The 57671-nt window shown below is 70.4% G+C and carries 50 protein-coding genes and 1 pseudogene; 8 read left to right on the plus strand and 43 right to left on the minus strand.

From position 1 onward, the window contains the following. Positions 1–672 precede the first annotated feature (672 nt). The 9 genes from tyrS to argC all read right to left on the minus strand — a co-directional run bounded on the left by tyrS (position 673) and on the right by argC (position 10575). The gene (gene tyrS, locus ACGFIB_RS34935; protein WP_142575245.1) at positions 673–1938 is read right to left on the minus strand and encodes a tyrosine--tRNA ligase; all 1266 of its coding nucleotides are present in this window, start codon (positions 1936–1938) and stop codon (positions 673–675) included. A 131-nt stretch (positions 1939–2069) separates the two neighbouring features. Beyond that, complete coding sequence (locus tag ACGFIB_RS34940) at positions 2070–2753, minus strand: DNA-3-methyladenine glycosylase (RefSeq protein ID WP_357252978.1); 684 nt, start codon at positions 2751–2753, stop codon at positions 2070–2072. Then, on the minus strand, positions 2735–4147 hold the full coding sequence (argH, locus tag ACGFIB_RS34945; protein ID WP_357252997.1) for an argininosuccinate lyase: 1413 nt from the start codon (positions 4145–4147) through the stop codon (positions 2735–2737). Before argH ends, ACGFIB_RS34940 begins: the two co-directional genes overlap by 19 nt. A gap of 411 nt (positions 4148–4558) precedes the next feature. Next, a complete protein-coding gene (locus ACGFIB_RS34950) occupies positions 4559–5143 on the minus strand; it encodes an arginine repressor (RefSeq protein ID WP_393377662.1) in 585 nt (194 codons plus the stop codon). Then, on the minus strand, positions 5140–6213 hold the full coding sequence (gene argF, locus ACGFIB_RS34955) for an ornithine carbamoyltransferase (RefSeq protein WP_393377665.1): 1074 nt from the start codon (positions 6211–6213) through the stop codon (positions 5140–5142). Before argF ends, ACGFIB_RS34950 begins: the two co-directional genes overlap by 4 nt. Further along, entirely contained in the window at positions 6206–7351 is a 1146-nt protein-coding gene (locus tag ACGFIB_RS34960; RefSeq protein ID WP_393377811.1) for an acetylornithine transaminase, read from the minus strand. Before ACGFIB_RS34960 ends, argF begins: the two co-directional genes overlap by 8 nt. 41 nt (positions 7352–7392) lie before the next feature. Then, positions 7393–8373: an acetylglutamate kinase gene (argB, locus tag ACGFIB_RS34965; protein WP_142575229.1), complete on the minus strand. Its 981-nt coding sequence runs from the start codon at positions 8371–8373 to the stop codon at positions 7393–7395. Beyond that, a complete protein-coding gene (argJ, locus tag ACGFIB_RS34970; RefSeq protein ID WP_357252985.1) occupies positions 8370–9524 on the minus strand; it encodes a bifunctional glutamate N-acetyltransferase/amino-acid acetyltransferase ArgJ in 1155 nt (384 codons plus the stop codon). Before argJ ends, argB begins: the two co-directional genes overlap by 4 nt. Before the next feature lie 28 nt (positions 9525–9552). After that, positions 9553–10575: an N-acetyl-gamma-glutamyl-phosphate reductase gene (argC, locus tag ACGFIB_RS34975; RefSeq protein WP_357252988.1), complete on the minus strand. Its 1023-nt coding sequence runs from the start codon at positions 10573–10575 to the stop codon at positions 9553–9555. 192 nt (positions 10576–10767) lie between these two features. Between argC and ACGFIB_RS34980 the strand changes: the two genes are divergently transcribed. The 4 genes from ACGFIB_RS34980 (at position 10768) to ACGFIB_RS34995 (ending at position 15296) form a co-directional block, all read left to right on the plus strand. Further along, complete coding sequence (locus tag ACGFIB_RS34980) at positions 10768–12423, plus strand: class I adenylate-forming enzyme family protein (RefSeq protein ID WP_393377668.1); 1656 nt, start codon at positions 10768–10770, stop codon at positions 12421–12423. A gap of 126 nt (positions 12424–12549) precedes the next feature. After that, positions 12550–12915 carry a nuclear transport factor 2 family protein gene (locus tag ACGFIB_RS34985; RefSeq protein WP_142575225.1) on the plus strand — a complete coding sequence of 122 codons (366 nt, stop codon included), beginning with the start codon at positions 12550–12552 and terminating at the stop codon, positions 12913–12915. A gap of 354 nt (positions 12916–13269) precedes the next feature. Continuing rightward, positions 13270–14433, plus strand: a complete 1164-nt coding sequence (locus ACGFIB_RS34990; RefSeq protein WP_393377671.1) for a polysaccharide deacetylase family protein — start codon at positions 13270–13272, stop codon at positions 14431–14433. A gap of 251 nt (positions 14434–14684) precedes the next feature. Beyond that, a complete protein-coding gene (locus tag ACGFIB_RS34995; RefSeq protein WP_393377673.1) occupies positions 14685–15296 on the plus strand; it encodes a Uma2 family endonuclease in 612 nt (203 codons plus the stop codon). Positions 15297–15369: 73 nt separating this feature from the next. Here the strand turns inward: ACGFIB_RS34995 and ACGFIB_RS35000 are convergent, their stop codons facing one another. Both ACGFIB_RS35000 and ACGFIB_RS35005 read right to left on the minus strand, forming a co-directional pair. Next, positions 15370–15813, minus strand: a complete 444-nt coding sequence (locus ACGFIB_RS35000) for a hypothetical protein (protein WP_357250906.1) — start codon at positions 15811–15813, stop codon at positions 15370–15372. A gap of 237 nt (positions 15814–16050) precedes the next feature. Continuing rightward, a complete protein-coding gene (locus ACGFIB_RS35005) occupies positions 16051–16944 on the minus strand; it encodes an RHS repeat-associated core domain-containing protein (RefSeq protein ID WP_357264965.1) in 894 nt (297 codons plus the stop codon). A gap of 494 nt (positions 16945–17438) precedes the next feature. On the opposite strand from ACGFIB_RS35005, the gene ACGFIB_RS35010 reads away from it, so the two are divergent. After that, the gene (locus ACGFIB_RS35010) at positions 17439–20618 is read left to right on the plus strand and encodes a penicillin acylase family protein (RefSeq protein WP_393377813.1); all 3180 of its coding nucleotides are present in this window, start codon (positions 17439–17441) and stop codon (positions 20616–20618) included. A gap of 8 nt (positions 20619–20626) precedes the next feature. Here the strand turns inward: ACGFIB_RS35010 and ACGFIB_RS35015 are convergent, their stop codons facing one another. The 17 genes from ACGFIB_RS35015 to ACGFIB_RS35095 all read right to left on the minus strand — a co-directional run bounded on the left by ACGFIB_RS35015 (position 20627) and on the right by ACGFIB_RS35095 (position 37744). Continuing rightward, positions 20627–20917: a hypothetical protein gene (locus ACGFIB_RS35015; RefSeq protein ID WP_229689704.1), complete on the minus strand. Its 291-nt coding sequence runs from the start codon at positions 20915–20917 to the stop codon at positions 20627–20629. Between the two features lie 149 nt (positions 20918–21066). Continuing rightward, positions 21067–23637, minus strand: a complete 2571-nt coding sequence (locus tag ACGFIB_RS35020) for a phenylalanine--tRNA ligase subunit beta (RefSeq protein ID WP_393377676.1) — start codon at positions 23635–23637, stop codon at positions 21067–21069. Continuing rightward, complete coding sequence (pheS, locus tag ACGFIB_RS35025) at positions 23637–24737, minus strand: phenylalanine--tRNA ligase subunit alpha (protein ID WP_393377678.1); 1101 nt, start codon at positions 24735–24737, stop codon at positions 23637–23639. Before pheS ends, ACGFIB_RS35020 begins: the two co-directional genes overlap by 1 nt. Positions 24738–24846: 109 nt before the next feature. Continuing rightward, positions 24847–25941 carry a sensor histidine kinase gene (locus ACGFIB_RS35030; protein WP_142575217.1) on the minus strand — a complete coding sequence of 365 codons (1095 nt, stop codon included), beginning with the start codon at positions 25939–25941 and terminating at the stop codon, positions 24847–24849. 96 nt (positions 25942–26037) lie between these two features. Beyond that, entirely contained in the window at positions 26038–26871 is an 834-nt protein-coding gene (locus ACGFIB_RS35035) for a TrmH family RNA methyltransferase (RefSeq protein WP_357264971.1), read from the minus strand. A 69-nt stretch (positions 26872–26940) separates the two neighbouring features. After that, on the minus strand, positions 26941–27321 hold the full coding sequence (gene rplT, locus ACGFIB_RS35040) for a 50S ribosomal protein L20 (RefSeq protein ID WP_142575215.1): 381 nt from the start codon (positions 27319–27321) through the stop codon (positions 26941–26943). A gap of 22 nt (positions 27322–27343) precedes the next feature. Further along, positions 27344–27538 (minus strand): 50S ribosomal protein L35, encoded by a 195-nt coding sequence (gene rpmI, locus ACGFIB_RS35045; protein ID WP_142575214.1) that lies wholly within the window; start codon positions 27536–27538, stop codon positions 27344–27346. A 139-nt stretch (positions 27539–27677) separates the two neighbouring features. Then, on the minus strand, positions 27678–28292 hold the full coding sequence (infC, locus tag ACGFIB_RS35050) for a translation initiation factor IF-3 (RefSeq protein ID WP_142575213.1): 615 nt from the start codon (positions 28290–28292) through the stop codon (positions 27678–27680). 297 nt (positions 28293–28589) lie between these two features. Then, positions 28590–29429 (minus strand): shikimate dehydrogenase, encoded by an 840-nt coding sequence (locus tag ACGFIB_RS35055; RefSeq protein ID WP_393377681.1) that lies wholly within the window; start codon positions 29427–29429, stop codon positions 28590–28592. Further along, a complete protein-coding gene (gene mltG, locus ACGFIB_RS35060) occupies positions 29426–30565 on the minus strand; it encodes an endolytic transglycosylase MltG (RefSeq protein WP_223854214.1) in 1140 nt (379 codons plus the stop codon). The genes ACGFIB_RS35055 and mltG (ACGFIB_RS35060) overlap by 4 nt, the downstream gene beginning before the upstream one ends. A 213-nt stretch (positions 30566–30778) precedes the next feature. Beyond that, positions 30779–31813: an endolytic transglycosylase MltG gene (gene mltG, locus ACGFIB_RS35065; RefSeq protein ID WP_393377684.1), complete on the minus strand. Its 1035-nt coding sequence runs from the start codon at positions 31811–31813 to the stop codon at positions 30779–30781. Then, on the minus strand, positions 31810–32313 hold the full coding sequence (ruvX, locus tag ACGFIB_RS35070) for a Holliday junction resolvase RuvX (RefSeq protein ID WP_191054431.1): 504 nt from the start codon (positions 32311–32313) through the stop codon (positions 31810–31812). The genes mltG (ACGFIB_RS35065) and ruvX overlap by 4 nt, the downstream gene beginning before the upstream one ends. Before the next feature lie 7 nt (positions 32314–32320). Continuing rightward, positions 32321–34993: an alanine--tRNA ligase gene (alaS, locus tag ACGFIB_RS35075; RefSeq protein WP_357264975.1), complete on the minus strand. Its 2673-nt coding sequence runs from the start codon at positions 34991–34993 to the stop codon at positions 32321–32323. Position 34994: 1 nt separating this feature from the next. Continuing rightward, positions 34995–35264 carry a hypothetical protein gene (locus tag ACGFIB_RS35080; RefSeq protein ID WP_142575207.1) on the minus strand — a complete coding sequence of 90 codons (270 nt, stop codon included), beginning with the start codon at positions 35262–35264 and terminating at the stop codon, positions 34995–34997. Continuing rightward, positions 35261–35755: a DUF948 domain-containing protein gene (locus ACGFIB_RS35085; RefSeq protein WP_357250934.1), complete on the minus strand. Its 495-nt coding sequence runs from the start codon at positions 35753–35755 to the stop codon at positions 35261–35263. The genes ACGFIB_RS35080 and ACGFIB_RS35085 overlap by 4 nt, the downstream gene beginning before the upstream one ends. 185 nt (positions 35756–35940) lie before the next feature. Next, on the minus strand, positions 35941–37260 hold the full coding sequence (locus tag ACGFIB_RS35090) for a replication-associated recombination protein A (protein WP_393377687.1): 1320 nt from the start codon (positions 37258–37260) through the stop codon (positions 35941–35943). Between the two features lie 16 nt (positions 37261–37276). Then, the gene (locus ACGFIB_RS35095) at positions 37277–37744 is read right to left on the minus strand and encodes a DUF2231 domain-containing protein (RefSeq protein ID WP_393377689.1); all 468 of its coding nucleotides are present in this window, start codon (positions 37742–37744) and stop codon (positions 37277–37279) included. Positions 37745–37961: 217 nt separating this feature from the next. On the opposite strand from ACGFIB_RS35095, the gene ACGFIB_RS35100 reads away from it, so the two are divergent. Continuing rightward, positions 37962–38882, plus strand: a complete 921-nt coding sequence (locus ACGFIB_RS35100) for a peptidylprolyl isomerase (RefSeq protein WP_142575203.1) — start codon at positions 37962–37964, stop codon at positions 38880–38882. Positions 38883–38951: 69 nt separating this feature from the next. Here ACGFIB_RS35100 and aspS read toward each other — a convergent pair whose 3' ends face one another. From aspS to ACGFIB_RS35115, 3 genes are read right to left on the minus strand one after another with little or no spacing between them, the layout of a single operon-like run. Next, positions 38952–40724, minus strand: a complete 1773-nt coding sequence (gene aspS / locus ACGFIB_RS35105; protein WP_357250940.1) for an aspartate--tRNA ligase — start codon at positions 40722–40724, stop codon at positions 38952–38954. Then, positions 40721–41977: a histidine--tRNA ligase gene (hisS, locus tag ACGFIB_RS35110; RefSeq protein ID WP_357250943.1), complete on the minus strand. Its 1257-nt coding sequence runs from the start codon at positions 41975–41977 to the stop codon at positions 40721–40723. The genes aspS and hisS overlap by 4 nt, the downstream gene beginning before the upstream one ends. Further along, entirely contained in the window at positions 41977–42660 is a 684-nt protein-coding gene (locus tag ACGFIB_RS35115; protein ID WP_191054460.1) for an MBL fold metallo-hydrolase, read from the minus strand. Before ACGFIB_RS35115 ends, hisS begins: the two co-directional genes overlap by 1 nt. A gap of 238 nt (positions 42661–42898) precedes the next feature. Here ACGFIB_RS35115 and ACGFIB_RS35120 point away from each other — a divergent pair, with 238 nt between their 5' ends. Continuing rightward, the gene (locus ACGFIB_RS35120) at positions 42899–43783 is read left to right on the plus strand and encodes a peptidylprolyl isomerase (RefSeq protein ID WP_142575200.1); all 885 of its coding nucleotides are present in this window, start codon (positions 42899–42901) and stop codon (positions 43781–43783) included. 59 nt (positions 43784–43842) lie between these two features. Further along, positions 43843–45072, plus strand: a complete 1230-nt coding sequence (locus tag ACGFIB_RS35125) for a DUF349 domain-containing protein (protein WP_142575199.1) — start codon at positions 43843–43845, stop codon at positions 45070–45072. Between the two features lie 309 nt (positions 45073–45381). Here ACGFIB_RS35125 and ACGFIB_RS35130 read toward each other — a convergent pair whose 3' ends face one another. The 12 genes and pseudogenes from ACGFIB_RS35130 to ACGFIB_RS35185 form a co-directional block, all read right to left on the minus strand. Then, positions 45382–47751 carry a RelA/SpoT family protein gene (locus ACGFIB_RS35130; RefSeq protein WP_373292534.1) on the minus strand — a complete coding sequence of 790 codons (2370 nt, stop codon included), beginning with the start codon at positions 47749–47751 and terminating at the stop codon, positions 45382–45384. Positions 47752–47839: 88 nt separating this feature from the next. After that, entirely contained in the window at positions 47840–48346 is a 507-nt protein-coding gene (locus ACGFIB_RS35135; RefSeq protein ID WP_357250950.1) for an adenine phosphoribosyltransferase, read from the minus strand. 84 nt (positions 48347–48430) lie between these two features. Then, complete coding sequence (gene secF / locus ACGFIB_RS35140; protein WP_357250952.1) at positions 48431–49471, minus strand: protein translocase subunit SecF; 1041 nt, start codon at positions 49469–49471, stop codon at positions 48431–48433. Beyond that, the gene (secD, locus tag ACGFIB_RS35145; RefSeq protein ID WP_357250954.1) at positions 49471–51225 is read right to left on the minus strand and encodes a protein translocase subunit SecD; all 1755 of its coding nucleotides are present in this window, start codon (positions 51223–51225) and stop codon (positions 49471–49473) included. The genes secF and secD overlap by 1 nt, the downstream gene beginning before the upstream one ends. An 89-nt stretch (positions 51226–51314) precedes the next feature. Then, a complete protein-coding gene (gene yajC, locus ACGFIB_RS35150) occupies positions 51315–51662 on the minus strand; it encodes a preprotein translocase subunit YajC (RefSeq protein ID WP_142575196.1) in 348 nt (115 codons plus the stop codon). A gap of 263 nt (positions 51663–51925) precedes the next feature. Then, positions 51926–52975 (minus strand): Holliday junction branch migration DNA helicase RuvB, encoded by a 1050-nt coding sequence (gene ruvB, locus ACGFIB_RS35155; RefSeq protein ID WP_142575195.1) that lies wholly within the window; start codon positions 52973–52975, stop codon positions 51926–51928. A gap of 114 nt (positions 52976–53089) precedes the next feature. Further along, on the minus strand, positions 53090–53710 hold the full coding sequence (gene ruvA, locus ACGFIB_RS35160) for a Holliday junction branch migration protein RuvA (RefSeq protein ID WP_393377695.1): 621 nt from the start codon (positions 53708–53710) through the stop codon (positions 53090–53092). A gap of 158 nt (positions 53711–53868) precedes the next feature. After that, positions 53869–54363 (minus strand): annotated as a pseudogene (gene ruvC / locus ACGFIB_RS35165) (crossover junction endodeoxyribonuclease RuvC); the annotation flags it as partial. A 106-nt stretch (positions 54364–54469) separates the two neighbouring features. Beyond that, a complete protein-coding gene (locus ACGFIB_RS35170; protein ID WP_393377697.1) occupies positions 54470–55657 on the minus strand; it encodes a GNAT family N-acetyltransferase in 1188 nt (395 codons plus the stop codon). Between the two features lie 166 nt (positions 55658–55823). After that, positions 55824–56576 (minus strand): YebC/PmpR family DNA-binding transcriptional regulator, encoded by a 753-nt coding sequence (locus ACGFIB_RS35175; protein ID WP_142575192.1) that lies wholly within the window; start codon positions 56574–56576, stop codon positions 55824–55826. A gap of 3 nt (positions 56577–56579) precedes the next feature. Next, positions 56580–57170: a pyridoxal 5'-phosphate synthase glutaminase subunit PdxT gene (gene pdxT, locus ACGFIB_RS35180; RefSeq protein WP_357028339.1), complete on the minus strand. Its 591-nt coding sequence runs from the start codon at positions 57168–57170 to the stop codon at positions 56580–56582. Between the two features lie 65 nt (positions 57171–57235). Then, on the minus strand, positions 57236–57661 hold the full coding sequence (locus tag ACGFIB_RS35185; RefSeq protein WP_142575190.1) for a MarR family winged helix-turn-helix transcriptional regulator: 426 nt from the start codon (positions 57659–57661) through the stop codon (positions 57236–57238). Positions 57662–57671 lie beyond the last annotated feature (10 nt).

Below are 57671 nucleotides of genomic sequence, written 5' to 3' on the forward strand. Positions count from 1 at the left end.
GCCGCTATGACGGGGTCATGCATGATTCATGCACTGGCTTTTAGCACACTGTTGAGTTCTCAAGAAACGGACGCGACCACCATCACCCGAAACCCACCAGGGAGTCCCGAGATCCAGGGCGATGACTTCCGTTCGGCCGACTCTAAGATGATCGCCACATCGCGGACCTGGAGGGCCACACGATCCCGGCTGATGCTCTTGTGAGAGCGACCGCCCCTTTCGGGGCAACCACTCCATCTTAAACCCTCGCCCGCCTCGCGTCAAACCTTTCAGTCTGGCGCGCCACGAGCGACCCGGACTTGACGCGAACGCCCCGTCTGGATGGCTGTCGGAGTGGCTTACCCGTCGGGGCCTGGCCGCCTTTCGGCGTCCCGTGCTCCCGGGGGCGAAGAGAACATTAGGCAACGTCGACCCGGCCGTCAAATCACGCCGAGATGGCCGAAACCCTAGGTCAGACGGGAACTTCCGGCGCAGGCGATCTTCCGCGCCATATGATTGTTACCTACGTCACAGCAACTTTTGGCCATAAAACAGCCGCCCCGGTCCAGGACCGGGGCGGCTGCCCAGTGCCAAGTCAGCGATTGCCAAGCCAGCGTTGTGTCAGGCCGGCACGGTGCCAAGCCAACACGGGTCCGAACACCACGAAGCCGACGTCAGCGCAGCGCGGGGACGTCAGGCGATCTCGACGCCGCCGACCGTCTTCTTGCCCCTGCGCAGCACGAGGAAGCGGCCGTGCAGCAGGTCGTCCGCCGAGGGCACGTACTCCTCGTCGGTGATCTTCGTGTTGTTCAGGTACGCGCCGCCCTCCTTGACCGCCCGGCGCGCTGCGGACTTCGACTCGACCAGGCCGCTCTGCGCGAGCAGCTCGACGTACGGCGCGCCCAGGGCGGGCAGGACCGCCTTGGGCACCTCGGCGAGCGCGGACTCCAGCGTGCGGGCGTCGAGCTCGGCCAGCGAGCCCTGCCCGAACAGCGCGCGCGAAGCCGCGATCACCCCGGCCAGCTCGTCGGGGCCGTGGACCAGAGTCGTCAGGTCCTCGGCCAGGGCGCGTTGCGCCTCCCGAGCGGCCGGCCGCTCGGCCACGGCTAGCTCCAGCTCATCGATCTCCTGCCGTGTCCGGAAGGTGAAGACCTTGAGGAAGCGCACCACGTCCCGGTCGTCGGCGTTCAGCCAGTACTGGTAGAACGCGTACGGCGAGGTCAGCGCGGGATCGAGCCAGACCGCGCCGCCGGCCGTCTTGCCGAACTTCGTGCCGTCGGCCTTGGTGATCAGCTTGCCGGTCAGCGCGTGGACATGCGCTCCGTCGACCCGGCGGATCAGGTCGACGCCCGCGATGATGTTGCCCCACTGGTCGCTGCCGCCGACCTGCAACGCGCATCCGTGCCGCCGGTGCAGCTCGAGGTAGTCGTTGGCCTGCAGGATCTGGTAACTGAACTCGGTGTAGCTGAGCCCCTCGCCGGCGAGCCGAGCGGAGACCGACTCCCTCGCCAGCATGCGGTTGACGGGGAAGTGCTTGCCGATGTCCCGGAGGAAATCGATCGCCGACAGGTTCGCGGTCCAGTCGAGGTTGCTGACCAGCGCCGCCGCTGTCGGTCCCCCCTCGAAGGACAGGAACTTCTCGACCTGCACCCGAATTCGTGAAACCCATTCGGCGACGATGTCGCTGGAGTTCAGCGCCCGCTCGGTGCTGCGGCCGCTCGGGTCACCGATCAAACCGGTGGCGCCTCCGACCAGGCCGATGGGCCGGTGACCTGCCCGCTGGAAACGGGTCAGGATCAGCAGCGTGGCGAGGTTGCCCACGTGCAGAGAGGGTGCGGTCGGGTCGAAGCCCGCATAAACGGTGATCGGACCGTCCGCCAGCGCCTTTCGCAGCGCGTCGATGTCGGTCGTCTGCGCGAGCACGTCGCGCCACTCGAGCTCGTCGAGGATGTCAGCCATCTCCGACGTCGGCACGAGGTTGCCTGAAATTGCGGTCACGGTCGTGGCTTTCGCTTATCGATGGTGGATGCACGGGCTTCCGTACAAGCCTGCCTGATCACGAAACCTTATCGCCACTTCTTACCTACGCGTCAGCTCATGGCTCGGCCTCGACGCCGGGGAACGTGGGCGCGGTATGGCGAGACGGTGGGGTCGCCGTCGATCCAGAACCTCCAGGGCGTCTCGGCCCCCGTCGACACGCCGGTGCGAGGACCTGTCCTGATCTGGCTGGACGGCACGGGCCGGCCCTCGTGCGCCCGGATCGGACCGCCGGAGCAGCAGTCCGTTCCGTTGTGGTCCCGGACCAGGCCGAGCGCCACGGTGAGCCTGGCCGGCCCACGCGCGAGATCACGATCCGGGACACGCCGCACCAACCCCTCCAGGTCCGGCCCGTCGGCGTGCGGCATGCGCCGGATGCGCGCGGTGTGCACACCCGCGATCACTTCGCCGGCGCGTAACAGGACGGCCGAGGCGCTGCCCGCGGGCATGCACACGAGATTGGCGCAGAAGTGCATGCCGTACGTGAAGTAGACGTAGAGGTGCCCCGGGGGACCGAACATGACCGAGTTACGCGGAGTGCGACCCCGATAGGTGTGGGAGGCCGGGTCCTGCCCCGGCCCGCCGTACGCCTCGACCTCGCTCAACCGCACCGCCACCGACCCGTGCACGACCACGCGCCCGAGCAGGTCGGGCGCGACCACGTCGGAAGGGCGGTCGAAGAAGTCGCGGCCGAGCGGGGCGCCCGCGACGTCCTCGATCAGCTCTCGTTCGCCCATGCCGCCTGACCGTCGACGACCTCACGGAGGTTCGCGATCTGGTCGCGGACCCGGTCGGGCGCGGTGCCGCCGAAGGCGCTGCGGGCGGCCAGCGCGCCGTGCACGTTCAGCACGTCGCGGACACTCGCACCCGTGGCGTCGACGGCGAAGTGCGGCGAGACCTTGGCCAGCTCGTCGTCGGTGAGCTCACCGAGGTCCTTGTCGTTCACCTGGCACCACACCACCAGGTGACCGACCGCCTCGTGCGCCTCGCGGAACGGCACCCCGCGGCGGACCAGCAGTTCGGCGAGGTCGGTGGCCAGGGCGAAGCCGTCGGGCGCGCTGGCCTCCAGCTTGGCCTTGTTCACGCGCATCGTGGAGATCATGCCGGACACGGCGGGGAGCACCAGGAGCAGGGTGTCGACCGCGTCGAACACCGGCTCCTTGTCCTCCTGCAGGTCGCGGTTGTAGGTGAGCGGCAGGCCCTTGAGGGTCGTCAGCAGCGACATCAGCGCACCGATCAGCCGGCCGCTCTTGCCCCTGGCCAGCTCGGCCACGTCGGGGTTCTTCTTCTGCGGCATGATCGACGAGCCGGTGGAATAGGCGTCGTCCACCTCGATCCACCGGAACTCCTGCGAGGCCCACAGCACGATCTCCTCGCCGAGCCGGGAGATGTGCACGCCGATCAGCGCCGCGCAGAACAGGAACTCGGCCGCGAAGTCGCGGTCGGCGACGGCGTCCATCGAGTTCGGCGCGGGCGCGTCGAACCCGAGTTCGGCGGCGACGGCGGCGGGGTCGAGCGGCAGGGAGGACCCGGCCAGCGCGCCGGAGCCGAGCGGCGAGACCGCCGCGCGCCTGTCCCAGTCACGGAGGCGGTCCACGTCCCTGGTGAGCGCGTGGACATGCGCCAGAAGCTGGTGGCCGAAGGACACGGGCTGGGCGTGCTGCAGATGCGTCATGCCAGGCGCGGCGACGTCGGCGTTCTCCTCGGCCTGGCTGATCAGCGCCGTCTCCAGCTCGACAAGCCGGGAGACGATCGCACGGACGTGGTCACGCAGGTAGAGGCGCAGGTCGGTGGCGACCTGGTCGTTACGGCTGCGGCCGGCACGGAGTTTGCCGCCCAGCGAGCCGAGCCGTTCGAGCAGGCCGCGCTCCAGCGCCGTGTGCACGTCCTCGTCGGCCACGGTGGGGCGGAACTCCCCCTTGCGGCACGCCTGGTCGAGGTCGTCGAGCGCGCCCAGCATGCGGCCGAGCTCCTCCTGCGTCAGCAGCCCGGCGCGGTGCAGCACGCGCGCGTGCGCGCGCGAGGCCAGCAGATCGTACGGCGCGAGCCGCCAGTCGAACTGCACGCTCACCGACAGGCGCGTGAGGGCGTCCGCGGGTCCCCCCTCGAACCTGCCACCCCAGAGCCGCATCGGCTTGTTGTCCGCCACCGTCTTCTCCCTCCGATATTCAAGTCCCTGCAGAAAAAAATGACCGCGCGCCGTTCCCGCCCGGGGCCGTCATATATGGATCCGTGCGCCTTATCCGGTTTCTCGGATGGACCTTCGACGCGAATCCTTCACGCGGATCCTTCTGCGGGACTAATCCGCGACCTTAGCCGACGTACGCCCCGGTCCCTGCACCGGAACCGGGGCGTATACCGGGTGAATCAGGCCTGGCGGGTATCCGCGCGGCCGCGATTTCCGTGTGGTCCATCGAGTGCGGCGATCTCCTGCCGACCTCGGCCGGCGGGCCCTTCTCCCAAGGTCTGCGCACCGGTCCTCCCGGTAAGGGAGAAGACGGCCACCGATGCGCCGAGTCCGCCCGTGAGTCGGCCCGGCATGTCATGGTTCCTGTTTCTCACTGCCATGATTGCGGACCTCCACGGCGAGCTTGTGCCTGGTCACGTCGGGCGGGCGGCGGGTCGCCAGGTTGAGCAGGGTCTTGGCCAGCGCCTGCCCCCCGGTCGGATCACGGCTGATGACGAGGATCGTGTCGTCGCCGGCCACCGTGCCGAGAATCGACTCCCAGCCCGCGTGGTCGATGGCCGAGGCGAGGAACTGCGCCGCTCCCGGCGGCGTGCGCAGGATCACGAGGTTGGCCGACGCCTCGGCCGACACCAGGAGCTCCTCCGCGATTCTCCGCAGCCGCGCGTCGGGGTTCTCCAGCACGCTGGTGGCGGCACCTGTCCGGTAGATCGGTATCCGTCCCCCGCCCTCGCCGGGCAGCGCGTAGACCAGCGTGCCGTCGTCGGCCCGCAGCTTCAGCGCGCCCAGCTCGTCGAGATCGCGGGAGAGCGTGGCCTGGGTGACCTCCACTCCCTGCTCCGCCAGGAGCTTGGCCAGCTCGGGCTGTGAGCGGACCTTGTGCCTGGTCAGCAGCTCCACTATCCGCGCGTGCCGGGCCGCCTTGGTCAGCGGGATGGTCACGACCCCTCCGCACCCCGCGTCGCCAGCCAGTGCAGCAGCGCCTTCTGAGCGTGCAGCCGGTTCTCCGCCTGGTCCCACACCACGCTCTGCGGTCCGTCGATGACATCCGCGGCGATCTCCAGCCCTCGGTACGCCGGGAGGCAGTGAAGCACGATCGCGCCCGGATCCGCCAGGCCGAGCAGGGCCGTGGACACCTGATAGGAGGCGAAGGCCGCGACCCGCTCGTCCTTGCCGTCTTGGCCCATGGACACCCAGGTGTCGGTCGCGACGACGTGCGCCCCGGCCACCGCGGCCTCCGGATCGGTCACCGCCGTGACGGATCCGCCCGTGGCCGCCGCGATCTCGGCAGCCCGCTCCATGACCAGGGCGTCGGGCAGGTAGCCCGCCGGCGCCCCGATCCGGACGTGCATGCCGGCCGTGGCCCCGCCCAGCAGGTAGGAGTGGGCCATGTTGTTGGCGCCGTCGCCGAGATAGGCGAGCGTGAGGCCCCGCGGCGTGCCCTTGTGCTCCCGGATCGTCTGCAGATCGGCGAGGATCTGGCAGGGATGGAACTCGTCGGTCAGCGCGTTCACCACCGGCACCGTGGAGTGGGCCGCCATCACCTCGATGCGCTCCTGGCCCGCCGTCCGCCACACGATCGCCGCGACCTGCCGGGACAGCACCCGCGCGGTGTCCTCGATCGGCTCTCCGCGTCCCATCTGCGACGTGCCGAGGTCCATGAGCAGAGGCTGGCCGCCCAACTCGGCGACACCGACGGTGAAGGAGACCCGGGTGCGGGTGGACGGCTTGTCGAACAGCACGGCGACCGTGCGGGGGCCCTCGAAGGGCCGGTAGCCGAACCGGTCCTTCTTCATCGCCTCGGCGAGGTCGAGCACCTGCGCCTGCTCTTCCGGCGAGAGGTCGTCGTCCCGCAGGAAGTGTCTTACCTGCGCCGGGTCCGCGCCCTGTCCGACTCGCGCCGGGTCCGCGCCCTGTCTAATTTGCGCCGGGTCCGCGCCCTGTCTCACCCACTCCGTCTGACCACCCTGGCCTGGGCCGGCGACGGGGTTCACAAGGTCGTTGTCAGGCATCTGCGGCCTCCAGGATGCCGGGCAGCGCGTCGAGGAAGGTCTGCACTTCGGATTCGGTGATGACAAGCGGCGGCGCGAGCCGCACCGCGTCGGGCTGCAGGGCGTTGACCAGGAATCCGGCCTCCTGCGCCGCCGACTGCACCTGCGCCGACTTCGGCGCGGTGAGGACGGCGGCGAGCCAGAGCCCGCGTCCCCTGACTCCCTTGAGCAATGGATGCCGCACGGCGGCGATGCCCTCGGACAGCAGCGCCCCCACCGTCGCGACGTTGCCGAGCAGTCCGTCGCGCTCGATCGTGTCGAGCACCGCGAGTGCCGCCGCGCACGAGACCGGGTTGCCACCGAAGGTCGAGCCGTGGTCGCCCTTGGCAAAGACCTCGCCGGCCTCGCCGAAGCCGATGCAGGCACCGATGGGCATGCCTCCGCCGAGGCCCTTGGCCAGCGTCAGGACGTCGGGGACGACCCCCTCCGCCTGGTGGGCGAACCAGTGCCCGGTGCGGCCGATGGCCGACTGGATCTCGTCGGCGACGAGCAGCGCCCCCGCCGAGGAGCAGATCTCCCTGGCGGTGCGGAAGTAGCCGTCGGGCGGCGGTATGACACCGGCCTCACCCTGGGTGGGCTCCAGGAAGACCGCGGAGCAGTCCTCGGTCACCGCGTTCTTGAGCGCGTCCGCGTCCCCGTACGGAACGAACCTGACGTCGAGTGGGAACGGCCCGAACTGGTCGCGGATCGAGGGCTTGCCCGTCAGTGACAGCGCGCCGAGCGTGCGGCCGTGGAAGCCGTTCTCCGTCGCCACCATGTAGCCCCGGCCATGCGTCTTGCCGTACTTGATGGCGATCTTGACTGCCGCCTCGTTGGCCTCGGTGCCGGAGTTGGACAGGAAGACCCGCGCGGGCTCTCCGAGCAGGGCGAGCAGCTTCTCGGCGAGCAGCACCTCGGGCTCGTTCAGGAACAGGTTCGAGGTGTGCGCGAGCGTGGACACCTGCCGGGACACCGCCTCGACCAGGACCGGGTGGTTGTGGCCGAGCGAGGTCACCGCGATGCCGCCGATGAGGTCGAGGTAGCGGCGCCCGTCCACGTCCCAGACCGCGCAGCCCTCGCCGCGGGCGATGGCGACCGGCGGCACCCCATAGTTGCGCATGAACACCGCTTCGAAGCGTCCGCGTAGTTCGTCGTTGGTGGTCACCTGGCAACCTCCCCGTTCACGGCGCCGTCCGCCGTCGCTCCGATCCCGCCTCGCCCCGCCGGGGCGGCGTCGTCGGGCTCGACCATCGTCCCGATGCCCTCGTCGGTGAAGACCTCCAGCAGCAGCGCGTGCGGCACCCGCCCGTCGAGCACGTGGGCCTGGGGGACGCCACCGCGCACGGCCGCCAGGCATGCCTCCATCTTCGGCACCATGCCACTGGACAGCGAGGGCAGCAACCTGGCGAGTTCGGACGCCCCGATGCGGCTGATGACCTCCTCACCCGAGCCTGATTCCCCCCCTTCGGCAGGAGGTTGCCAGTCGGCGTACAGCCCCTCGACGTCGGTGAGGACGATGAGCTTCGACGCCTGGAGCGCCACGGCGAGAGCGGCTGCGGCGGTGTCGGCGTTGACGTTGTAGATCCCGCCGTCCTCGCCCCGGGCCACGGACGACACCACCGGGATGCGGCCGTCGTCCAGCAGGGCCCGCACGGCGCCGGCCTCGACCCGGACGATCTCCCCGACCTGTCCGATGTCAACCTTGACGCCGTCCACGACGACGTGCTTGCGCTCGGCGGTGAACAGGTGGGCGTCCTCGCCGGACATGCCGACCGCGAACGGCCCATGCCCGTTGATCAGCCCGACCACGTCGCGGTTGACCTGGCCGACCAGGACCATCCGGACGACCTGCATCGCCTCGGGCGTGGTCACCCGCAGCCCGGACACGAAGTGGCTGTCGATCCCGAGCAGATCGAGGTGCGACTGGATCTGCGGGCCGCCGCCGTGCACGATCACCGGCCGCAGGCCGGCGTAGCGCAGGAACACCACATCGGCCGCGAACTTGGCCCGCAGGTGCTCCTCCGTCATCGCGTTGCCGCCGTACTTGATGACGATGGTCGCGCCGTGGAAGCGCGCGAGCCAGGGCAGCGCCTCGATCAGGGTGTGCGCCTTGTCCAGGGCGCCGTTCCGTCTGACGTTCATGACGAGTACGCCGAGTTCTCGTGCACGTAGGCCGCCGTGAGGTCCGTGGTGTGCACGGTCGCGGAATGCGGGCCGGCGGACAGGTCGATGGTGATGGTCACGTCGCGGGGCCGCAGGTCGACCTTGGCGCGGTCGTCTCCCGCCGCGCCGCCGCGGCAGATCCAGATGCCGTTGACCGCCACGTTCACCCGCTCCGCCTCGAACACGGCGTCGGTGGTGCCGACCGCGCTGACCACCCGGCCCCAGTTGGGGTCCTCACCGTGGATCGCGCACTTGAGCAGGTTCGAGCGGGCGACCGAACGGCCCACCGCCACCGCGTCCTCCTCCGACGCCGCGCCGACGACCTCGATGGCGATCGCCTTCGAGGCGCCCTCGGCATCGACCTGAAGCTGCCGGGACAGGTCCGCGCACACAGCGGTGACGACCTTCTCGAACTCGGCGAGGTCGGGGCGCACGCCCGACGCTCCGCTCGCGAGCAGCAGCACGGTGTCGTTGGTCGACATGCAGCCGTCGGTGTCGAGCCGGTCGAACGTCACGGAGGTCGCCCTGCGCAGCACCGTGTCGAGTTCCTCGGACGTGAGGTCGGCGTCGGTGGTCAGCACGCACAGCATCGTGGCGAGCGCGGGCGCGAGCATTCCAGCGCCCTTGGCCATGCCGCCCACCATGTAGCCGTTTTCCCCGCGGCGGAACGAGATCTTGCTGACGGTGTCGGTGGTCCGGATCGCGTCGGCCGCCGCCAGGCCGCCGTCGCGGCTGAGCTGGGCGGCCGCGGTTCCCACGCCGCCGAGCAGCGCGTCCAGCGGCAGCCGCTCACCGATCAGGCCGGTGGAGCAGACCGCGATCTCCGCCGCGGAGTCGTCCAGGACCTCCGCCACCTTCTCGGCGGTGGCATGGGTGTCCTGGAAGCCCAGCGGACCGGTGCAGGCGTTGGCGCCGCCGGAGTTGAGGACGACGGCCCTCACCCGGCCGCCGTTGAGGACCTGAACCGACCACAGGACGGGCGCGGCCTTGAAGCGATTGCGAGTGAAGACTCCGGCCGCGGCACGTGAGGGGCCGTCGTTGACGACCAGGGCCAGGTCGCGGGCGCCGCCACTCTTGATTCCGGCGACGATTCCTGCGGCGCGGAAGCCAAGCGGTGCGGTCACGCTCATGCGTGCTCCTCACAGGGGACGATCTTGGTCACGGTGCGACTCCATTGGTGGGAAGGCCGACTTCTTCCGGCAGGCCGAGAGCGAGGTTGGCACTCTGGATCGCGCCGCCCGCCGTCCCCTTGGTGAGATTGTCGATGGCGACGACGGCGACGATCCGCCCGGCCCGCTCGTCGACGGTCACCTGCAGGGCCGCGGTGTTGGCCCCGACCGTCATCGCGGTCGCCGGCCAGACCCCCTCGGGCAGCAGGCGGAGGAACGGCTCGTCCTTCACCGCCGCCTCGTACGCCTCCCGGACCGCGGCGGGGGTGACGCCTGGGGCGGCGGGAGCCGTGCAGGTCGCCAGGATGCCGCGGCTCATCGGCGCGAGGGTCGGCGTGAACGACACCCGCACCGGCCCTCCGGCGACCGCCGACAGGTTCTGCTCCATCTCCGGGGTGTGCCGGTGCACCCCGCCCACGCCGTACGCGCTGACCGAGCCCATGACCTCACTGCCGAGCAGGTGGGTCTTGGGCGCCCGGCCGGCTCCGGAGGTGCCGCTCGCGGCGACGACCACGACGTCGGGCTCGGCCAGCCCGGCCGCGAAGGCGGGGAACATCGCCAGCGTCGCGGCCGTCGGGTAGCAGCCCGGGACCGCGATGCGCCGGGCGCCGCGCAGGACCTCTCGCTGACCGGGCAGCTCGGGCAGGCCGTAGGGCCACGTGCCGGCGTGGACGCCGCCGTAGAATGCTGTCCACTCTTGTGCGTCGGTCAGCCGGAAGTCGGCGCCGCAGTCGACGACGAGCGTGTCGTCGCCGAGTTCGGCGGCGACCGCGGCCGACTGACCGTGCGGGAGGGCGAGGAAGACGACGTCGTGACCGGCGAGCACGTCGGGGGTGGTCTGCTCGATCACCCGGTCGGCCAGCGACGGCAGGTGGGGCTGGTGGGCGCCGAGCCTGGTGCCCGCGCTGGACGCGGCGGTCAGCGCGCCGATCTCGACGGCGGGGTGTCCGAGCAGCAGACGGAGCAGCTCTCCTCCCGCGTAGCCGCTGGCTCCGGCGATCGCCGCCCTCATCCGTGCCCCCCGACTCCTGACGAGCCCTGCATGATCATGCAGGAGACCTCATGTTCTTGCTGGTGTAGAGAGTATGCATCGCAAAGCATGAGCATGCAAGCGGCGTTCCGAAGAATGGACATCTAGCAGACGTACCTACCGGTCGGTATCGTGAAACCTCCGGTTAACGAACGAATCCGGGAGTGCGCCAGCATGACGATCACGAACGAACAGGTCCAGGCCCAGCTCACGGCGCCGGGACAGCTCTTCGAGATGGAAGAGGTCGAGGTCGGCGGTCACAAGATCAGGGCGTGGAAGCACGCGCCGGCGACCTTCCGGGCCCTCCTGGAGATCACCCGGTTTCACGGGGACAAGGTGTTCGTCGTCTACGAGGACGAGCGCATCACGTACGAGGAGCACTTCCGGCTGGCCGCGACGCTCGCCAACCGCTTGGTGGACGACTACGGCGTACGCGAGGGCGACCGCGTCGCCGTGGCCATGCGCAACTACCCCGAGTGGATCGTCTCCTTCTCCGCGGTGCTCGCCGCCGGGGCGGTGGCCGTGCCGCTCAACGCCTGGTGGACCGAGCAGGAGCTGGAGTACGGCCTGAGCGACTCCGGCGCCAAGGTCGTGATCGCCGACGGCGAGCGGGCCGCCCGGATGGCCGGCAGCGGCCTGCCGATGATCGTCACCCGGGGCGAGGGGGCCAACTGGGCGGAGGTCCTCGGCGAGGTCCGCGCCGACGTGACGCTGCCGGCGGTGGAGATCGGCCCCGACGACCCCGCCACGATCTTCTACACCTCCGGCACCACGGGCAGGTCCAAGGGCGCCCTCGGCAGCCACCGCAACCTCGGCCAGGCGCCGATGACCGTCGCGTACGCGATGATGCGTACGGTGGCGATGGCCGGCAGGGACGTGGCCGCGGCGGCGGAAAAGCGCAGGATCACCCTGCTGACCGTGCCCCTCTTCCACGTCACCGGCTGCTTCGCCGTACTGATGACCACGATGTTCAGCGGCGGTGGGCTCGTGCTGATGTACAGGTGGGACCCCAAGCGGGCCCTGGAGCTCATCGAGCGCGAGAAGGTCACCGTGATGAGCGGCGTGCCGACCAACGCCTGGCAGCTGCTGTCGCACGCCGACCTGGACAAGCACGACATCTCCTCGCTCGGCTCCATCTCGTACGGCGGCGCCCCGGCTCCCCCGAAGCTGCTGGAGCGGATCACCGAGTCGCTCCCCAACCGCACGCCCGCCAACGGATACGGCATGACCGAGACGACGGCGCTGGCGATCTACAACAGCGGCGGGGACTACCTGGCCAAGCCCGACAGCATCGGGCTGCCGCTCGCCGTCGTGGACGTCAAGGTCTGCGACCCGCTCGGTGCCGAGCTGCCGCGCGGCCAGGTCGGTGAGCTGTGCATGCGCGGGCCGATCGTGATCATGGGCTACTGGAACCGCCCGGACGCCACCGCGGAGACGCTCGTGGACGGCTGGCTGCACACGGGCGACCTGGCCCGCATCGACGAGGACGGCTACGTCTACATCGTCGACCGCGCCAAGGACATGGTCATCAGGGGCGGCGAGAACGTCTACTGCGCGGAAGTCGAGGCCGCCCTGTTCGAGCATCCCGCGGTGGACGACGCGGCCGTGATCGGCATCCCGGACGACGAGATGGGCGAGCAGGTCGGCGCGGTCGTACGGCTCAGGCAGGGCGCCGAGGCCGGCGGCGAGGAGCTCCAGGAGTTCCTGCGCGGCCGCATCGCGGCGTTCAAGGTGCCGGTGCGGTTCTGGTTCAGGGAGGCCGAACTGCCGCGCAACCCCGGCGGCAAGGTGCTCAAGACCCACCTGCGCAAGGAGACCCTGGGCCTCTAGCCGTCCGCAGGGCGACGGGGCAGCGATCGGCGGGGGCCCGGTTACCTCCCGCGTAATCGCCTCTTCTCGGGGCCGCGTGACACCGTTCACGTGTCGTCACGGAAGACATCCCCGAAGGAGTGGACAATGACCGACTACACCGCCCTGGCCGAGCGTTACATCGCCACCTGGAACGAGCGCGACGACGAGGCCAGGGCGAAGGCGGTGGCGGACCTGTGGACCGAGGACGGCGGCTACGTCGACCCGCTGGCCGCCGTCGCCGGGCACGAGGGGATCGCCGCGGTGATCGCCGGGGCGCAGGAGATGTTCCCCGGGTTCGTGTTCACCCTGGGCGGGCCCGTGGACGGCCATCACGACATCGCGCGCTTCACCTGGCACCTGGGCCCGGAAGCCGCCGGCGAACCCGTCGTGATCGGCTTCGACGTCGTGACGCTCACCGGAGACGGCCGGATCCGCAATGTGTACGGCTTCCTCGACAAGGTCCCCGCCTGATCGCGCTCCCGCTCCGGAGCCGTGCGGGACTTCCACCCCCGGGCGGCTCCGGAAGGCCGGCCACGTCGCCGCGCTCCTCAGGCTGCCGGTCGCCCCATGCGCCCTCGGGAGAGGGCCGAGCGCGGGCCGCGCGGAGTCGCCGGACGCAGTGCTCGCCGGCGTGAAATGTTCATCGGCGTTTCGGCATTACAGGTCGTCTTTTATTGGTCCGCGGCCTCGAAATTTTTCAGCCGTTCTTTGACATGTTTCAGAGCCGGTTCTCACAATGATCCTCCGGCGAACCCCGGGGCCGGGCGGCGCTCCCCTACCGGCGATAACGCCGCCCGGCCGTCCCCCTCGATCGGAGGAGCACACATGGTCGACAGCGCCGCGCCCAGTGCAAGACGTGCAGGCTTACGCAGGACCCTCGCCACGGCGCTCGCGGGCGTCGTGACCGCGGCGCTCGCCACCGTGACCTTCTCGGCCACCGCCGCGCAAGCGGCCGACTGCAGCGCCGGATACGTCGGCCTGACCTACGACGACGGCCCCAACCCCAGCAACACCACCAACCTGCTCAACACCCTCAGGTCGAACGGCCTGCGCGCCACGTTCTTCAACATCGGGCAGAACGCCCAGAACAACCCCTCCCTGGTCCGAGCCCAGGTCGACGCCGGCATGTGGGTCGGCAACCACAGCTGGACCCACCCCCACCTCACCCAGATGAGCAGCTCCCAAATCCAGTCAGAACTCCAGCGCACCCAGCAGGCCATCCAACAGGCCACCGGCACCGCACCAAAACTCTTCCGCCCCCCATACGGCGAAACCAACTCCACACTCAAGTCAGTCGAACAACAACTCGGACTCAGAGAAATCATCTGGGACGTCGACTCCCAAGACTGGAACGGCGCCAGCACCTCACAAATCGTCCAAGCCGCCGGCCGCCTCCAGAACGGCCAAATCATCCTCATGCACGACCAATACGCCACCACCGTCCAAGCCATCTCACAAATCGCCGCCAACCTCCGCAGCCGCAACCTCTGCGCCGGCATGATCTCCCCCACCACCGGACGCGCCGTCGCCCCCGACGGCAGCGGACCCGCCTCCCCATCCCCGACAAGCCCCCAGTCCCCCAGCGCGACTCCCACCTCTGGTGGTGGCAGTGGGTCGATCAGGGGTGTCGCCTCTGGCCGCTGCCTGGACGTGCCGAACGCGAGCACCGCCGACGGCACGCAGGTGCAGCTGTACGACTGCAACGGCCAGACCAACCAGACCTGGAGCTCCACATCTGCCGGTGAGATCCGCGTGTACGGCAACAAGTGCCTCGACGCGGCCGGCACCGGCAACGGCGCCAAGGTGCAGATCTACAGCTGCTGGGGCGGCGACAACCAGAAGTGGCGCGTCAACTCCGACGGCAGCATCCAGGGCGTCCAGTCCGGGCTGTGCCTGGACGCCGTCGGGCAGGGCACCGGCAATGGCACCCAGATCCAGCTGTATGCCTGCCACGGCGGCACCAACCAGAAGTGGACCTGGAACAGATAGCCCGGACCTGTGGCCCGTAGTGCGGAACACCCCGCCGCACCGCGGGCCACGACCCGGCCGCCTCCTTGTCGTACGAACCTGGCCGTCGGTCTCCTGCCGCGCGGGCTGACCACCAGGAACGGTGCGGCGCTCTCCCTGAGCGCCGCGCCCCTTGTCGTCCGCTCGTCCTATTGCGAACGGACGAGTGTTCGCGCACCCCGCCAGCCGGGGAAACACATCGCGAGGCGCTCACGCGTTGCTACGGTGAGCGCATGACGGCAGAGGCATGGAGCGAAGCGCCATTGAGTGACACGCACGGTCTCCCGAGCTGGATCTTCCCTCCAGCGGAAGGTTTCAAGGCGGCCGACCTCGATCACATGCCGCAACTTCCTGCGCACACAGAGTTGATTGATGGAAGCTTGGTCTTCGTGAGCCCCCAAGCCTCCTTTCACACGCGAGCTGTCGATCTCCTCACAGCGGGACTGCGGCGTCATCTACCCCGGGGGCTGCGCACACGCCGCGAGATGAGCGTGATACTTGGCCCACGCCAACGGCCGGAACCGGATGTTTGCGTCATCCGCGCCGAAGCGGACCAGACACCGGAACAGACGGCCTACGAGGCGAGTGACGTGCTTTTGGTCATCGAGGTCGTCTCGCCGGACTCGGAGGAGCGGGATCGCAAGCGCAAGCCGCAGCTCTACGCCGAGGCGGGGATCGCGCACTTCTGGCGCATTGAGAACCAGGCGGGGCGGCCCACGGTCTACGTGTACGAACTCGACCCGGCCACCACGGCATACGCGCTGACCGGGATCCACCACGACCGGCTCAAGCTGGCGGTGCCCTTCGACGTGGACATCGACCTCACCGAGATCGACGCTTTCTGAACTCCGCCCACGACGGGCCGGGCGCTCTCCGGCCTCGAAAACGTCAGCACGACCAGGGGACGGTGACGAATGTTCAGCGGCAGACGTCCTGCGCGTATCTGATGAATCCGCTCCTCGTGAAGCTCTCCCCCGGGTAGCGGCCGTTGATCTGGCCCGGCTTCAGGTCGTCGAAATCCGCCAGCGTGAAGGACACCTGACCGTAGTACATGTCCTTGCCCGCATCCGGCCACGCCATGAGGCGGTAGGTGACGCCTGGCACCAGCCGGGCGTCACCGGAAATCAGGGTCCAGTCCGATCCCGGCGACTTCGGATCCAGCCACGTGAAGTGGTCGCGGCCTTTCTCGGTGGTGAACTTTGCCACCAGCTTCTCCGACTCCTTTTCCTCGATGAAAACCGTGATCTGGCGGGGCGGGGAGTCGTCGCACCAGGTGACGGCGACGGAGGGAGCGCCGTCCTTGGACCGCATAATGCTGACCGCACCCCCCTCCCGCTGCGAGCAGGCCGCGAGCACTGCCACCAGTGTGAGACCTGTCGCCGCAACAGCCGCCGCCCTGCCCGTTAGCATTGGGTATAGCCTCCATCTTTCCAGTTGGCCTGCTGTTCGAAGCCTTGAGCTTGGCCATGAAGGCGTCGGCCTTGCCCGAAGGCAGGAACGCCTCAGGGTCGATCGTGCCGTCCTTGGCGATCTTCACGTTCTTGGCGATCTTCCACATGAGGTCGAGCTCGTCATAGCTGAGCCTCGGGTCGTACGCCGTCATGTAGGCGTCCCGCCGTACGCCGACGTATCCCAATAGCCCTTGGGCGCCTCGTAGCCGTTCGGCATGACGCCGAGTTCCTTGGCCCGCTCGTCAGTGAACTTCGGCTGCGTGGCCTGGTACTCCGGCGAGTACATGTAGTTGATCCACCAGTTCCAGGCGGCGTCGGTCATGTAGCAGGTGTCGCCGCTGCACACGTATCCGCCGCAGGCGTAGCCGGCGAGGCAGACCTCGACACCGGAGTGCCCGGTGGGGTCGGCCCTGGTGAGGGGCGAGGCATCGCCGTAGGTGTAGCGGTTGGCCCGGACGGAGGGAACCGGATCCAGGGTCGCGGTGTCGCGTGAGGCGAAGGTGCCGCTGCCGGGCTGGTACCAGCGGGCCGCCATGTCGACCCTCCCGGTGCCCGGATCGGTGTAGTCGCCCTGATAGCCCAGATCATGCCTGGTCCCGGTCTGGGCGACGACCTGCCCGAAGGGGTCGTAGGCGGCGGAGTCCGCCAGGCTCGTCCCCTGGGCGTCGAAGGTTCCGACGAGGTCACCGTGCAGGTCTGTCAGGGCCATCGCGTGCCCGGCGGCGTTAGAGACGCCGAGCAGGTTGCCCAGGGCGTCGCGTCCGAACGCCTGCTCCGTGGCGCCGTCGGTGCCGGTGATGGTCAGCAGGTTGTCGGTCAGCCCTTCATAGGTGAGGCGTCCGGTGTCCTGGCCCTTGACACGAGTGTTCATCCGGTCCAGCGCGTCGTAGCCGTACTGGACGTCCTCGTCCTGCACCAGCCGGTCGAAGGCGTCGAACTTGGTGATCGAGACGCGGCCGTCGGCGTTCTTCTCCGCGAGCGTGCCCCTGGGCGGTGTAGGTGTAGGTGCTGCCGCCCCCGGAGACGAGGCGGTTGCGCTCATCGTAGGTGTAGGTGACGTCACCGGCTCGGATCCGGTTCCCGGCCGCGGCGAAAAAGGTGCACTGGTCCCCCTGCAATCCGGTCCGGAAAAAGAGAAATCCCACACGGCCGTTCCAGCACCCCGAGAATTCCAACGCCGGACCGGTATCCATATAACCCACGGAATCTATCAATACGAAATCATCGATGTCCATCCGCAAAAAAATGCGATCTGCATCATTTAGGAAATTCGTCTTTTCTCTAGATCTCATCTAGAAGACACGGCGGGAATGGCGCGTGCGGTGAACTCGGGAAGCGGCCGTCCTTCCCGGTCTCCCGGGACCCGGCACACCGGTGGCGGTCGGGCGGGCAGACGTGATCACTGCTGAATGGGCATTGATCCTCTGGTTACCCGCGCGTATCGTCCGGAGTTGAGCACCACTCACATTCACGCGCGTGAACAGCACGAACCTCGGTCCCTTCACACCCCCCGACATCGCGAAGGGAAGTTCCCCCATGTACGCGCGCCTTCGACGGGCGATCACCGCTGCCGCCGCGCTGGCCCTCGTCGCCGTCTGCCTGCCGGCGGCGCCGGCCGCCGCGGCCCCCTACTACCCTCCCGACGACTACTGCCTGGGCCAGTGCGCGGACGTCCTGCCACCCGGGCAGAACGGCAACGCCACCCTCGTCGACATCCTCGGCAACCAGGCCCTCGGCACGTACCCGGCCCACAGCAAGGACCAGCTCGGCAAGTACGCCGACCTCGTCTCGGGCTACACCGGCCTGACCGACGAGCAGATCACCGCGTTCTTCAACGACAGCTCGTTCGGCGTGCCGGCGGACCAGGTCGGCAGCACGGTCAGCCCGCGCTCGGATGTCACCATCGTCCGCGACAAGGCGACCGGTGTCCCGCACGTCACCGGCACCACCCGTGAGGGCACCATGTTCGGGGCGGGATACGCCGGTGCGCAGGACCGCCTGTGGCTGATGGACCTCATGCGCCACGTCGGCCGGGGCGAGCTGACGCCGTTCGCCGGTGGCGCCGCCGGCAACAGGGAACTGGAGCAGAGCGTCTGGCGCAACTCCCCCTACACCGAGGCCGACCTCCAGGCCCAGATCGACCGGTTGAAGACGGCCGGGACCCGGGGCGCCCAGCTCTACGCGGACGTGCAGAACTACGTCGACGGGATCAACGCGTACATCGACCACTGCATGGCCGGCCGCGACTGCCCGGGTGAGTACGTGCTCACCGGCCACCTCGACGCGATCACGAACAAGGGCGGCCCGGAGGACTTCCGGATGACCGACCTGATCGCGGTCTCCGGCGTGATCGGCGGTCTGTTCGGCGGTGGCGGCGGCGCCGAGATGCAGTCCGCCCTCGTACGCGTGGCCGCGCGGGCGAAGTACGGCGCCGCCGAGGGCGACCGAACGTGGGCGGCCCTCCGCTCGCAGAACGACCCGGAGACCGTGCTCACCCTGCACAACGGGCAGAGCTTCCCCTTCGGGACGGCCCCGGCCGGCGCGACCGGAGTGGTGCTGCCCGACGCGGGCACGACCGCGCCGGTCGACATCACGGCCAACGAGACCGGCACCGCGACGTCCGCGACCACGCAGGTCAAGAGCGCGCTGACCGGGCTCACGGTGGACAACTCCAAGCCGGAGATGTCCAACGCCATCGTGGTCTCGGCCGCCAAGGCGACCGGCGGCCATCCGATCGCCGTATTCGGTCCGCAGACCGGCTATTTCGCGCCGCAACTGCTCATGCTGGAGGAGCTGTCCGGGCCTGGAATCCGGGCGCGTGGCGCGGCCTTCGCCGGGCTCAACCTCTACGTGCTGCTCGGACGCGGCACCGATTACGCCTGGAGCGCCACCTCGGCCGCCGAGGACATCACCGACACCTACGCCGTGACGCTGTGCGACCCGAACGGCGGCACGCCCGCGGTCTCCAGCGACCACTACCTCTACCACGGCGTCTGCACGCCGATGGAGACCCTGAAGAAGACCAACTCCTGGAAGCCCAACACGGCCGACTCCACCGCCGCCGGGTCGTATGACCTGGTCATCAAGCGGACCAAGTATGGCCTGGTCACCTGGCGGGGCACGGTCGGCGGCGTGCCGACGGCCTTCACCGCGCTGCGCTCGACCTATCAGCACGAGGCGGACTCCGCGATCGGCTTCCAGATGTTCAACGACCCCGCGGAGATGGGCTCGGCGACCGCCTTCCGCGACTCGGCCTCCACCATCGGCTTCGCGTTCAACTGGTTCTACGTGAACTCCGCAGACGCGGCGTACTTCATGTCCGGCAACGTTCCCGTGCGGTCGGCGGTGTCCGATCCGAACCTGCCCATGACGGGCGACGCCGCCCACGAGTGGAGCGGCTTCGACCCGGCGGTCAACACGGCGTCCTATCTCCCGCCCTCGGCCCACCCGCAGGCGGTCAACCAGGACTACTTCGTGAGCTGGAACAACAAGCAGGCCACCGACTTCGGCGCGGCCGACGGCAACTTCAGCTTCGGCGCGGTCCACCGGGCCGACCTGCTGGACGCACCGGTCAAGGCGGCCCTGTCCTCGGGCACCCTCGACCGCGCCGGGGTCGTGAAGGTCATGGCGTCGGCCGCGACGACCGACCTGCGCGGATGGAAGGTGCTGCCCACGCTGCTGCGCGTGGTCAACAGCACGTCCGTCTCCGACCCCGCCCTGGCCTCGGCCGTCTCCAAGCTGTCCGCCTGGGCCGCCGCGGGCGCCAAACGGCAGGAGACCGCCAAGGGCAGCAAGACCTATGCGCACGCCGACGCCATCCGGATCTTCGACGCGTGGTGGCCGAAGCTGGTGCGGGCGCAGTTCCGGCCCGGGCTGGGTGACGGGCTCTACCAGGCGCTGGTCAACGCGCTGCAGATCAACGAGTCGCCGTCCGGGCACCAGCAGGGCGACGTCTCCTCGCTGCCCGGCTCGGCCGGCGAGGCCCAGGCGCACAAGGGGTCGTCGTTCCAGTACGGGTGGTGGGGCTACGTGGACAAGGACATCCGGGCCGTACTGGGCGACCCGGTGGCCGCTCCCCTGCCCGCGAAGTACTGCGGGGCGAGCGTGGCGGCCTGCCGTACGGTCCTGCTGGACAGCCTGTCCGCGGCGCTGGCCGAACCGGCGGCGACGACCTACCCGGGTGACGACTCCTGCTCGGCGGGCGACCAGTGGTGCGCCGACGCCGTCCGGCAGTCGCCACTCGGAGGCGTCAAGCACTCGCTGATCTCCTGGCAGAACCGGCCGACCTACCAGCAGGTCGTCTCATTCCCCGCGCACCGCGGCGACGATGTGACCGACCTCGCCCTGGGCCGTACGGCGAGCGCGTCGAGCACGCAGGGCTCCTACAGCCCTGCAAAGGCGGTCGACGGAGACCCCGCCAGCCGGTGGGCCAGCGGGTGGAGCGACAACCAGTACATCCAGGTCGATCTCGGCTCGGCGAAGACCGTGGGACGGGTGATCCTGCGCTGGGAGACGGCCTACGGCTCGTCGTACCGGATCCAGACCTCGGCGGACGGCGCGACGTGGACCAGTGTCGCGCAGACGACCACGGGCGACGGCGGCGTGGACACGATCACATTCGCGCCGACCAGCGCGCGGTACGTGCGGATGCAGGGCGTCAAGCGCGGCACCGGCTACGGCTACTCGCTGTACTCCTTCGAGGTGTACGGCAGGTAGGACACCGGTCAGCCCGGCTCGCGCCAGCCCTCGCCCTCCTCGGCGAGGGCGTCGAGCCGGGCGAGGTCGGCCGGGCCGAGGGCGCCGGCCGGGTCGTCCACGACGACCACCCACTGGGCGTCCTCGGCGTCGTCCTCACCCGCGAGCAGCTCACGGACGACGCCGGGAACGCCGAGTGCCGGGAACAGCTCGGCCACGCTCTCGGCGGACTCCTCCGCGCTGTCCCGCTCGGGGAACACCAGCAGGTGACGCACCGATCCTCCGGAAGAGACGACCGCGGGTGCCGGCACCGTGCCCACGAAAACACCGTGCCCACTGAAGCACGGTGCCCCACTGAAGCACCATGCCCGGCTAAGCACTGTGCCCGGCTAGAGCACGCGAGGCGAAGCACGCTTGCTTCGCCTCGTGCCGGCACCCGCTCAGGCGATCATGCCCAAGTGATCATTGCTCAGGCGCCGCGGAGCTGGGCTCCGGTGCGCTCGGCGGCGAGGGCGACGGCAGCGTCGCGCGCCGCCGTGGTCTCCTCGACCGTGAGCGTACGATCGAGCGCCCGGAACCGCAGCGTGTAGGCCAGGGACTTGTTGCCCTCGCCCACCTGCGGGCCGGTGTAGACGTCGAACAGCCTGATCGACTCCAGCAGCTCGCCCGCCCCCGCCCGGAGGGCGGCCTCCACCTCGGCGACCGGGGTGGACACGGCGACGGTCAGCGCGACGTCCTGCGTGGCCACCGGGTAGGCGGACACGGCGGGCGCCTGCACCGGCCCGTCGGGGCTGAGCAGCGACAGCTCCAGCTCCATCGCGCAGGTGCGCGGCGGCAGCCCGTAGGCCTCGACGACCCGGGGGTGCAGCTCGCCGGCGTGACCGACCGGCACCGGCTCGCCGGTCTCCGCGTCGGTGACGGTCAGCGCGGCGCACCGCCCTGGGTGCCACGGCTCGTGCTGGTCGGCCCGGACGCCGAGCTCCACGCCCGCCGCCCGCGCGACCGTGCGGGCCGCCTCGACGGCGTCCGCCCAGGACGCCTGCCGGCCCTCACCCCACCAGCCGGAGCGCTCGAACTCGCCCGCCAGCACCACGGCCACCCGGAGCGGCTGCCTCGGCAGCGCCGTCTCGATCGCCGCCAGCTCCTCCTGCGTGGGCCTGCGGTCGACCGGCAGGACCGGAGCAGTCGCGGGGGCCTGCGGCTCGGGCCGATAGACCAGCCCGGACTCGAACAGCGCCACGTCGGAGAAGCCGCGGCCCACGTTGCGCACCAGGGTCTTCAGCAGGCCCGGCAGCAGCGTGGTCCGCATGTACGGCTCGTCCTCGCTGAGCGGATTGACCAGCCGGGTCGCCCGCCTGCGCGCGTCCTGCTCGGGCAGCAGCAGGTTGTCGAGGTCGCGCGGCCCCATGAACGGGTAGGCGAGCACCTCCACGTAGCCCGCCTGCGCCAGAGCCCAGCCCACCCGGCGGCGCAGCCGCTGCGCCTCGGTCAGCCCGCCCCCGGCCGGAGCGGGCGGCAGCACCGACGGGATGCGGTCATACCCCTCAAGCCGGACGACCTCCTCCGCCAGGTCGTTCGGGTCGGTCAGGTCGGGGCGCCACGTCGGCGGCGTCACCGTGATCAGGTCGTCCCCGTGGACGGCCAGCCGGTCGGCGAGGTCGCCGGAGGCGAGCACGCCGGTGGCCGCGACGCCGTGCCCGGCCGAGGCGGCGGGGGCGGCGCCCTCCGTCACCACGCAGCCGATCTGCTCCAGCCTGCGGATCACGCTCTCCCGCTCGTACGTCACGCCCGCCACTCGGCTGGGGTGGTCGGCCGGGATGGTGATCCGCACCGGCGAGACGTCCACCTGCGCGTGGGTCACGCCGGGATCGGCGACGGCCCCGCCCAGCTCGACCAGGAGCTGGACCGCACGCCACGACGCGGCCAGGGGCAGCTCGCGGTCGACGCCGCGCTCGAACCGCTTGGACGCCTCGCTCACCAGGTTGTGCCGTCGCGACTCACGGGCGATGCCGGTGGCGGAGAAGTGCGCCGCCTCGATGACGATGTCGATCGAGGTCTCGGAGATCTCCGTGTGCAGGCCGCCCATCGTGCCGGCCATCGAGATCGGGCCCGAGTCGTCGGTGATGAGGATGTCCTCGTCGTGGAGCGTGCGCACCACGTGGTCGAGCGTCTCCAGCGTCTCCCCCGGCCGGGCACGCCGTACGACGATCGGGCCGGACAGGCGCGACCGGTCGAAGGCGTGCAGGGGCTGGCCGAGCTCCAGCATCACGTAGTTGGTGATGTCGACGGCCAGCGAGACCGAGCGCATGCCGGCGCGGGCCAGCCGCATCCGCATCCACAGCGGAGACTCGGCGTCGGGGTCGAACCCGGTGACAGAGCGCAGCACGAAGCGGTCGCAGGCGGTGGGGTCGGCGATCGCCGCGGGCCAGGACTCGCCGCCGCCGGACTCCGCCTCGCTCGCGGCCGGGTCGCGGAACGGCACGCCGAACGCGATGGCCGCCTCACGGGCGACGCCGCGGATCGACAGGGCGTATCCGCGGTCGGTGGCGACCTCCAGTTCGAGCACGTCGTCACGCAGGCCGAGCAGCTCGACCACGTCGGCGCCGATCGGGGTGTCGCGCGGCAGCAGCAGGATGCCCGGGGAGGACTCGGCGATACCGAGCTCGGCCTCCGAGCAGATCATGCCGTCGGACAGGCGCCCGTAGGTCTTGCGGGAGCCGATCTCGAAGCCGCCGGGAAGCACCGCGCCGGGCAGCGCGACCGGGACCACGGCGCCCTCGGAGAAGTTCGTCGCGCCGCAGACGATCTCACGCGGCGTCGCCTCCCCCACCTCGACCTTGCAGTGCCGGATGGGCTTCTTGAACCCGGCCAGCTCCTCGATCTCGAGGACCCGGCCGACCACGACGTTCTTGATCTCGTGGCCGTGCGAGTGGATGGCCTCCAGCTTGAGGCCGGCGGCGGTGAGCCGGTCGGCCACTTCCTGGGCGGTGACCGCGGGGAGATCGACGTACTCCCGCAGCCATGAAAGCGGGACCTTCATCAGACCTCCATTCCGAACGGCAGGGTGAACCGGATGTCGCCCTCGACCATGTCACGCATGTCCTCGGCGTTGTGGCGGAACATCAGCGTCCGCTCCACGCCCATGCCGAAGGCGAATCCCGAGTAGACGGCGGGGTCGACGCCGCAGGCGAGCAGCACGCGCGGGTTGACCATGCCGCAGCCGCCCCACTCGATCCAGCCCTCCGACTTGCAGGTGCGGCAGGGCGGATTGCCCGGCACCGCCGAGGAACCGCGGCAGACGAAGCAGCGCAGGTCGAGCTCGGCCGACGGCTCGGTGAACGGGAAGTAGTGCGGCCGGAAGCGGGTGGTGATCCCCGCGCCGAACATCACCTCGGCGAACCGGTCGAGCGTGCCCTTCAGGTGGGCCATCGTCAGCCCCTTGTCGATCGCCAGGCCCTCGACCTGGTGGAAGACCGGGGTGTGCGTGGCGTCCAGCTCGTCGGTGCGGAAGGTCTTGCCCGGCGACACCACGTACACCGGCAGCGGGCGCGACAGCAGGGCCCTGATCTGCACCGGCGAGGTCTGGGTGCGCAGCACCTTGCCGGAGTCGACGCTCTCCACGAAGAACGTGTCGTGGTCGGACCTGGCCGGGTGGTCGGGGGCGATGTTCAGCGCGTCGAAGTTGAACCACTCGCCTTCGAGCTCTGGCCCCTCCGCCACCTCGTACCCCATCGCCACGAACGCGTCGGCGATGCGCTCCTGCAGGGTGGTCAGCGGGTGCCGGGCGCCGCGCGGCGCCCGGTCCCAGGGCAACGTGACGTCGACCGTCTCCTCGATGAGGACCCGCGCGTCCCGCTCGGCCTCCAGCTCGGCCTGGCGCGCGGCGAGCGCCTCGCCGATCGCCTTACGCGCGGCGCCGATCCGCTTGCCCGCCTCAGCGCGCGCGGCGGGCGGCAGCGCGCCGATCTCACGGTTCGCCAGCGCGATGGGCGAGCGGTCGCCCACGTGCGTCAGCCTGGCCTGCTTCAGATCGTCGAGGTCGCGGGCCGCGGCGATGGCGGCGAGAGCGTCGGCCTGCGCCCGCGCGACCTCGTCGGCGTGCAGCGGCGTCACCTCGACCGGGTCATAGGTATTCGACAAGAGAGAGCTCCGTATCCAGGGGCCTGCGAGCGCCCTGCGCTCAGCGTGGTCAGTTTAGTCCGATCAGCCCACCGGGCCGTCCTCCGCGCGATCGGCCTGTGGAAAAGGCTCAGGCGAAGTCAGGGGTGCCGGTGGGCAAGGTAAATCGGAACTCCGCGCCGCCGCCGGGCGCGCGCTGCACGCTGATGGTGCCGCCATGGGCCTCGATGAGGCCCTTGACGATGAACAGGCCGAGGCCGGTCCCCCCGCGGCGGCGGCCGTTGCCCCGCCAGAACTGGCGGAAGACGCGGCCGACCAGCTCGGGCGCCACGCCCTCACCCTGGTCCCGCACCGACACCGCCACACCCCATTCGACCGGCTCCACCACTATGGTCACCGTACCGCGCCCGTGGCGCACCGCATTTTCCACCAGGTTCGCGAGAATCTGGTCAATCTTGTCCTGGTCGAGCCACATCTCCGGCAGTTCGCCGAGGATTTCCAGCCGGAAGCGGTCCTCGGGCTCCCCCGCCGCCACCCGGCCCGCGACGATCCTGCGGACCCGGGCCGGCACGTCCACGATCTGGCGGTGGATCTCCACCCTGCCCGACTCGATGCGCGAGACGTCGAGCAGCTCGGTGATCAGCCGCGTCACCCGGTCGGCGTCGGCGTTGACCGTCTCCAGCATGACGCGCTTCTGCGCGTCGGTGAAGCGCTCCCACTTCGCCAGCAGCGTCGCGGTGAACCCCTTGACGCTGGTCAGCGGCGAGCGCAGCTCATGGGCCACGGTCGAGACCAGGTCGGCGCGGCTGCGCTCGATCCGGGCACGGGCGGAGGCGTCGCGCAGCGTGATCACGACGCGCTCCACCTCTCCGCCGCGCGGCGGCGTGCGGACGAAGCGCGCGGCGACCAGCATCTCCTGGCGGCCGGGCAGGTGCAGCGGCCGTTCCGGCTGGCGACTACGGATGGACAGCCCGCCCTGCGGGTCGAGCCACTTCCACCAGTCGCGGCCGTCCTGGTCCCGCATCGGCAGCACGTCGCCGACGAACCTGCCCACCGCCGCCTGTCTGGTCACCCCGGTCAGCCGCTCCGCGGCCCGGTTGACCATCAGGATCACACCGTCGGCGTCGGTGGCGACGAGGCCGTCGGGAAGGTCGTCGACGTCGATGCGCGCCCGCCCTCCGGCGTCCCCCTCAAGGGTGCCGCCGGGGGTGTCGTCACCTCGCACGAGAGCGCCTCCTCGAGCTCCGGAACTGCGCGCGCCGCCGCGTCCTGCGCGACTCCTTCGCCGACAATAGCGGGTTTCCCGGGCTCGGCAGCAGCCTCAGAGCGTGGGGGTAGTGGGATCTTCCACGGAATGTAAGGTCTGCCTCTGAGCGCGCGCGGAGGCGTACAGGCAGACCGCGGCCGCGGTGGCGAGGTTGAGGCTCTCCGCCCGCCCGTAGATCGGGACGCGCACCACCTCGTCGGCCAGGGCGAGGAGCTCGGGCGGCAGCCCCCACGCCTCGTTGCCGAACAGCCAGGCGGTGGGCACGTCGAGGGCGACCTCGTCGAGCGTCCGGGTGCCCGCGCCGTCGGCCGCGAGCACGCGCAGCCCCGCCTCCTTAGCGTGCCGTACGGCGTCCGCCACGGGGATGCCGGTCACGACCGGCAGGTGGAACAGGCTGCCGGCGCTGGCCCGCACGCACTTGGCGTTGTACGGGTCCACGGACGCGTCGGTGAACACCACCGAGTCGGCACCCGCGGCGTCGGCCGTACGCAGGACCGTGCCCGCGTTGCCGGGATCACGCACATGGGCGAGGATCGCCACCAGCCGGGCCCCCCGCGGCACCGCCTCGGCCGCCGGGACGTGCACGAACCGGCACACGGCCAGCAGGCCCTGCGGAGTGACCGTCTGGGTCAGCTCCGACATGACCTCACCGCTCGCGCGGTGGACCGGGACGCCCGCCGCAATGGCGGCGGCCACGATGTCGGCGTGCCGCGTCTCCGCCTCGACCGTCGTGAACAGTTCGACCGTGACGTCCTTGAGCGCGAGTGCCTCGCGGACCGCCTGCGGCCCTTCCGCCAGGAACGCCCGGTCGCGGTCCCGGAAAGCCCGCTTGGTCAGCCTGCGGGCCGCCTTGACGCGCGGCGACTTGATGTTGGTGAGCTCCGCCATGCCCGCTTGTCCCCCTTGACGTGAATGAGGGCCCGCCGTAGGCGGCGGGCCCTCGTCTGTGCGCAGGTGTCAGGCGACCGGCGCGTTCACGTCGGACGGGAGCGCCTTCTTGGCGGACTCGACCAGCGTGGCGAAGGTCTGCGTGTCGTTCACCGCGAGGTCCGCGAGGATCTTGCGGTCCACCTCGATGCCGGCCAGGCGCAGGCCCTGGATGAACCGGTTGTAGGTGACGCCGTTCGCGCGGGCGGCGGCGTTGATCCGCTGGATCCACAGCCGGCGGAACGTGCCCTTCTTGTCCTTGCGGTCCCGGTACGCATAGGTCATCGAGTGGAGCATCTGCTCCTTGGCCTTGCGGTAGAGCCGCGACCGCTGCCCGCGGTAACCGCTTGCCCGCTCGAGGACGACCCGGCGCTTCTTCTTGGCGTTGAGCGCCCGCTTCACGCGTGCCATGTTGTTCTATCTCCCCGGGTCGTTACTTCGCGAGCAGCTTCTTGATCTTCTTGGTGTCGGCGTCGGACATGACGACGACACCCTCGAGACGGCGCGTGCGAGTGGACGGCTTGTGCTCGAACAGGTGCTTCCGGTTGGCGCGGCGGCGGACAACCTTGCCGGTTCCGGTGAGCCGGAACCGCTTCTTCGCACCGCTGTGCGTCTTCATCTTCGGCATCTCAGCCGTCTCTCCTCTTTCGTCCGTGCCGACGGCCCGGGCCGGTGACCCGGGCCGACGGCCTGCCTTACCGCGAGACCGTCCCGGTCTCGGTTTCCATGTGCGTCTGCGGCGCCCCGCCTGGTGGTTCAGGCGGACGTCACTGCGGCTGCGCGGCCTGCTCCTCGGCGGGCTCCGCCTCCAGCGGGTCGGTGTCGGTGCCGCGGGCCTTTGCGGCGGCCTTCTCGGCCTTCGCCTCGGCCTTCTTCTTGTGCGGCCCGATCACCATGATCATGTTGCGACCGTCCTGCTTCGGCTGCGACTCGACGAACCCCAGGTCGGTCACGTCCTCGGCAAGGCGCTGCAGGAGCCGGAAGCCCAGCTCCGGCCGGGACTGCTCGCGACCCCGGAACATGATCGTGACCTTGACCTTGTCTCCCGCCTTCAGGAAGCGCACGACGTGACCCTTCTTGGTCTCGTAGTCGTGCGGGTCGATCTTCGGCCGGAGCTTGATCTCCTTGATGATCGTGTGGGCCTGGTTGCGGCGGGCCTCGCGCGCCTTCATGGCCGACTCGTACTTGAACTTGCCGTAGTCCATGAGCTTGCAGACGGGCGGGCGTGCCGTGGCCGCGACCTCCACCAGGTCGAGATCGCTCTCCTGCGCCAGCTTCAGTGCGTCGCCTATGGAGACGATGCCGACCTGTTCGCCGTTCGGGCCGACGAGGCGCACCTCGGGCACGCGAATACGGTCGTTGATGCGGGGCTCGGTGCTGATGGGACCTCCAAAAGACTTCCGCTTGTCTCGACCGCGCGGGGCAAAACAAAACCCCGCACGTCACGCATGCGGGGTCACTGAGCTCTCCTGCCGAAAACTCCGGTGGATCCTGGACCCGTCCGCCTTTCGGCGGAGCAGGTGGGAGGTGGACCTCCGCTTGCGCGTCCAGCTCATGCCGGACCGATCGAGTTCCTACGCTACCACAAGCCCGAAGACCCCTCGACGTATTCCGGGCCTGCCACCAGAGCGCCACGGGAGCGCTCCCCCCGTGGTGCTCCCGAGGCGCTCAGGGGGCGCTCAACCGGCCGCGCGCCGGGCGATCTCGGCCTCGCCGGCGGAGCGCATCGCCTCCACCGGCACGTCCGCCCGGCCGGTCATCAGCTCGACCTGCCGCGCCGCCTGGTGCAGCAGCATCGGGAACCCGCCGATCACCGTGCGGCCCCGCGCGCCTGCGGCCGCGGCCAGCGGCGTCGGCCAGGGCGCGTAGACGACGTCGAACAGGGCCGCCTTCTCAGGCAGGCCGGCCGCGACCCGCTCGGCCAGCGCGTCGGCCGCGCCGGACGGCAGCGTGGAGACGACCAGGTCGGCCGCGGGATCGAAGTCGCCGAAGGAGCGCACGGTCACCGTGGTGCCGAGGTGCTCGGCGACCCGCAGAGTCTCTCCCGCGCGGGCCGGGTCGCGCACGACCAGCGTGACCTCCGCGAGGCCCGTCTCCCGCAGGGCGGCGACGGCCGAGGCCGCGGTGGCGCCGCCGCCCAGGACCACCGCCGAGGCGGGGGCGGGCACGCCTGCCTCCGCGAGCGCCTGGACGATGCCGTACACGTCGGTGTTCTCACCGTGCCGCGCGCCGTCGCGGAACACCACCGTGTTGGCGCCGCCGACCGCGACGGCGAGGTCGGAGACGGTGTCGAGCAGCGGCAGCACGGCCCGCTTGAGCGGCATCGTGAGCGACAGCCCCGCCCACTGCGGGCCGCACCCGCCGACCAGGTCCGCCAGCCCGTCCTCGGCGCACTCGATCGCGTCGTAGCGCCAGTCCGCCAGGCCCATCGCCGCGTACGCCGCCCGGTGCAGCACCGGGGACAGCGAGTGCGCGATCGGGGAGCCCAGCACGGCGGCACGCCTGCCGGTGGCGGTCATTTGTTGTTCCTGTTGAACTCGTCGCGGAGCTTCCAGAACTCCGACTCCTTGTCGGTGAACTTGGTGATGCCCCGCTTGGGGTCGACCGTCACGAAGTACAGCCAGTTGCCGTCCGCCGGGTGCAGCGCGGCCTCGATCGCGTGGTCGCCGGGGTTGGCGATCGGGCCGGGCGGCAGGCCGAAGTACTTGTAGGTGTTGTACCGCGAGGTGCTCTCCAGGTCGGCGTGCGAGGCCGCGATGCCGTACTTGTTCAGGCCGTACATGACCGTGCTGTCCATGCCCAGCTTCATCTGGGGATTGGAAGTCAGCCGGTTGTAGATGACCCGGGCGACCTTCGGCATGTCCTCGGCGCTGCCGGACTCGGCCTGCACGATGCTGGCGATGACGATGATCTGCTTGGCGGTGAAGCCGAGCTGCTTGGCCTGGCCCTCCAGGTCGACCCGATCCGCGGTCTGGTTGAACCGGTCGACCATCTTGGTGAGGATCTGCTGCGGGGTGAGCTTGCTGCTGATCTCGTACGTTGCCGGGAACGCGAAGCCCTCCAGCCGGCCCTTGGCGTACGAGGGAAGCCCGATGTCGGCGCGGGCGGCCTTCTTGAAGTCCTCGACCGGCTTGCCGGTGGCGGTCGACAGCTCCTCGTAGATCTTGCTGAGCCGCAGCCCCTCGCGGATGGTCAGGCGGTTGAGCATCCGGTTCTTGGGGTCGAGCAGGGTCAGGGCCGAGGCGGCGGACATGCCCTTGCGCATCTCGTACTGGCCCGGCTGGAGAGAGGAGCTCTTGCCCGCGGCGCCGATGGCGTTGACGAACGCCCTGGCGCTGGCGACGACGCCCTCGTCCTCCAGCATCTGGGCGACGTCGGTGGCGCTCGCGCCCTCCTCGATCTCGACGACGACCTCCCCGCGCCCCTCCCCGCTGTAGTCCTTGGGGATCATCACGCTGCGCGCCCAGGTGAACCCGAAGTAGCCGAGGCCGCCGAGGACCCCGATGATGATCACAACGGCGAAAAGCGTGGCGACCCTGCCCTTGCGCCGCTGCTTCTTGCGGCGTCTGCGGCTACGCCGCTGCTGGGTCCGGCTACCAGAGGTCCGGCGCCGGGGAGAACCGTCGTCGTCCTCGGCGCCGAGCAGGATGTCCATGTCCAGATCATTCATAGTGCGCTGGCCAATCTCTCGGTACGAGAGGCCTCCCGTCAAGCGAGTGTGCCAAACCGAGGGGGTTCGGGACAGGGGGTTCCGCGGGGGGCGTTCCCGATATGTGGAGCCCCGCCCGGGGGCGGCGGGGCCGTGCGGACGCACCGGGCGCGCTCCGGAACGCCGCGGGACGGCGCCGCGCGGATGACCCGGCGGCGGTCAGTTCGTCCCGAGATACCTGTTCAGCTCCTCCCGATATTTCCTGAACTCCGCCTCTTTGTCAGTGAATTTGGTGATTTTACGCCGGGGATCTGTGGTGACGAACCACCACCACGCGCCCTCGGCGGGGTGGAGGGCGGCCGCGAGCGCGCTCTCCCCCGGATTGCCGATGGGCCCGGGCGGCAGCCCGGAACGCGCATAGGTGTTGTACGGCGAGTCGACCCGCGTGTCCTGAGTGCTGACCTTGAGGGTGTGGCGGTTCAGCACGTAGTTGACCGTGCTGTCCATCTCCAGCTTCGCGCCGCGCGCGAGACGGTTGTACACCACTCTGGCGATCTTGGGGTAGTCGGCCGGGACGCCGCCCTCGGCCTGCACGATGCTGGCGACCGTCACCGCCTGTCTGGGCGTGAGCCGCACCCGCGGCGCCAGCTCCTCCAGCTTCACCTTCGCGGCGGCGACGCGGAACCGGGCCGTCATCTTCCTGAGCAGATCGACGGCCGTCATCCCCGGCTCGATCTCGTACGTCGCGGGGAACAGGAAGCCCTCCGCCGCCCCCTCCGCGTACGCGGGCAGCCGCAGGCGCCGCGGCTCGGCGACGGCGTCGGTGAAGTCCTGCAAAGGGATGCCGGTCCGGTCGGCCAGCGTGCGCAGCGCCTCGCTGGTGCGCAGTCCCTCGGGCACGGTGACCGTGCGCATGACCCTGCTCGCGGGCGACAGCAGCAGATCGAGGGCTCCGGCGGCGGCCATGCGACGCCGCAGGGTGTAACGGCCCGGGTGCAGGCCGCTCTCCTTGGAGCGCGTGATCACCTGCTCGACGAACGACCGGGCGCTGGCCACCACGCCGGCCCGCTCCAGCGTCTCACCGATCTCGGCGGCGCTCGCCCCCGGTGTGATCTCGACCGTGACCGTGCCCGAGCCGCCCCCGGAGTAGTCGGGAGCCTTGTCGGGCTGCCCGACCACCTGGTGCACGCCGTACGCCACCGCCACCGCGACCAGGGCGAGACCCCCGGCCACGGCGGCCGCGGTCCGCCTCACCGCGGTGTCCCGCCGCTCGCTTCCTCACCGGGCCCGTTGCCGGGCCGCGGTGGTTCGAGAGGTCTGCCGGGGGGATTGCCGGTGGCCCGCTCGCCGTCGAGCGCGGCCTGCAGCAGCACGACGGCCGCCGCCTGGTCGATCACGTCACGCTGGTTGCGCGCCTTCACACCGCTGGAGCGCAGGCCCTGCTGGGCGCTGACCGTGGTGAGCCGTTCGTCCACCAGCCTGATCGGGACCGGAGCCACCCGGGCGGCCAGCCGCACGGCGAACTCGCGCGCGGCCCCGGCGGCGTGGCTCTCCCTGCCCGACAGCGACGTGGGCAGCCCGACCACGATCTCGATCGCCTCGTGCTCGGCCGCGATCTCCTCGATCCTCGCCAGGTCGCCGCGGCCGCGCCGTACGGTCTCCACCGGCGTGGCCAGCAGACCCGACGGGTCGCTGCGGGCCACGCCGATGCGGACGGAGCCGACGTCGACCCCGATCCTGGCACCGTGCCTCATCGGCGGCTCACACCACCGCGGAGGAGATGGCCTCCTCGACCGCGCGAAGCGCGTCCCCGATCGCCTCGGGCCGCGTGCCACCGCCCTGGGCCACATCGTCCTTGCCGCCACCGCCACCCCCGAGTGCCTTGGCGGCGACGCCGACGAGCCGGCCCGCCTTCAGGCCACGCGCGCGTCCCGCCTCGTTGACCGCGGCGACGACGACCGGCCGGTCAGAGGGGACGCCGGAGACGACGACGACCGCGGCGCGATCGCCAGGGAACCTGCCGCGCACATCGAGGGCGAGTTTACGCAGGTCGTCGGCGGTGGTGCCATCAGGCGCGCGGTGCGTCACGACGGAGACGCCCTGCATGTCGCCGGCCTGTGCGGCGAGTTCGCCGGCCACCGCGAGCACCTGGGCCGAGCGGAGCTTGTCCAGCTCCTTCTCCGCCGTCCGCAGCCGGGTGACGATGCCCTCGATGCGCTCGGGCAGCTCCTCGCGGCGGGTCTTGAGCTGCTCGCTGAGCTGGGCGACCAGCACGCTCTCCCGGGCCAGGAACCGGAACGCGTCGAGGCCGACGAGCGCCTCCACCCGGCGCACCCCCGCGCCGATGGACGACTCGCCCAGCACCTTCACCAGGCCGAGCTGGCCGGAGCTGGCCACGTGCGTGCCGCCGCACAGCTCGCGGGAGTAGTCGCCGACCTCGACCACCCGGACCTCGTCGCCGTACTTCTCGCCGAACAGCGCGAGCGCGCCCATCGCGCGGGCCTGCGCCTGGCTGGTGTAGAAGGCGTTGACCTTGAGGTCGTTGATCAGGACGGCGTTCACCTCGTCCTCGACGTCACGCAGCATCGACGGGGAGACGGCCCCGGCCGCGGTGAAGTCGAAGCGGAAGCGGCCCGGGGAGTTCTCCGAGCCCGCCTGGGCCGCCGACTCGCCGAGGGCGTTGCGGAACCCGCGGTGGACCAGGTGGGTCGCGGTGTGGCTGCGGGAGATCGCGCGGCGCCGCTCCAGGTCGATGTCGGCATGCGCCTGGTCGCCCACCCGCACCTCGCCGGTGCGCACCTTGCCGCGGTGCACGACCAGGCCGGACACCGGCGACTGGACGTCCACGATCTCGATCTCCGCGCCGCCGGTGCGGATCAGGCCCTGGTCGGAAAGCTGACCGCCGCCCTCCGCGTAGAACGGGGTGCGGTCGAGCACGACCTCCAGCGTGGTCCCCGCGCCGGCCGCCGGGACGGACGCGCCGTCGACGAGCAGGCCGATGACGTTGGCCTCGGCGGTGGTGTGGTCGTATCCGAGGAAGTCGACCTTCCCGGCCTTCTCCAGGATGCCGGTGAACACCGAGATGTCGGCGTTGCCGGTCTTCTTCGCCGCGGCGTCGGCCTTGGCCCGGTCCCGCTGCTCCTTCATGAGCCGGCGGAAGCCCTCCTCGTCCACCTGGAGGCCCTGCTCGGCGGCCATCTCCAGGGTGAGGTCGATCGGGAAGCCGAAGGTGTCGTGGAGCTGGAACGCCTGGTCGCCGCTGAGCGTCGCGGCGCCCTTGCGCTTGGTCTCCTCCACCGCGACGTCGAAGATCGCCGTGCCGGTGCGGAGCGTGCCGATGAACGACGCCTCCTCGGCGTCGATGACCGTGTGGATGTTGGCGGCGTCGGCCTTGAGCTCGGGATACTGCTCGCCCATCACGTCGATGGTCACGGCGGTGAGCGCGTGCAGGTGCCGCTCCTCGCCCGCGCCGAGCAGGCGGAGGTTGCGGATCGCGCGGCGCAGCATGCGGCGCAGCACGTAGCCGCGGCCCTCGTTGGACGGCAGCACGCCGTCGCCGACGAGCATGACGCCCGCCCGCATGTGGTCGGCGATCACCCGCAGCGACACGTCGGCGCGCTTGTCACGCCCGTAGCGCGACCGGGTGAGGTCGGCCGCCGTGTCGAGGATCTTGTACGTCGTGTCGATCTCGTAGATGTTGTCGACACCCTGCAGGATGGCCGCCATGCGCTCCAGGCCCATGCCGGTGTCGATGTTCTTGGCCGGCAACTCGCCCGCCACGTCGAAGTCGATCTTGTTGCGGACCGTGCTGAGCTGGAACTGCATGAAGACGAGGTTCCACACCTCGAGGTAGCGGTTCTCGTCGGCGATCGGCCCGCCCTCGCGGCCGTACTCGGGCCCGCGGTCGTAGTAGATCTCCGAGCACGGGCCGCCGGGCCCGGGGACCCCCATGTGCCAGTAGTTGTCGGCGAGGTCGCGGCGCTGGATGCGGTCGAGCGGCAGGCCCACCTCGCGGTGCCAGATGTTCTGGGCCTCGTCGTCGTCCAGGTAGACGGTCGCCCACAGGCGGTCCTCCGGGAAGCCGAAGCCGCCGTCGGACTCGGGCCGGGTGAGCAGCTCCCAGGCGAACGGGATCGCCTGCTCCTTGAAGTAGTCACCGAAGGAGAAGTTGCCGAGCATCTGGAAGAAGCTGGCGTGCCGGGTGGTCTTGCCGACCTCGTCGATGTCGAGGGTGCGCATGACCTTCTGCGCGCTGGTCGCCCGCCGGAACGGCGGCGTCTGCTGCGCCAGGAAGAAGGGCTTGAACGGGACCATCCCCGCGTTCACGAGGAGCAGCGTCGGGTCCTCGGCGACCAGGCTGGCCGAGGGCACGACTGTGTGCCCGCGCTCCTCGAAGAAGCGCAGGAAGCGGCGCGCGATCTCTGCCGACTCCATTTCAGCGGCCATCCTTTACGTCGTAGATTCTGTTCTTGCCTGTGGTGGTTCCATCAACCGTGTCGAGCCCGAGCTCGGCGCGCAACTCGGTTTCCCTGCTCGCCGACAGGTGGCGCACCTCGCCGGCGAAGTCCCTGAGCTGGTCGGCGAGGGTCACCGCGCGATCGGCGGTGCGCCTGGCCACGTGGTCGGGCCGCAACGACTGAAGCTTACGCATGGTCCAGACCGTGAGGAACGCGCCCAGGGCCATGTAGAAGAGCCGCCGGATCATCCGCGTCCCCTCCCGATCGCCCGGCGCTCCACGGCGCGCTCGGCCGCGTGCCGCTCGCTGAGCCTGTCCCCGGCGCGAGGGCCGGTGCGCGGTGCCGTACGCGGGCCGCCGCGGGCAACCCGCCGGGCCGGGACCCTGCGGGCGGCGCGCCGGGCCAGCGCCATGCGGAAGCCGTCCCTGAAGGCGGAGATCTTGAGCACCGGACCCGCGAACAGCGTGGACGCCACCCCGGTGATCCTGACCATGTTGCCGCTGACATCACGCATGTTGTCCGTGATCTCCTCGGCCGCCACCAGCCGCCGGTTGGCCTCGGAGACGGTCTGGCTCATGTCGTCGAGGAGCGGGGCGATGCGGTCGCTCAGCTCGGCCACCGACTTGCGGGTCTCGGTCAGCAGTCTGGCCAGCCTGACCAGCACGACGACCATGAAGCAGACCAGGATCACCCAGAAAATGGCGACCACGAGGCCCGCCAGCTCTCCCGCGGTAAGCATGTGCCGATCTCCCTGGATCAACGGAGCTGGAATGGCAAGACCTTACCGCGAACGACCTGCCCGCCGTTCCGCACCACACACCAGGGCTGCTCCGCCCACACACCAGGGCCGCTCCGCATCATGCGCACCGGGCCTCATACCGGACCGCACAGCGGACGGCACAGCGGACGGCACAGCGGCGGTGCTCAGCCGCCGCGCAGGAAGCTCCGGATCTTCGCCCAGCGCTCGGCGAACCGCGCCTCCGCGCCGTGCATGGTCGGCTCGTAGTAGCGACGCTCGCGGAGCTCCTCGGGCGCGTAGTCCTGGCGGACGAGGCCGTGCTCGAAGTCGTGCGGGTACTGGTAGCCCCTGCCGTGGCCGAGCTTCTTCGCGCCCGGGTAGTGGGCGTCGCGCAGGTGGTCCGGGATGCGGCCCACCATGCCGCGCCGCACGTCGTCGGAGGCCGCGCCGATCGCCTTCACGACCGCGTTCGACTTGGGCGCCAGCGCGCAGTGAATGACCGCCTGAGCGAGGTTGATCCTGCCCTCGGGCAGGCCGATGAACTCCACCGCCTGGGCGGCGGCCACCGCGACCTGCAGGCAGGTCGGATCGGCCATTCCCACGTCCTCGCTCGCGAAGATCACGATCCGGCGGGCGACGAACCGCGGGTCCTCCCCCGCCTCCACCATCCGGGCGAGGTAGTGCAGCGCCGCGTCGGCGTCCGAGCCGCGCATGCTCTTGATGAACGCGCTGACCACGTCGTAGTGCTGGTCGCCCTGCCGGTCGTAGCGCACGGCCGCCTTGTCGACGGCCTTCTCCACCACCTCGACCGTGACCTCCGCCGTGACCTCGTCGGCGAGCATCGCGGCGGCTTCCAGGTAGGTCAGCGAGCGCCGCGCGTCGCCGCCGGCCAGCCGTACGAGCTGGTCGAGGGCGTCGGGGTGCAGCGTGACGCGCCCGCCGAGGCCGCGCGGGTCGGCCACCGCGCGCTCCAGGACGGCGCGGACGTCGTCTTCGGCCAGCGGCTCAAGGGTGAGCAGCAGCGAACGGGACAGCAGCGGGGAGATGACGGAGAAAAACGGATTCTCCGTCGTCGCGCCGATGAACGTGACCCAGCGGTTCTCCACGGCGGGCAGCAGCGCGTCCTGCTGCGCCTTGTTGAACCGGTGGACCTCGTCGACGAACAGCACGGTCTGCCTGCCGGACATGCCGAGCTCGCGGCGGGCCTGGTCGATGGCGGCGCGCACGTCCTTGACCCCGGCGGAGACCGCCGAGATCTCCACGAACCTCCGCTTGGTCGCGCCCGCCACGACGTAGGCCAGCGTGGTCTTGCCGGTGCCCGGGGGTCCCCACAGGAACAGCGACATCGGGGCGTCGCTCTCCACCAGCCGGCGCAGCGGCGTGCCGGTCCCCAGCAGGTGCCGCTGGCCGATCACCTCCTCCAGCGAGCGCGGCCGCATCCGCACGGCCAACGGCTCCTGGCCCCGGTGCGCCTCCTCGGCGGCCGAATCGAACAGGCTCTCCACGTCGCCGACATTACCGTCAGCCGCCCCACACGGCCGTCGCGCCCGTGTGCCCGGTCCGTAGGACGTAGTAGCCGACGACCACGGCGAGGATCACGGCGATGGCCGACACGACCAGGGCGACGGCCCGCGAGCGGCCGCCCTCGGGGGCGCGGCGGGCCCGGGTGAGCCACACCATCAGCAGCGACGCGACGGTCAGCAGCGCGGTCACCGGCACGAGGATGTCCGCGAACCCGCTGTGAACCTCGATCGCCGGGGAGGGCCGGCCCTGGAACATCCGGGCCTCCAGCGCCTCCCCGCTCTCCTTGGCCGCGAACGCCGCGGCGAGGGCCACCACGGCGGTCGCCACCAGGGCCCAGTCGAGCTTGTGCCGCAGACGGGGCAACGCGGCGTACGCGATCGACAGCGCCGCGAGCAGCGGCACGAAGATCACTGCCGCGTGGACGATGAGTGCATGGGCCGGGAGCCCGAGGACCTGGTCGAACATCGTGCATCGCTCCTGGAGACGGCGGCCGGGGGCACGGATCGCGGGTCGTCCCCCGGTCTACGGATTCGCTCGGCAGGAGGTTCCCAGGCAGATCTGAGAGCAAGATGAGCGCAAACCGTCGTGATACCCCTGGGACGTCCGTTTTACACGAAGCCAACGGGATCACGGATAGAGTGACGCCTCAGTCGTAACAAAAGGGGAAAGGGAAGGCATAGCGGTGACCGACACTGATCGGCAGAAGCAACCGGCTTCGCGCGTGAGCACGGCCGGGCGCGCGACCACACCCCGTCGCCGCCTGCGTGGCACCCTCGGCGCCGGGCTGGGGCTCCTCGCACTGGCGGGCAGCCTGGTGGCCTGCAGTGACGGCTCGGCCGACAACGCAGCGCAGGCCACCCCGTCGGCCTCACCCTCGGCCTCCGATTCCACGGGCCCCACGGTGAAGCACACCGAGCTGACGCAGCCCACGCCGTCGGCCGCGCCCACCAGCCTGCGTCAGGTCACCTGCGAGTACCGCAAGGACGACACGGGCGCCCCGTCGAAGTTCGTGGGCTTCCCGCCCAGCAAGCTGAGCAGAGGGGTCATCGCGGCCAAGAGGATGGTCATCACCACGAACCAGGGCCGGATCATCATCGACCTGGCCACCAAGGACGTGCCGTGCGCGGTGAACTCCTTCGCCTTCCTGGCCAAGAAGAACTTCTTCGACAACACCGTCTGCCACCGCCTCGCGACCGTGGAGACCGTCGGCCTCGGCATGCTGCAGTGCGGCGACCCGCTGGCCAAGGGCGACGGCAAGAGCAAGGACGACGGCGCGGGCGGCCCGGGATACCTGTTCAACGACGAGAACCTCGGCGGCCTGCCGCTCAGCCGCGGCACGGTGGGGCTGGCGCAGGCCACGGAGGACGCCAACTCCAACGGCAGCCAGTTCTTCATCTCCTTCACGGACGAGAACACCCAGCTGACCGCCATGGGCGCCGCCTTCACGATGATCGGTGTCGTGACCAAGGGCATGGACGTCATCGACAAGATCGCCAAGGGTGGGATCATCCCGTTCAACGGCGACCCCACGGCCGACGTGCGGGGCGAGGGCTCCAACGCCCCCAAGAAGAAGGTCGTGATCAGGGACGTGTCCATCGTCTGACCGGGCCTCAGGCACAGGACGGCCCCCGCGACCGGTGTCGCGGGGGCCATCTCGCGTTCTACCGCCGTTCTACTGCGCGGGCGCGGGCTCGGGCTTGTCGGCCTCGCCCTTGTCGGCCTTGGGCGTGGCGTCCACGCCGGCCTCCTTGCGCTGGTCCGGGCTGATCGGGGTGGGCGCCCCGCTCAGCGGGTCGTAGCCGGACGCCGTCTTCGGGAAAGCGATCACGTCCCGGATCGACTCACCGCCCGCCAGCAGCATGCAGACGCGGTCCCAGCCGTAGGCGATGCCTCCGTGCGGCGGCGGGCCGTACTTGAACGCCTCAAGCAGCCAGCCGAACTTGCTCTCGGCCTCCCCCTTGGAGATGCCGAGCACGTCGAACACGCGCTGCTGCATCTCGGCGCGGTGGATACGGATCGAGCCGCCGCCGATCTCCATGCCGTTGCAGACCATGTCGTAGGCGTAGGCCAGAGCCTCGCCCGGCTTGTCCTGGAAGATGTCGGCCCACTCCGGCTTCGGGGAGGTGAACGGGTGGTGGACCGGGGTCCAGCCGCCCTCTCCATCCTCCTCGAACATCGGGGCGTCGACGATCCACAGGAACGACCACTGCGACTCGTCGATCAGGTCGCAGCGGCGGCCGATCTCCAGACGGGCCGCACCCAGCAGGTCGCGGGAGGCCGCGCGTGCGCCGGCCGCGAAGAAGATCGCGTCGCCGGGCTTGGCGCCGGTCTTCCCGGCGAGGCCGGCCAGCTCGGTCTCCGACAGGTTCTTGGCCACCGGGCCGCCCAGCGTGCCGTCCTCCTGCACCAGCACGTACGCGAGGCCGCGGGCGCCGCGCGACTTGGCCCACTCCTGCCAGGCGTCGAGCTCCTTGCGGGTCTGCGAGCCCCCGCCGGGCATCACGACCGCGCCCACGTACGGCGCCTGGAAGACGCGGAACGAGGTGCCGGAGAAGTAGTCCGTGAGGTCGGTCAGCTCGACGCCGAAGCGCAGGTCCGGCTTGTCCGAGCCGTACCGCGCCATGGCCTCGGCGTACGTCATCCGGGGCAGCGGCGTGGGCAGCTCGTAGCCGAGCGTCTCCTTCCAGATCCGCCCGATCAGCGCCTCGCCCAGCTCGATCACGTCGTCCTGGTCCACGAAGGACATCTCGATGTCGATCTGGGTGAACTCGGGCTGCCGGTCGGCCCGCAGGTCCTCGTCGCGGAAACAGCGGGCGAGCTGGTAGTAGCGCTCCAGGCCGGAGACCATGAGGAGCTGCTTGAACAGCTGCGGCGACTGCGGCAGGGCATACCAGCTGCCCGGCTGGAGCCGCACGGGCACCAGGAAGTCGCGGGCGCCCTCGGGCGTCGAGCGGGTCAGGCTCGGGGTCTCGACATAGACGAACCCGCGCTCGCGCATGACCTCGTTGGCGAGGTAGGTCGCCTGCGAGCGGATCCGCAGCGCGTCGGCGATGTGCTGGCGGCGGATGTCGAGGTAGCGGTACTTCAGCCGCGCCTCCTCCGACACGCCCGAGCCGCCCTCGATCGGGAACGGCAGCGGGGCCGACTCGCTCAGCACCTCCACCTCGGAGGCGACGACCTCGATCTCGCCGGTGGGCAGATCGGGGTTGTCGTTGCCGGCCGGGCGGTGGCGTACCTCGCCGGTGACCTTCACGCAGTATTCCGCGCGCAGGTCGTGGGCGTGGTCCTCCTCGCGGAAGACCACCTGGGCCGAGCCGGAGGCGTCGCGCAGGTCGATGAAGACCACGCCGCCGTGGTCGCGCCGGCGCGCCACCCATCCGGCGAGCGTCACCTTCTGGCCCGCGTGCTCCTTGCGGAGCGTGCCTGCCTCGTGGGTGCGGATCACGAGAGTTTCCCCTTCAAGAACTCGACGACCTCCGCGAGTGGAACCGCGGTCTGGTCGGCTGTGGTCAGGTCTTTCACTTGCACGGCGCCCGCCTCGATATCTCGGTCGCCGAGGATGAGCGCGTACCGCGCGCCGCTGCGGTCGGCGGCCTTCATCGCGCCCTTGACGCCACGGCCGCCGAAGGCCATGTCCACGGCGAGACCGGCCCGGCGCAGCTCGCTCACGAGCGGGAACACGCGCCGCCTGGCCTCCTCGCCGAGCGGCACGGCGAACACCTCGACGCCGCGGGGCCGCTCGGCCAGCAGGCCCTCGGCCTCCATCGCGAGCACCGTGCGGTCCACCCCGAGGGCCCAGCCCACGCTGGGCAGCGCCGGGCCGCCGATCTGCTCGCTCAGCCCGTCGTAGCGTCCTCCCCCGCCGACCGCGGACTGGGCGCCCAGGCCGTCGTGCAGGAACTCGAAGGTCGTACGCGTGTAGTAGTCCAGGCCGCGCACGAGCCGGGGGTCGTCCTCGTACGCCACGCCGGCGGCCGTCAGCAGGCCCCTGACCTCCTCGTGGTAGGCCTTGCAGGCCCCGCACAGGTGATCGGTGACCAGCGGCGCGTTCTCCAGCTGCGCGCGCACCTCGGGGCGCTTGTCGTCGAGCACCCGCAGCGGGTTGATCTCGATCCGGTCGCGGGTGGGCTCGTCGAGGTCCAGGCCGCGCAGGAAGTCCTGCAGCGCGGCGCGGTAGGCCGGGCGGCACTCCTTGCAGCCCAGCGAGTTCAGCAGCAGCCGGACGCCGCGCAGGCCCAGCGAGGCGTAGCCGTCCATCGCGAGGACGATGAGCTCGGCGTCGAGCGCCGGGTCCTCGGCCCCCAGGGCCTCCGCCCCCACCTGGGAGAAGTGGCGGTAGCGTCCGGCCTGGGCCCGCTCGTAGCGGAAGTAGCTGCCCGAGTACCACAGCTTGATCGGCAGCGGCCCGCCGTACAGGCCGTGTTCGAGCACGGCCCGCACCACGCTCGCGGTGCCCTCGGGGCGCAGCGTCAGCGACTGGCCGCCCCGGCTCGTGAACGTGTACATCTCCTTGGTCACGATGTCGGTCGACTCGCCGACGCCGCGCGAGAACAGCGAGGTGTCCTCGAAGGCCGGCGTCTCGATGTAGCCGTAGCCGGCGCGGCGGGCCGGCGCGGCCAGGGCGTCCCGTACGGCGAGAGCCCACTCCGAACGCGGGGGCATCCAGTCGAAGGTGCCCTTGGGCGCCTGAAAGGTCATCACAATCCCCTGGTCGGGCCTGCGTGCGGCGCGACGTCCCTGAGGAAGGGGTTGGTCGCGCGCTCGCGGCCGATGGTCGTCTGAGGTCCGTGGCCGGGCAGGACCGTTGTCTCGTCCGGCAGCGTCAGCGTCTTGGCGAGGCTGCGCAGGATGGCGGCGTGGTCCCCGCCGGGCAGGTCGGTGCGGCCGATGGAGCCGGCGAACAGCAGGTCGCCCGCGAACAGGACCTGGAAGTCCTCGACGGGCGTCCGGAACGTCACCGACCCCCTGGTATGGCCCGGCCTGTGCTCGACCGTGAGCTCGAGCCCGGCCAGCGACAGCACGGCCCCGTCGGCCAGCTCCCGCACGTCGTCGGGCTCGGAAAGTTTCAGCCCGCCGAACACCTGGCCCGTCTGCGGCGAGAACCCCTTCGCCGGGTCCGACAGCAGATCGCGGTCATCCGGGTGGATCCACGCGGGCACGTCGCGGGCGCCGCACACCGGGGCCACCGACCACACGTGGTCGATGTGGCCGTGGGTGAGCAGCACCGCGACCGGCTTCAGCCGGTGCTCACCCAGCAGCGCGTCGAGATCCGCAACAGCGTCCTGACCTGGGTCGATGACCACGCACTCCTCGCCTGCTGCGGGAGCGACGACGTAACAGTTGGTCTGGAACGACCCTGCGGGAAACCCGGCGACGAGCACGGAAGCGGCCTCTGCGTCTCTACGGATCAATCAAGGATTGCGCGAGCGAATGTAACCGAAGGGTACCGGTGCGGGTCGGCAGGCTGCGAACCAATACCCGTCAGCCGATACGATTCGCCCACCTCAATAGTCATTCTTGGAGCAGTCGAGCCGGATGCTATAGAACAGGCCACCGTTCCCGGAGCACCTCCCGGGTGTGGCGGGCCGCCCCGGCGAGATCGCGTCCGGGCGTACGACCATGAGAAACAGGACGAGTCGGGAGGTCGAAGTGGTCACCGGCAAGGACCGGCAGAAGCAGCTGGCCCGGGAACACTACGAACGGCAGTTGCGGGCACGCGTGGAGCGCGAGCAGAAGACACGACGCAACGCGATCATAGGCACCACCGCGGCCGTGGTGGTGGTGATCGGCGGCGTGGTGGCGGCGACGACCCTAATGGGCGGCGGCGACGGCGACGCCACGGCGTCCGCGTCCGCGTCGGCCTCGGCGAGCAGCCAGCCCCTCGCGAACGACCCCAAGCCGTACGACCCCGCCAAGGGCACCTGCGGCTACGTCGCCGACGAGAGCAGCGGTCAGGTCAAGAACGTGGGGACGCCGCCGGAGAAGGTGAGCACCGCCCCGGCGACCATGACCATCAAGACCAACCTCGGCGACATCGTCGCGAGGCTGGACAGCGAGAAGGCGCCCTGCACGGTCAACTCGTTCAAGTTCCTGGCCTCGAAGGACTACTTCGACGACACGAAGTGCCACCGGATGGGCACGGACTTCCCGATCCTGCAGTGCGGGGACCCGCTGGCCAAGGCCGACGGCAAGAACCCGACCGACGGCCAGGGCGGCCCGGGCTACCGCTTCGCCAACGAGAACCTCGCGGGCGCGAAGTACACCCGGGGCGTGCTCGCGATGGCGAACAGCGGACCGAACACCAACGGAAGCCAGTTCTTCATCGTGTTCGGAGACACCGGGCTGACGCCCGACTACACGCCTTTCGGTACGGTGACCAAAGGACTCGAAATCGTGGACAAGGTCGCCAAGAAGGGCGTCATCGCCAGCGCCGGCGGGGACGGCACTGGTGCCCCGAAGCAGCCCGTGGTCATCAAAGACGTGACAATCACCAGCAAGAGCTGACGTAATACAACCAAGGGCACATCGAGCCCTGGAGGCTGATTCAAGTGCGGGAGGACACGGTGAGCACCGACCCGTGGGGCCGGGTAGACGAGGACGGCACCGTCTACGTGCGTACGGCTGAGGGAGAACGGGCCGTCGGGTCCTGGCAGGCCGGTGAGCCGGAGGAGGCGCTGGCCTACTACCGCCGGAAGTTCGACGAGCTGGCGGGCCAGGTGCAGCTCCTGGAGCAGCGGGTGCGCGGCACCGACCTCGCGCCGGCCCAGGCCGAGGCGAGCATCACCAAGTTGCGGGAGTCGGTGACCGAGGCGCACGCGGTCGGCGACCTCGGCTCGCTGCAGGACCGGTTGACGGCGCTGACCGAGCTGGTCGGCAAGCGGCGCGAGGAACTGCGGGCCGCGCGCGACCAGGCTCGGGTGCACGCGCGCGAGGTGAAGGAGCGCATCGTCGCCGAGGCCGAGCGCATCGCCGAGGAGACGACGCACTGGAAGTCCGGCGGCGAGCGGCTGCGGCAGCTCGTCGAGGAGTGGAAGGCCGCCGAGCGGGTCGACCGGGCCACCGAGGCGACGCTGTGGAAGAAGCTGTCCACGGCGCGTACGGCCTTCGCCAAGCGGCGCAAGGCGTACTTCTCCTCGCTCGACCAGCAGCGTGACGCGGTGCGCGGCACCAAGGAGCGCATCGTGAGCGAGGCGGAGGCGCTGGCGGACTCGACGGACTGGAACGCCACCGCGGCGGCCTACCGGGAGCTGATGCGCGAGTGGAAGGCCGCCGGGCGCGCCTCCCGCGAGGTCGAGGACGAGCTGTGGACGCGGTTCAAGGGCGCCCAGGACCAGTTCTTCCAGGCCCGCTCGGCGGTGTTCGCGGAGCGGGACGCCTCCTTCGCGGCCAACGCGGAGGCGAAGGAGGCCCTGCTGGCGGAGGCCGAGAAGCTGCTGCCGGTCACCGACGCGCGCACCGCGCGTTCGGCGCTGCGCGGCATCCTGGAGCGCTGGGAGGCCGCGGGCCCGGTGCCGCGCGAGCAGCGCGACCGCCTGGAGGGCGGGCTGCGCAAGATCGACGACGCGGTCCGCAGGGCCGAGGACACCGAGTGGAAGCGCTCCAACCCGGAGGCCAGGGCCCGCGCCCAGGACACGGTCAACCAGCTCCTCAGGTCGATCGACCAGCTGGAGACGCGGCTGGCTAAGGCCCAGACGGCCGGCCGGGACAAGGACGCCAAGGAGGCGGAGGAGGCGCTGGCCGCCCGGCGCTCCTGGCTCCAGGAGGCGGAGCGGACGCTCGCCGAGTTCTCCTGACCCCTCCCCCCACTCCCCCTCGGCGTGATCTTGTAGTTTGTCGCACGCCGGGGGGCTGAGCTGGGCAGACGCATTCCGTGATCTTGCACTGATTCGGCCCCACTCCACCCCGGCCTGGGCGAAGAAACTTCGTGATCATGCATCGAGGTCGGGACGCGCGGCTGCACGCCCGTCGAGTGCATGATCACGCGCAGCGTGTCTGCAGCTCGTTCATGCCGTGAATGCGTTCAGTGCAAGATCACGGAGTGCGTCCGCGAACGTCGCGCGCCCTCCCTGCGACAAACTACAAGATCACGCCCGTGGAGGGGGTTAGCTGGTGACGCGGTAGACGTCGTAGACGCCCCCGACGGTGCGCACCGCCTTGAGCACGTGGCCGAGGTGCTTGGGGTCGCCCATCTCGAAGGTGAACTTGCTGATCGCCACCCGGTCGCGGCTGGTCGTCACCGAGGCCGACAGGATGTTCACGTGCTGGTCGGACAGGGTCCGCGTGACGTCGGACAGCAGCCGTGGCCGGTCGAGCGCCTCCACCTGGATGGCGACGAGGAAGACCGAGTCGTCCCCGGGCGACCAGGAGACCTCCACCAGCCGGTCGGGGTGGGAGTTGAGCTGCTCCACGTTGGGGCAGTTGTTGCGGTGCACGGACACGCCGTGCCCCCGCGTGACGAACCCGACGATCTCGTCTCCCGGCACCGGCGTGCAGCAGCGCGACAGGCGGACCCACACGTCGGGGTCGCCCGCGACCATCACGCCGGCGTTCGAGTTGGCCCTCAGACGGCCCTTGAGCCGCGTGGGGACCTGGGCCTCGGCGATGTCCTCCTCGGCCCCCTCGACGCCGCCCAGGGCCTGTACGAGCTTGTCCACAACCGACTGCGCGGTGAGGTGCCCCTCGCCGACGGCCGCGTACAGGGCCGAGACGTCGGCGTAGCGCAGGTCCCTGGCCAGGGCCAGCAGCGCCTCGCCGGACATCAGCCGCTGCAGCGGCAGGCCCTGCTTGCGCATGGCCCGCCCGATCGCCTCCTTGCCCGCCTCGATGGCGGTCTCGCGGCGCTCCTTGGTGAACCACTGGCGGATCTTGTTGCGGGCCCGGCCGCTCTTGACGAACTTGAGCCAGTCCCGCGACGGCCCCGCGTCCGGCGACTTCGACGTGAAGATCTCGACGGTGTCGCCGTTGCCGAGCCGGGACTCCAGCGGGACCAGCCTGCCGTTCACCCGCGCGCCGATACATCGGTGGCCGACCTCGGTGTGCACGGCGTACGCGAAGTCGACCGGGGTGGCGCCCTCGGGCAGGGCGATCACCTGGCCGCGCGGGGTGAAGACGAACACCTCCGACACCGACAGGTCGAAGCGCAGCGACTCCAGGAACTCCCCGGGATCGGAGGTCTCCTTCTGCCAGTCCAGCAGCTGGCGGAGCCAGGCCATGTCGTTGACCTGCTTGACCTTGCCGGGACCGGACCCGACCGTCTCCTCCTTGTACTTCCAGTGCGCGGCCACGCCGTACTCGGCGCGGTTGTGCATGGCCCGCGTGCGGATCTGGAGCTCGATGGCCTTGCCCTCGGGGCCCATGACCGTCGTGTGCAGCGACTGGTACATGTTGAACTTGGGCATGGCGATGTAGTCCTTGAACCGCCCCGGCACCGGCTTCCACTGGGCGTGGATCGTTCCGAGCGCCGCGTAGCAGTCGCGGACCGTGTCGACCAGCACGCGGATGCCCACCAGGTCGTAGATGTCGTCGAAGGCCACACCCTTGGCGATCATCTTCTGGTAGATCGAGTAGTAGTGCTTGGGCCGGCCGCGCACGGTCGCCTTGATCTTCGCCTCGCGCAGGTCGGCGGAGACCTTCTCGATGACCTCGTGCAGGAACAGGTCGCGGCGCGGCGCGCGCTCCGACACCATCCGGGCGATCTCGTCGTACCGCTTCGGGTAGAGCATGGCGAACGCGAGGTCCTCCAGCTCCCACTTGATGGTGTTCATGCCGAGCCGGTGGGCCAGCGGCGCGAAGATCTCCAGCGTCTCCCGCGACTTCTGCTGGCGCTTGTGCTCGGGCATGTAGCGCATGGTTCGCATGTTGTGCAGCCGGTCGGCCAGCTTGATCACCAGCACGCGGATGTCGCGCGACATCGCGACGACCATCTTGCGCACGGTCTCGGCCTGCGCCGCGTCGCCGAACTTCACCTTGTCGAGCTTGGTCACGCCGTCGACGAGCAACGCGATGTTGTCGCCGAAGTCGGCCCGTAACTCGTCGAGGCTGTAAGCGGTGTCCTCGACGGTGTCGTGCAGCAGGGCGGCGCACAGCGTCTCGTCGTCCGTGCCCAGCTCAGCCAGGATCGTCGCCACCGCGAGCGGGTGGGTGATGTACGGGTCACCGCTCTTGCGCTTCTGATCGCGGTGATGATACGCGGCGACGTCGTACGCGCGCTCGATCAGCCGCAGGTCTGCTTTGGGATGGGTGGCACGGACCGTCTTGAAGAGCGGTTCCAACACCGGATTCATGGCACCCCACTGCCCCCCGAAACGGGCGAGCCTCCGTCGCGTGGCCGGCGACGCCGGCTTGTCCTCCGGGACCGCCGCAGGGTCGCGCGCCGCGTCGGGGGGCACGTCTGCGACGGGCTCGGGGACGTCGCGGGAGATGACTCCGCGATCGACCCGCGCGCTGTCGGGCACGACCACATCACGGGGCACACAGACTCCTCACGTCGAGTCCAGATTCCACAGTGTATCCGTGCTGCCACAGCACTCTCCGCCGCGTGCCCCCTGACCGGCCCACGGCTCAGACGGTGAGCAGGGTGCGCACGTCCAGGCCAGGCAGCCGGTCACGGCCGGAGAGGAAGGACAGCTCCATCAGGAAGGAGACGGCCACGATCTGCGCGCCCGTCCTTTCGACCAGCTCCACGGCCGCCCGGGCCGTGCCGCCCGTGGCGAGGACGTCGTCCACGATCAGAACGCGGTCGCCGGGGTCGAAGGCATCGGCGTGCACCTCGATCGTCGCGGAGCCGTACTCGAGATCATAGGACGCCTCGTACGTGTCGGCGGGCAACTTGCCCTTTTTGCGCACCGGTACGAACCCCGCGCCGCTTCGGTAGGCCACCGGCGCGGCGAGGATGAACCCCCGCGCCTCGATGCCGACCACCTTGTCGAACGCCAGGCCGTCCCCGAGCTCGTCCACGACCTGCGTGAAGGCCGCGTGGTCCGCCAGTATCGGGGTGATGTCCTTGAAGAGGATGCCCGGCTTGGGGTAGTCCGGGACATCTCTGATGAGAGCCGTCCAGTCAGTCACGACGCCCAAGCCTAACGTGGCCGGGGAAGACGACAGCGCCCCCGGAACGGCGGGTTCCGGGGGCGCCTGCGAACGAGCCGGGGATCAGCGCTTCTTGCGCTTCTCCGCGACGGTGACGTTCTGCGAGCCGGCGGAGACGGGCTCCTTGGCCGCGCGGCCGGCCTTGGCCGCGGAGACCTCCTTGGCGTGCACCCGCTGGGCCAGCGCCTGCCACTTGGGCTCCCGCTCCTTGAGCGTGACCAGGATCGGCGTCGCCACGCACAGGGACGAGTAGGTGCCGACGATCATGCCGACGAACAGGGCCAGCGACAGGTCCTTCAGCGTGCCCGCGCCGAGCAGCGTGGTGCCGATGAACAGGATCGCCGCCACCGGCAGGATCGCCACCAGCGAGGTGTTCAGCGACCGGATCAGCGTGTGGCTGAGCGCGTTGTTGGCGGCCTGCGTGTAGGTCATCTTCGCGCTCGTGCCGAGCTTGCCCGTGACCTCCTTGATCATGTCGAAGACGACGACCGCGTCGTACAACGAGTAACCGAGGATCGTGAGGAAGCCCAGCATCGTCGCCGGGGTGACCTCGAAGCCCGACCAGGCGTAGACGCCCGCCGTGATCACGAGGTCGTGGACGAGGGCGACGATCGCCGCGAGGGCCATCCGCCACTCGAAGGCCACCGACAGGTACAGCATGATCGCGATCATGAAGACCGCGAGGCCGATCCATGCCTTCTGCGAGACCTCGCCACCCCAGGTCGCGCCGATGACCTGCGAGCTGACCTCGTCCTCCGTGACGCCGTACTTCTGCGCAACCGTCCGCTGGACCTTGGTCACCTCCTCGCCCTTGAGGGCCTCGGTGGTGACCCGCCAGTTCGGTCCGGCCTGCTGCACGATGACCTGGTGGACTCCGGCGTCCGTGACCGTGTCGCGAACCTGCTCGATGCTGGAGCCCGGCGTGCGCTTGAAGTCGAAGACCGAACCGCCGCGGAACTCCACGCCCAGGTTCAGCCCGTTGAGCGCCAGGCCCAGGATCGAGACGGCCAGCAGGAACACCGACAGGCCGTACCAGATCTTGCGCTTGCCGACGAAGTCGATGTTGATGTCGCCGCGGTAGAGGCGGCTGATCACTCCCGGCATCACGCCTCCTGCAGGGTCTGCTCGGCGCTGGTACGGCCCATGCGCTCCGCGTCGAGTCCGGACAGCTTGTGGCCCTTCGAGAAGAACCGCAGCTTCGCCACAAGGGACATCAGCGGCTTGGTGAACAGGAACACGACCACGATGTCGATGAGCGTCGTCAGGCCCATCGCGAACGCGAAGCCGGCCACGTCGCCGACCGCGAGGAAGAAGAGCACCAGCGCGGCGATGAACATGACGGCGTCGGCGACCAGGATGGTCCTGCGGGCGCGCCGCCAGGCCACCTCGACCGCCGAGCGCAGCGTGCGGTGGCCCTCCTTGATCTCGTCGCGGATCCGTTCGAAGTAGACGATGAACGAGTCCGCGGTGATGCCGATCGAGACCACCAGACCGATGATGTGCGGCAGCGAGAGCCGGAAGCCCGCGTTGTGGCTCAGGATGTCCACGGTCAGGTACGTGAACACGGTGGCCACGCAGAGGCTGGCGATGCCGATGACTCCCAGGCCGCGGTAGTAGAGCAGCAGGTAGATCATGACCACGATCAGGCCGAGCGCGCCGGCGATCAGACCGCCGTGAAGCTGGTCCTGGCCGAGGGTCGAGGAGACCGACACGACCGAGCTCTGCTGGAACTTCAGCGGCAGCGCGCCGTACTTGAGCTGGTCGGCCAGCTCGGTGGAGGTCGTCTGGGTGAAGCTGCCGGAGATGCGGGCGCTGCCGCCGGGAATGGCCTCTTCGATCGTCGGAGCGACGATGACCACGCCGTCCAGCACGTTGGCGAGCTGGTTGCGCGGGGCGGGCAGAGTGGTGATGCGCCGGGTGATGTCGGCGAACTGCGTGGCGCCCTTCGACTTGAAGTCGACCTGGACGATCCACTCACCGGTGGTGGGGTCGGTGCCCGCCTGCGCGCCGCTGATCTCGGTGCCCTGCACCGCGGCCTTGTCCAGGATGTATCGCGCCGAGCCGTCGTCGCTGCAGGCGACGATCTGCTTGTTCGGGTCGTCGATCGCGCCCTGGCCGCGGTTCTTCGCGGTGCAGTCGATCGTGCGGAACTCGTTGAGCAGCGCCGGGTCGATGCCGCTGGTGTCCTGACCGGCCAGTGGGTCGCCCATGTCCTGCGGGGGGGCCGTCGGCGTGGGGGTCGGAGCCGCCGAGGGCGAGGCCTTGGCCCGGGCGGCCCGCGTGGACCGGGCGGTCCCTGCGTCGGCGCCCGCCCTGCGGTGCGTCGTGGCCCTCGTCGAGGTGCTCGGGTCCGGCGACGGCGCGGTCAGCGCCTTCGACAGGGCACGCCCGGCGGGAGTCGCGTTGCCGTTGGGGGCCGCGCTCTCCGCGGCCGGCGCGGACGCCTTCGACGTGGCCGCGGGCGTCGCCGCCGCCGACCCGCTGGGCGTGGGAGCCGCTGTGGGCACCTCGGCCGGCTGGTTCGTGGCGGCGGCCACCGCGAGCACCTGCCGCATGCGCAGTTCGGCGGTGGTCGACACCAGCCGGAGCGCCTCGTCACGGCCCGCGCCCGGGATCTGGATCACGATGTTGTCGTTCGACTTCGCGACCTGGGCGTCGGAGATGCCGGTGCCGTTGACGCGCTGCCGGATGATCGTCACGGCGCGGTCGAGGCTCTCCTGCGACGGTGCCTTGCCGTTCTGCGTGACCGGCGAGAGCGTCACCGTGGTTCCGCCCGCGAGGTCGAGGCCGAACTTGGGGACGAACGCCTTCTGGAGGGCGACCGTCGCGCCCATGACGAGGATGAGCGCGAGGAGCAACAGGAGTGTGCGTCCAGGCTTGCTCTGGCTACTGGTCGGTGGGGCCACTGGAGGTCAGTTCTTTCGTCGAAAGGTTGTGATCAGCCTACTCAGGACTGCTTGGTGCTCGTGTCGTCACCGTTCCCCGTGTCGGAGCCGTCCGTCACGGTCTCCTCGCTTGTCACCTCGTCCACGGGAGTGAGCACCCTGCCGATCGCCGCCTTGGTCCAGCGCGTCTCGACGCCGGGGGCCACCTCCAGCACGACGTCGTCGTCCTGGAGGGCGACGACCGTCGCGAACAAGCCTGTCGTGGTCATGACCCGGGCGCCCGGGCTGAGGGAGTTCTGCATCTGGACCTGCTCCTGCTGCCGCTTGCGCTGGGGGCGGATCAGGAGGAAGTAGAACACCACTACCAGCAAGATCAGTGGCAGGAACGTCCCAAGCGGGTTGTTACCCACGGGGGCCACCCTTCCGTTACGTGATGAACCGGCCTGACGCCGGAGGTCTTGTGCGCTTCACACGCGGGCCCACCGCGAGTGCTCGCGTGTGCGGCCAGTCAAGCCACGCAGTGTATGCGAGCTCGCAGAAGCCCGGCAACGAACCCACGGCCTGGCGGGCAGGAAAGTTCCCGTTTCATGGGCTTCGCAATCGGTCTGTTACCTCTTTGCCCCGGTTTCCGCTTCCGTCCGCCACGCCGGCGCAAAGCTCGGCGAGACGGGCATCAGGCGTCGTCGAAGAGCGTGGACACCGCCACCGAGCCGACCGCGTCAGGAGGCGGAGTCAGGCCGAGGTGCGCCCAGGCGGCGGCGGTGGCGACGCGGCCCCTCGGGGTGCGGGCCAGCAGCCCCTGCCGCACCAGGAAGGGCTCGGCCACGACCTCGACGGTCTCCGGCTCCTCCCCCACGGCCACCGCGAGCGTCGACAGGCCGACCGGGCCGCCGCCGAACTTGCGCAGCAGCGCGTCGAGCACGGCGCGGTCGAGCCGGTCCAGCCCCTCGGCGTCGACCTCGTACAGGTTGAGCGCCGCCGCCGTGACCTCCCGGGTGATCACGCCCTCCGCGCGGACCTCGGCGAAGTCGCGCACCCGCCGGAGCAGGCGGTTGGCGATGCGGGGTGTGCCGCGCGACCGGCGGGCGATCTCGTGGGCGCCCTCGTCCGGCAGCTCGACCGACAGCAGCCGGGCGGAGCGCCGCAGCACCTGTTCGAGCTCGGCCACCTCGTAGAAGTCCATGTGGGCGGTGAAGCCGAACCTGTCGCGCAGCGGCGCGGGCAGCAGCCCCGCCCGGGTGGTGGCCCCCACCAGCGTGAAGGGGGCGATGTCGAGGGGGATCGAGGTGGCGCCGGGGCCCTTGCCGACGACGATGTCCACCCGGAAGTCCTCCATGGCGAGATAGAGCATCTCCTCCGCCGGGCGGGCCATGCGGTGGATCTCGTCGACGAACAGGACCTCGCCCTCGGTCAGCGTGGACAGGATCGCGGCGAGGTCGCCCGCGCGCTCCAGCGCCGGGCCCGAGGTCATCCGCAGCGGCGCGCCGAGCTCGGAGGCGACGATCATGGCGAGCGTCGTCTTGCCGAGCCCCGGGCCGCCGCTCATCAGGACGTGGTCGGGCGGGCGGTTGCGGCGCAGGGCGCTCTCCAGCACCAGCGACAGCTGCTCGCGCACCCGGCCCTGCCCGATGAACTCGTCCAGGCGCCGGGGGCGCAGCGCGGCCTCGATCGCCCGCTCGTCGCCCTCCGGTTCCGGCGACACGAGATCCCGCTCGAAGCTCACTCGACACCATCCGCTCGACCTGCCGGGACCCGTCCGCTTCCCGGTGAAACTTTCATCGAACCGTCAGCCCGCCGTTCGTCCCGCACGGCGGGCGAGGCGCGGCCCCTCACGAGGTCACCGCACGCTCAGCGTGCGCAGGGCGGACTTGAGCAGCGCGGCCACCTGCGGGGTGCGGCCGGCGGCGACCTCCGTCTCGGCCTCCGGGGTGACCGCCGCGACCGCCTCGTCGGCGTCCCTGGACGAGTAGCCGAGCCCGACCAGTCCCGCGTGCACCTGGTCGCGCCAGACGGGCGGCGCCGCCGCGCCGTTGATCGCAGCGCCGACGGCCGCCGACGGGGTGCCGAGCTTGTCCTTGAGTTCGAGCAGGATGCGCTGCGCGCCCTTCTGGCCGATGCCGGGCACCATCGTCAGGGCCTTGATGTCGGCGCTCGCCACCGCGACCCGCAGCGCGTTGGGCGCGTGGACCGCGAGCATGGCCAGGGCCAGGCGCGGCCCGACCCCGCTGGCCGACTGGAGCAGTTCGAAGACCGTGCGCTCGTCGTCGGAGGCGAAGCCGTACAGCGTGAGCGATTCCTCGCGGACGACGAGCGAGGTCGACAGCCGGGCGGGTTCGCCGACGCGCAGCCCGGCCAGGGTGCCCGGGGCACAGTGCACGAGCATCCCGACGCCGCCCACCTCGACCACGGCGCTGTCGGCTCCGATCGCCGCCACCTGCCCCGCAACGGATGCGATCACCGCGTGTCCCCTCCCCGGTCCGGACGCCCGGACGCGACTTCGCCGGGCCTCCCAGTCCTACCAGAGCTCCCAGAGCCCCCACTGCCTGCTGAGCCCCCAGCGCCCCCAGAGCCGACAGTGCCGGCAGTGCCCGCACCCGCCGAACGGGCCCGGGCCAGGGCGTCGGCCAGGCGATTCTGCGCGCCGCCGCGCCAGACGTGGCAGATGGCCAGGGCGAGCGCGTCGGCCGCGTCCGCGGGCTTGGGCATGGCGTCGAGCCGCAGCAGCCGGGTGACCATCGTGCCGACCTGCTTCTTGTCGGCGTTGCCGTTGCCCGTGATGGCGGCCTTGACCTCGCTGGGCGTGTGCAGCGCGACCGGCAGCCCCCGCCGGGCCGCGCAGACGATCGCGACCGCCGACGCCTGGGCCGTCCCCATGACCGTACGGACGTTGTGCTGGGCGAAGACCCGCTCGACGGCGACCGCGTCGGGCCTGATCTCGTCGAGCCAGCGCTCGATCTCCGCCTCGATGACGACCAGCCGGGATCCGATGTCGTCCTCAGCCGGGGTGCGGACCACTCCGACCGACACCAGGCTCAGCGGCGCGCCCGGACGGCCCTCCACCGCGCCGAGACCGCACCGCGTCAGCCCCGGGTCCACGCCCATCACCCGCAGTTGGGGCAACCGCACCGGCACGCCTCCCTGATCCCGGCGGCGGGGCCGCCGACCGAACATCTGTTCGGCCGGTCACTCTATCGCGATCAGCGGCCGCCCGGGCGCGTCAGAAGTAATCAATCATGTACGCGGCGCAGCCGAACGCGGCGTCCAACGCGTCGTCGGCGTCGGGAGAGCCGCCGCTCAGCAGGCCGGAACGGCGGAGCGTGGCCGTGGGCACGCCGGCGAACAGCGCGGACATCCCGCCGATCGTGAGCCTCGTCGCGTCCCCGGCGGGCGCGTCGCGCCGCGTCACTGAGCCGGCGCCGCCGTCCACCCGCAGCATCCAGGCGCCCGCGTTACCCGGGCGCAGGGAGTCGGTCACCTCGACGGGGGTCTCGACGCGGACCCCGGCGGGGAAGCCGCGCCCCCCGACCGCGGCGGGCAGGTCGATCAGCCGGAACATCCACCGGGTCTGGGTGACCTCGTCCTTCGACCGCTCCCGCAGCATCCAGAGCACCGGATCGGCGGGGTCGGCGCAGGCGGTCACCGACTTGGCGACGGTCGAAGCGCTGCCGACGATCGACCACAGGGCCCTGGCCGTCGCCTCCGACCCCGCCAGCAGGTTGTCGACCTCGATGTCCCCGTCGCTCCACCGATAGACGACGAACCCGTCCTCGGCCAAGTAGCAGAAGTCGTCGTCGTCCTCCAGCCACAGCCGCCAGGTCCGCTCGTCGAGGCACAGCGGCCCGCTCGCACGGGTGGCGGCGTGCACCCTGCCGATCAGGGCCACGAGCTCGGCCGCGTCGGCGGGGCCCATACGGCGCAGCTTGACCGCTGCCGCGGCCGCCGCCCCCGAGGCGCCGCCGGGGCCACCCAGCGTGCGCAGCGCCTCGGCGGGCACGGTGATCCGCTGGAGCACGCCCGCGTGCTCGTAGCCCGCGCTCCGGTACACCGGCGTGGTGGCCGGATAGAGCGCGGAGACCGCGTGGCCGAGCTCAGCGCAGCGCTCGACGGCCGCACGCGTGAGCGCCCGGCCCACCCCCCTGCCCCGGTCCTCCGGCGACACCGTCACGCCCGCCACGCCGCCCATGGACAGGGGACGGCCGTGCCACCACTGGACGTACGGGTTGATCCTGGCCGCGCCGACGAGACGGGGGCCGTCGAAGGCGCCCAGGTAACGGCCCTCGGGCAGCATCGGGGAGACGAGCTTGCGCCAGGTCTCGGCGCCGCCGCCGGACAGCGGGCCGAAGGCGCGCCTGCGGTTGTCGAGGACGGCGTCCAGGTCGTCGCTCGCGATATGACGGATCTCCACAACCGGCCAAGCTATGCGGGGCCCGGCGGCCTCTGCCACCGGTTTTCCGCCCCCTCGCCGACCTGGGGCCAGGGGCCCGTGCCCGTCTCGGACCAAGGGCCTGTGCCCACGCGGGGCCAGGGGCCCGTGCCGACTTGGGGCCAAGGGCCCGTGACCGCCTCCGGCGTCAGGCCTCGACCTTCTCCATGACCTCGTCGCTCACGTCGAAGTTCGCCCAGACGTTCTGGACATCGTCGCTGTCCTCGAGCGCGTCGATGAGCTTGAAGATCTTGCGGGCGCCGTCCTCGTCCAGCGGGACGTTGAGCGTCGGGACAAAGCTCATCTCGGCCGACTCATAGTCGACGTCGGCGTCCTGCAGCGCCTTGCGCACCGGGATGAGGTCGGAGGCCTCGCAGACCACCTCGAAGCTCTCGCCGAGGTCGTTGACCTCCTCGGCCCCCGCGTCGAGGACGGCCATGAGCACGTCGTCCTCGGTCAGCGACCCCTTGGGGACGATCACGACGCCCTTGCGGTTGAACATGTACGACACCGAGCCGGGGTCGGCGAGCGAGCCGCCGTTGCGGGTCAGCGCCACGCGCACCTCGGACGCCGCACGGTTGCGGTTGTCGGTGAGACACTCGATGAGGACCGCGACGCCGCCGGGGGCGTAGCCCTCGTACATGATCGTCTGCCAGTCGGCGCCGCCGGCCTCGAGGCCGCCGCCGCGCTTGCGGGCCCGCTCGATGTTGTCGATCGGGACCGAGTTCTTCCTGGCCTTGGTGATGGCGTCGAACAGCGTGGGGTTGCCGTCCGGGTCGGGCCCGCCGGTCCTGGCCGCGACCTCGATGTTCTTGATGAGCTTGGCGAAAAGCTTGCCGCGCTTGGAGTCCAGCGCCGCCTTCTTGTGCTTCGTCGTCGCCCATTTGGAGTGGCCGGACATCGCCTAGAGCTCCCTCACCATCTCGACAAAATACGAGTGCACTCGCGCGTCGCCGGTCAGCTCCGGATGGAAGGACGTCGCGAGCAACGGTCCCTGTCGGACCGCGACGATCCTATCCCCAGCTTCGGTGCGGCCCAGCACCTCCACGTCGGGCCCCACCGACTCGACCCAGGGCGCTCGGATGAAGACGGCCCTGATCGTCCCGCGCCCGGCGAAGTCGAGATCGGCCTCGAACGAGTCGACCTGGCGGCCGAACGCGTTGCGCCGGACCGCCATGTCGATGCCGCCCAGCGTCTCCTGGCCCTCGATGCCGCCCTCGATCCGGTCGGCCAGCATGATCATCCCGGCGCACGAGCCGTAGGCGGGCATGCCCTCCTTGATCCGCAGCCGCAGCGGTTCGAGCAGCTCGAAGGTGGTGGCGAGCTTCCACATCGTGGTCGACTCCCCGCCCGGGACGACCAGTGCGTCGACCGCGGCGAGCTCCTCCTGCCTGCGCACCGGCGTGGCGGACGCGCCCGACTCCTCCAGAGCCCGGATGTGCTCGCGCACGTCGCCCTGCAGGGCGAGCACGCCGATCTTGGGTGCGGACGTCACGGTTTCCCTTCCTGTGTGACCCCGTTCAGGGTATGGCCACGGTCCTGCGCGCCCCAAACGACGGATCAGGAGCGGCCCAGCTTGGCGAGGGCGGGCAGGGCGCGGGCGATGTCCGCGCGCTCCTCGGGGGTCAGCGCGCCCAGCCGGCCGGACAGGTAGGCGATCCTGGCCCGCCGTACGGCCCGGAGGCGGTCGCGGCCCTCGCCCGTCAGCTCGACCGTGCGCACCCGCGCGTCGGAGGCGTCGGTGCCCCGCGCGACGAGACCGGCCTCCTCCAGGCGGTTGACCTGCACGCTCATCGTCGGCAGCTGCACGCCGTGCTCCTCGGCCAGCTCGGTCATCCGGCACGCGCCGTTCTCCAGGGAGCCGAGCACGGAGTACTGCTGGACGGTGACCGGCTGCCCCGCCGTCGTGCGGCGCAGCAGCATCACGATGTGGCGCAGCTCGCGTGACAGGTTCTCGGCGAGCCGTCCGGTGTCGTCGGTCGTCATAGCAGGTCAC

This window comes from Microbispora bryophytorum, from assembly GCF_043197435.1.
GTDB lineage: Bacteria > Actinomycetota > Actinomycetes > Streptosporangiales > Streptosporangiaceae > Microbispora > Microbispora bryophytorum.

Coding starts and splice junctions, on each gene's coding strand:
- tyrS (WP_142575245.1), bottom strand. CDS start 1,938: ATGGCTGACATCCTCGACGAGCTCGAGTGGCGCGACGTGCTCGCGCAG.
- ACGFIB_RS34940 (WP_357252978.1), bottom strand. CDS start 2,753: ATGGGCGAACGAGAGCTGATCGAGGACGTCGCGGGCGCCCCGCTCGGC.
- argH (WP_357252997.1), bottom strand. CDS start 4,147: ATGCGGCTCTGGGGTGGCAGGTTCGAGGGGGGACCCGCGGACGCCCTC.
- argF (WP_393377665.1), bottom strand. CDS start 6,213: ATGCCTGACAACGACCTTGTGAACCCCGTCGCCGGCCCAGGCCAGGGT.
- ACGFIB_RS34960 (WP_393377811.1), bottom strand. CDS start 7,351: ATGCGCAACTATGGGGTGCCGCCGGTCGCCATCGCCCGCGGCGAGGGC.
- argB (WP_142575229.1), bottom strand. CDS start 8,373: ATGAACGTCAGACGGAACGGCGCCCTGGACAAGGCGCACACCCTGATC.
- argJ (WP_357252985.1), bottom strand. CDS start 9,524: ATGAGCGTGACCGCACCGCTTGGCTTCCGCGCCGCAGGAATCGTCGCC.
- argC (WP_357252988.1), bottom strand. CDS start 10,575: ATGAGGGCGGCGATCGCCGGAGCCAGCGGCTACGCGGGAGGAGAGCTG.
- ACGFIB_RS34980 (WP_393377668.1), top strand. CDS start 10,768: ATGACGATCACGAACGAACAGGTCCAGGCCCAGCTCACGGCGCCGGGA.
- ACGFIB_RS34985 (WP_142575225.1), top strand. CDS start 12,550: ATGACCGACTACACCGCCCTGGCCGAGCGTTACATCGCCACCTGGAAC.
- ACGFIB_RS34990 (WP_393377671.1), top strand. CDS start 13,270: ATGGTCGACAGCGCCGCGCCCAGTGCAAGACGTGCAGGCTTACGCAGG.
- ACGFIB_RS34995 (WP_393377673.1), top strand. CDS start 14,685: ATGACGGCAGAGGCATGGAGCGAAGCGCCATTGAGTGACACGCACGGT.
- ACGFIB_RS35005 (WP_357264965.1), bottom strand. CDS start 16,944: ATGAGCGCAACCGCCTCGTCTCCGGGGGCGGCAGCACCTACACCTACA.
- ACGFIB_RS35010 (WP_393377813.1), top strand. CDS start 17,439: ATGTACGCGCGCCTTCGACGGGCGATCACCGCTGCCGCCGCGCTGGCC.
- ACGFIB_RS35020 (WP_393377676.1), bottom strand. CDS start 23,637: ATGAAGGTCCCGCTTTCATGGCTGCGGGAGTACGTCGATCTCCCCGCG.
- ACGFIB_RS35035 (WP_357264971.1), bottom strand. CDS start 26,871: ATGGCGGAGCTCACCAACATCAAGTCGCCGCGCGTCAAGGCGGCCCGC.
- rplT (WP_142575215.1), bottom strand. CDS start 27,321: ATGGCACGCGTGAAGCGGGCGCTCAACGCCAAGAAGAAGCGCCGGGTC.
- rpmI (WP_142575214.1), bottom strand. CDS start 27,538: ATGCCGAAGATGAAGACGCACAGCGGTGCGAAGAAGCGGTTCCGGCTC.
- ACGFIB_RS35055 (WP_393377681.1), bottom strand. CDS start 29,429: ATGACCGCCACCGGCAGGCGTGCCGCCGTGCTGGGCTCCCCGATCGCG.
- mltG (WP_223854214.1), bottom strand. CDS start 30,565: ATGGACATCCTGCTCGGCGCCGAGGACGACGACGGTTCTCCCCGGCGC.
- ruvX (WP_191054431.1), bottom strand. CDS start 32,313: ATGAGGCACGGTGCCAGGATCGGGGTCGACGTCGGCTCCGTCCGCATC.
- alaS (WP_357264975.1), bottom strand. CDS start 34,993: ATGGAGTCGGCAGAGATCGCGCGCCGCTTCCTGCGCTTCTTCGAGGAG.
- ACGFIB_RS35080 (WP_142575207.1), bottom strand. CDS start 35,264: ATGATCCGGCGGCTCTTCTACATGGCCCTGGGCGCGTTCCTCACGGTC.
- ACGFIB_RS35085 (WP_357250934.1), bottom strand. CDS start 35,755: ATGCTTACCGCGGGAGAGCTGGCGGGCCTCGTGGTCGCCATTTTCTGG.
- ACGFIB_RS35095 (WP_393377689.1), bottom strand. CDS start 37,744: ATGTTCGACCAGGTCCTCGGGCTCCCGGCCCATGCACTCATCGTCCAC.
- hisS (WP_357250943.1), bottom strand. CDS start 41,977: ATGACCTTTCAGGCGCCCAAGGGCACCTTCGACTGGATGCCCCCGCGT.
- ACGFIB_RS35120 (WP_142575200.1), top strand. CDS start 42,899: ATGAGAAACAGGACGAGTCGGGAGGTCGAAGTGGTCACCGGCAAGGAC.
- secF (WP_357250952.1), bottom strand. CDS start 49,471: ATGCCGGGAGTGATCAGCCGCCTCTACCGCGGCGACATCAACATCGAC.
- ACGFIB_RS35175 (WP_142575192.1), bottom strand. CDS start 56,576: ATGTCCGGCCACTCCAAATGGGCGACGACGAAGCACAAGAAGGCGGCG.
- ACGFIB_RS35185 (WP_142575190.1), bottom strand. CDS start 57,661: ATGACGACCGACGACACCGGACGGCTCGCCGAGAACCTGTCACGCGAG.